Below are 56,898 nucleotides of genomic sequence, written 5' to 3'. Positions count from 1 at the left end.
TACGGAACAGGCCTTTCAGGCATCCTCTCCCAAAACTTCCACGGCCCGACCGGCAACGGTTGGGCCTTTTTTTGTCCGCAATCCGCAGGGTGCGATTTCTTGTGCGTTGCAGCGCAACGGCAGGGCGGATTCATTTTTTGTAACAAGGGTGATGATACGGCGCTACGCAGGCCCCGGAATTGCGCCAGTTGCGATTACATTCTCAGTCGTTGCATTCTTTGCAATCGGTGCATTGCATTTCGCACTTGCACAAAAACCTGACTGGGGTCATAAAGACCCTGCCTTTCAGGCATCCTCTCCCAAACTTTCCAAGCCCGGCTTCGGCCGGGTTTTCTTTTGCCCGCAATCCGCGTGATCAGGTTTCGGTGCAGAGCGCATCGGGCGCATTCACCCGCAACCATTCCAGCATGAATTCGCGCAGTTCGTTGCGCAAAGCGCCAAGGTCGGCGGGATTGGTCGCGCTGACCACCAGTTTCAATTCGACCGAGCCAACACGTGATTCTGATACAACCAGATCACCGGTACGTTGATCCCACGCGGGCATGTCGGCCAGAGCGGCGCGAAAGGCCTGTCGGATGGGGTCAATCGCAAAACCGGGGCGTATGGGCAGGATGACCGACCCGGTGATGCCGCCCACGCGGGTCCAGTTTTGAAAAGTCGCGTCGAGGAATTTGACCGTGGGCACGATCAACCGCCGCTCATCCCCGGTGCGGATCACGACATAGGACAGGCGGATATCCTCTACGCGGCCCTGTTCGCCCTCAACCACCACGAAATCGCCAATGCGGATCGGTTCGGTCAGGGCGATCTGTAACCCCGCGATCAGCGATTTGAGCGCAGGCTGGGCCGCCGCACCGACCGCCAGACCCATCAAACCGGCCGAAGCGATCAGTGTCGCGCCAATATGCCGCACCGCCGGCACGCCCAGCAGGATCAGCGCCACGGTCACAAAAATGATCAGAAAGGCCATAGAGCGCGAAATGAGGGCGATTCGCGTCGCTCTGCTGCGCCCGGTCATTTCATCGCCCGATGCGGTGGCGCGGCGGCTCATCAATTCGGCCGCCGTACGCACCAGCGCAAACAGCACCCAGCCGGTCAGGGCCGGGACTACAAAGCCTTCGATCCCGCTCCACAATTTGTCGACCAACCGATTGCCGCCCGCCGCCGACGCCATGCCCCCCGCCAGAAAGGCCCAGCGAAAGGCATGGTACAATTGCGCGGCGGCTACGGCTTCGGCCGGATTTTCGGTGCGCCGGGCCATGCGCCGCAAAAAGGCGAAGCAGGCCAGATGCAGCAACAGCGCCAAGCCCAAACCGATCGCCAGCGCCAGAGCCGCATGGCTCATCCGCCCCGACCAATGCATGATCTCGTTGACCGAGGGCCATTGGTCGGGATCGATCGCTTCATGGGGCAGATCGATCGGCAATTTGCCTTTGGTGAGGTTGGCGATGGTCACTTTCAATGCGCGGCGCCCCAGCTGATGCCCGTGCCGATTTCGACGCCCAGCGGGACCGAGATCGTGACGGACGGCCCGGCGGCTTCTTCCATGACGCGGCGGATCACGGTCTTGGCGGCGTCCACATCGCCTTCGGGCAATTCAAAGACCAATTCGTCATGCACCTGAAGCAGCATTCGCACATTGGGCAGGCCCGCTTCGGCCAGCGCTGGCTGCATCCGGGCCATGGCGCGCTTGATGATATCGGCGCAGGTGCCCTGGATCGGGGCATTGATGGCGGCTCGCTCGCTGCCTTGCCGCTCGGCCTGATTTTTCGAATTGATGCGTGGGAACCAGCATTTACGCCCGAACAACGTTTCGGAATAACCCTTGTCCCGCACGGTCGAGAGCGTTTCGTGGATATAGCGCTGAATGCCGGGAAAACGGGCGAAATAGGTGTCGATCATCGCCTGCGCTTCTTCGGGCGTCACGCCCAGACGTGGCGCCAGACCCCAGCGCGAAATGCCATAGAGGATGGCGAAGTTGATCGTCTTGGCCCGCCCGCGTGTCTCTCGGTTGACCTCGCCGAACAATTCCTGCGCGGTGGCGGCGTGAATGTCGGCGCCGCTGGCAAAGGCGTCCTTCAATGCGGGCACATCGGCCATATGCGCGGCAAGGCGCAATTCGATCTGGCTGTAGTCGGCGGCCAGCAGGACATTGCCCGGTTCGGCCACAAAGCAATCGCGGATCTGGCGGCCGATTTCGGTGCGAATCGGGATGTTCTGCAAATTCGGCTCCGTCGAGGAAAGACGGCCGGTCTGTGCCCCAACAAGGCTGTAGCTGGTGTGAACGCGGCCCGTGACGGGGCTGATCGCGGCCTGCAGCGCCTCGGTATAGGTCGAGCGCAATTTGGCCAGTTGGCGCCATTCCAGCACCTTGCGCGCAATCGGCACGCCCTCGGCTTCCAGCTTTTCCAGCACTGATTGGTCGGTCGAATATTGGCCCGACTTGCCCTTTTTGCCACCTTTCAGGCCCATCTGGTCGAACAGGATCTCGCCCAATTGCTTGGGGCTGCCGATGGTGAAGGGATTGCCTGCCAGCGCGTGGATTTCCGCCTCCAGCGCGGCGATGGCCTCGGCAAACTGCTGTGACAGGCCCGCAAGGCGTTCGCGGTCCACCTTGATGCCATAACGCTCCATTTGGGCCACGACGGGCACCAAGGGACGGTCAACGCGCTCATAGATCCTGCTGGCGCCCTCTGCGGCCAGACGGGGTTTGAGCAGGCGGTGGAGGCGCCATGTGACATCGGCGTCTTCGGCGGCATATTGCGTGGCGCGTTCCAGCGCGACTTCGGCAAAGCTGATCTGCTTCTTGCCGGTGCCGCAAACCTCCTTAAAGCTGATGCAGGTGTGGCCAAGGTGGCGCTGGGCCAATTCGTCCATGCCGTGGCCGCCACCGATCCCTTCCTCGGACCGCCCGGCATCCATGTCAAAGCTGATGACCATCGTGTCGTCGATGGGCGATACGGCGATGCCGAATCGAGCCATGACATTCAGATCATATTTGATGTTTTGCCCCACCTTCAGCACCGCGTCCGATTCGAGCAGCGGCTTCAACCGGCGCAGCGCTTCCTCGCGGTCGATCTGTTGCGGCTTTTCGGCGAACATATCGCTGCCGCGATGGCCCAGCGGGATATAGCAAGCCTGATTCGGTCCGACCGCCAGGCTGATACCCACCAGATCGGCTCCAATCGCGTCCAGCGCGCTGGTTTCGGTGTCAAAGGCGATCAGGCGGGCGTCAAACCCTGCGGCAATCCAGCGGTCCAGCGCGTCGAGATCCTGAACGCATTCATAGGTGGACAGGTCGATGGGCGGCATAGGCACGACCTCCTGCCGCGCGGCACCCGTGGCGGGGGCGGCGCTGGCCGTGACGGTCTTGACCGGATGCAATTGGGTTGTGCGTTCCGGGCTGCCCCGTCCGGCATCAAGGCGCTTGAGCAGGCTGGTAAACCCATGTTCGGCCAGAAACGCCGCCAGAGGCTCAGGAGGGATTGCGCCAAGCTCAAAGGCCTCCAAAGGCAGGGGAAGGGTGCAATCCTCCTTGAGCGCCACCAGAACCCGACTCAGACGCGCCATATCGGCATGTTCGATCAGATTGTCGCGCAGCTTGCTGGCCTTCATCGTCGCGGCGGCGGCCAGAGCGCTTTCGAGATTGCCATGTTCCTGGATCAATTTGGTCGCCGTTTTGGGGCCAATGCCGCGAATGCCGGGCACATTGTCAACCGCATCGCCCATCAACGCCAATACATCGCCAACCAGATCAGGCGTCACGCCGAACTTTTCCGCCACCTCCGGAATGAAGATGCGCAGGGACTTCATGGTGTCGAGCATATCCACCCGCGAACCATTCGGGCCATCTCCGACCAGCTGCATCAGATCCTTGTCGGAGGAAACGATGGTGACATCCCACCCCTGTGCCTGCGCCGCGCGGGCATAGGAGGCGATGAGATCGTCGGCTTCCAGCCCTTCTTCCTCGATACAGGGGAGCGAAAAGGCGCGTGTGGCGTCGCGAATCAGGGGAAATTGCGGAACCAGATCCTCGGGCGCGGGCGGGCGGTTCGCTTTATAGGCGGGAAAGATGTCGTTTCGGAAACTTTTCCCCGCCTTATCCAGAATTACTGCCAGATGAGTCGGACCGTCGGCCTTGTGCAGGTCATCGGCCAGTTTCCACAGCATCGTGGTATAACCAAAAACCGCGCCCACCGGGGTTCCTGCCGGATTCGTCAGGGGGGGAAGCCGGTGATAGGCCCGGAAAATATAGGCCGAACCATCGACCAAATAGAGGTGGGGGCGGCGATTTGTCGTGTTTTCCATGAAACTTTCATAGGGCCAAGCGGCCGCTGCGAAAAGGCGCGAGACCCCCAGTTTCCGGGGGAAACACGGTATGAACGCCCCATTTATCTTTACGCAAATGCGATAGGATGCACATCTAAATGCGACTAGCGCTTGCATCGCGGCAACAAGCCGTTTATTTGGCGCGTGAAGTCTACTCCTGCGGTAGGCTTTCCGCACGGCGCGCCACCTCGGTGGAAAGTGTCGCGCGTGGTCCACTCGCTGTTCAAGGATACTCACATGCGCAAGATCATTCTCGCCGCTGCCGTTGCTGGCGCTGCTCTGTCGCTCGCCGCTTGCTCGAAGACTGAAGAAGCCGCTACCTCGGCTGAATCGGTTGCTTCGGACGCTGCTTCGGTTGCTGACTCGGCCGCTTCGGTTGCTGACTCGGCTGCTTCGGAAGCTGCTTCGGCTGCTTCGTCGAACTAATCTTCTGCGCGAAAGCGCGAAGTTTAGAGGTCAGGGCGCGTGGGACTATCCTGCGCGCCTTTTCCTTTGCCTGCTTTCGGCGTGATGTGGCTTTGCCGGCATCACGGAATGCGGACATTAAAAAAGGCGCCGTACGGATATGCCGTCGGCGCCTTTTTTAATGGGCTGCGAAATCGCGGTTAGCGCGATCCGCCCATCATGGCCAAATCGCTTTTGGCTTCGGCCTGATATCCGTCATAGATCGCGCGGGTGATGGTGGCGATGCGCTGATCGCGGCCCGGCCTGCCGCCCTGGCCCGTGACATAGATCGCCACGGCGATCGTGCGGCCATCGTTGCTGCGGATGATGCCGACGTCGCTGGACGTATTTGACAGGGTGCCCGTCTTGTGCCCCACCATCGCTTCACTGGGCAATGCTGCGCGCATGCGGTGAACGCCTGTGCGGCAACGCGACATGGCACCCAGCAACACTTCTCGGCTGGAGGGCGAAAGCCACTGCCCCTGATACAATCCGGCCAGCAGGACGGCCATCGCCTGCGGCGTGGTCGAATCGCGCAGGTCAATCCGGCGGGCAGGGTCGATTTCGCCATCGTCACGAACCATCGTGGCAATGTCGCGGTCAAGGCGGATGCCGCCAATGCCATTGCGGCGCAGCCAGCGTGTCACCACCTGCGGCCCGCCAATCGCGGCCAGCAGCGCGTCCGTGGCGTGATTGTCGCTGCGCGTGATGGCCAGTTCGATCAATTGTTCCGCCGACAGCATGGCGCCGGGACGAACAGGGGCCACCGTGCTGGAAAAGCGGGCCGAGGGCACCGGCATCATCAGCGGATAGCGATCGGTCAGCTTGTACCGCCCCTGATCCACCCCTTCGAGGAAGGTGGCGACAATGGCGATTTTGCCGGTGCTGGCCAGCGGAAAGGGCTGATCGCCCATGACCGACACGCCGCGACCGGAGGAAAGGTCAACCGCCGCCACGCCGATGCGGCCCTGAGACGCCGCGGCCAATTGCGCAAGGCGCGCCTCGAACGCGTTGATGCTGGCCGAACTCTGGCTCTGGTTCTGGCGGGGCGGGGCGATGGCCGGTTGCGGGGAATGGGTGATGCCGCCGTTGAACACGCGGTCAAAGGCCTGTTCAAGACCATCGACTTCGCCTTTGGCCAGCACAGGGGTAGCGGCAATTGCCACGGTGAGCGCCAAAGCGCCGAGAATCGCGTTCTGAGCTTTAAGCATGTTCTGGATGTTGGCCCGTCTAAGCTAATTTCGAGTAAACGGCATACTTGGCCAAATGTCATCCCACCTGTCGATGAAGCGCCCTGTGGCTGCGATGGGGGCAGGGAACCTCCTTAAACCTAAGCAAAAACCCGAGGGGATCGCTCCCCCCGGGTTCCTGATTTTGCCTTGGATGGCGTGGACTATTAGAAGTCCATGCCGCCCATACCGCCGCCGGGCATGGCGGGCATGGCGGGCTTGTCGTCGGCGCGTTCCACGATACCGGCTTCGGTCGTGATCAGCAGGCCGGCCACCGACGAAGCGTTCTGCAGGGCGGTGCGCACAACCTTGGTCGGGTCGATCACGCCTGCGGCCAGCAGGTTTTCGTAGGTTTCGGTCGCGGCGTTGAAGCCCAGCGTTTCGTCCGACTGATCCAGCAGCTTGCCGGCCACGAGGACGCCATCGACGCCAGCGTTTTCAGCGATCTGCTTGATCGGAGCGGTGATCGCCTTGCGGACGATGTCGATGCCGCGGGTCTGGTCTTCGTTCGCGCCCTTCAGGCCTTCAAGAGCCTTGGTGGCATAGAGCAGAGCCGTGCCGCCGCCGGGGACGATGCCTTCTTCGACGGCTGCGCGCGTGGCGTGCAGAGCGTCGTCAACGCGGTCCTTGCGTTCCTTGACTTCCACTTCGGTCGAGCCGCCGACCTTGATGACGGCCACGCCGCCAGCCAGCTTGGCCAGACGTTCCTGCAGCTTTTCGCGGTCGTAGTCGCTGGTGGTGACTTCGATCTGCGCCTTGATCTGCTCAACGCGACCCTTGATGTCTTCGGCCGAACCCAGACCGTCGACGATCGTGGTGTTGTCCTTGTCGATCGTGACCTTCTTGGCCTGACCCAGCATGCCGAGGGTGACGGTTTCGAGCTTGATGCCCAGATCTTCCGAGATCATTTCACCGGCGGTCAGCGTGGCGATATCGCCCAGCATGGCCTTGCGGCGGTCGCCGAAGCCGGGAGCCTTGACGGCAGCGATCTTGAGGCCACCGCGCAGCTTGTTGACGACGAGCGTGGCCAGAGCCTCGCCTTCGATGTCTTCGGCGATGATGAGCAGCGGACGGCCCGACTGCACCACGGCTTCGAGGATCGGCAGCAGCGACTGCAGGCTCGAGAGCTTCTTCTCGTGGATCAGGATATAGGGATTATCCAGTTCCACGGTCATCTTTTCGGGGTTGGTCACGAAGTAGGGCGACAGGTAACCACGGTCGAACTGCATGCCTTCGACGACATCGAGTTCGAATTCGAGGCCCTTGGCTTCTTCGACGGTGATCACGCCTTCCTTGCCGACCTTTTCCATCGCTTCGGCGATCTTCTGGCCAACTTCGGTGTCGCCATTGGCCGAGATGATGCCGACCTGAGCGATCTGGGCCGAATCAGCCACCGGCTTCGAGCGGCCAGCCAGATCGGCAACCACAGCAGCAGCAGCGGTGTCGATGCCGCGCTTCAGATCCATCGGGTTGATCCCGGCGGCAACGGCCTTGAGGCCTTCGCGCACGATGGCCTGGGCCAGAACGGTCGCGGTGGTGGTGCCATCACCGGCCTTGTCATTGGCCTTGCTGGCCACTTCGCGCAGCATCTGTGCGCCCAGGTTTTCGAACTTGTCCTTCAGTTCGATTTCCTTGGCGACCGAAACACCGTCCTTGGTGATGCGGGGGGCGCCGAAGCTCTTTTCGATGACGACGTTGCGGCCCTTGGGGCCCAGCGTCACCTTGACGGCGTCGGCAAGCGTGTCAACGCCCTTGAGAATGCGTTCGCGTACGTCGCGACCAAATTTCACGTCCTTGGCGGCCATGATCTATTCCTTTGAAAAATCAGAATGGTTCAGACAATTTGGGTGGCTCAGCCGATGATGCCGAGCCCATCGGCGTTCAGCCGATAATCCCCAGAATGTCGCTTTCCTTCATGATCAGCAGGTCTTCACCGCCGACCTTGACTTCGGTGCCCGACCACTTGCCGAACAGCACGCGATCGCCAGCCTTGACTTCCAGCGGGGTCACAACGCCTGCTTCGTTGCGGGCGCCAGTGCCCACCGAAACGACGATACCTTCAGCGGGCTTTTCCTTGGCGCTGTCGGGGATGATGATGCCACCGGCGGTCTTTTCTTCGGCTTCGACGCGGCGGACCAGCACGCGGTCGTGCAGAGGACGGAACGACATGGGAGTGTTACCTCTCTCAAGTTGAAAATGCTTCTTGGCACTCCCACCTTGAGAGTGCCAGCGCCCCGGATATGGGTGCAGGTCCAAGGGGCGTCAAGGCGTCCCCTGATAAAAAATTTAGGGGCGGGGCAATACCAATCCCAAAGCCTCGCGCCGGTTCCATCGCCACAGTAACATCGCCGCCACCACGGCCAGCCCCGTCGCCAGCCCGACCCAAACGCCAAAGCCGCGCAAGCCCGTGCCCAGACCCAGCGCCACCGACACGCCAAAGCCGGGTATCCAATAGCCCAGCAGGGCAATCGCCATCGGCACCTTGGTATCCTGAAGCCCGCGCAGCGCGCCCGCCAGAATAACCTGCGTCGAATCGACCAGCTGGAATGCGGCGGCCACCACCAGATAGCGCAGGGCCAGCGCGACCATCACCGCCCGTTCCGGCGCGTCAACGTCGATATAGGCCGATAGCAGCAAACGCGGCGCCAGCACCATCAGCGATGAGCTGAACAGCGCGATGCACAGGCCGATCTGAAGCGAGGCCCAACCCGCCCGGCCCATCGCCGCCCGGTCTCCCGCGCCGTAATGATAGCCGACACGGATCGTCGCGGCCTGTCCGATGCCCATGGGGATCTGGAACGTAAAGGCCGCGATCTGAAGCGCCACCGTATGCGCGGCCAGTTCCGCCTCGCCAATACGGCCCATCAGGAAAGCGGCGGCGCCAAACAGGCCCGCCTCGGCCAGAACCTGAAAGAAGATCGGCGCGCCAATGGCGGCGATCTCGCGCAGCCGCTGCCAATCGGGCCGCCAGAGATGGCCGAACAGATAATGCCGACGCAGCCGCCGATTGGAAAAAATCGCCCCGGCATAGGCCAGCGCCGTCACGCATCCGGTGATAACGCTGGACAGCGCGGACCCTTGCAGCCCCAGCGCAGGCATGCCCCAATGGCCAAACACCAGCGCATAATTGCCCGCCGCATTGACCGCGATGGCCAGCGCCGTGATGAAAGTGGCAAAGATCGGACGCCCCAGCGCCGAGACAACCGAGCGCAGCACATTGCCGATCAGCATGGGCACCATTGCCCATTTCAGCACATGCAGGAATTGACCCGACAATTGCGCAATTTCGGGCGCCTGTCCGGTCATCAGCATGATTTCGCGGCCAAAGCTGCACAGGATCATCGCCAGAATGCCGGTGCCCACGGCCAGCCACAGGCCCATGCGCGTCGAACGCCGCACCGAACGCACCGCATGATTGCGCGCGCCCAATTCCGCCGCGACCAGCGCCGATACCGCCCCGGTCAATCCCGACAGGCTCCATGCCAGCAGGCCGAACAGGCTGACCGAGAGGGAGGAGGCCGCCAGCGGGGTTTGCCCCAGCCGCGCGACAAAGATCACATCGATCGCGTAAACCGCCATCTGCAACAGATTGGCCGCCGCCAAAGGCACCGCCAGACGCAGCGTCGAGAGCGCTTCATCGCGCCAGAATCCGGTATTTTCCCCCTTGCTCATGCCCGGCGGCATAGGCGGGCTTTGTTTCAGGAGAAAGCGATTTCGTCCGGACCCCAAACAAAAGGGGCGCCCTGATAGAGCGCCCCCGATTGTTCTTACTGGCCCGATCCGCCGCCCAGCGCCTGATAAAGCGCGACCGTATCGACCAGCCTTGCGGCCCGCGCCTGAACCCATGTGCTGCGCGCCTCGGCCCGCGCGGCCAGAACCGGCAGCAGGGTGAAGGTGCCCACCGCCCCCAATTCATACTGGCGCCGCGTGAAATCCAGACTGGTGGCCGAAGCGCGATTGCCCCGGTCGGCCGCGGCCAGAGCGTCGCCATCGGTTTTTACCGCCGTCAGCGCATTGGACACATCGGCAAAGGCCTGTAGCGCGCTGGAGCGATATTGCGCCTGCGCCGCTTCCAAGGCGGCCTTGGCGGCATGGCTCTGGTGCAGCAGGCTGCCCGCGTGGAACAGCGGGGCCGATACGCCGCCCAGCACGGCCCAGAACGGATTGCCCGTCGCAAACATGTCGGCAAAGCTGTTGGCTGTGCCGCCATAATTGGCGCTGATCGTGAAAGATGGCAGGCGGGCGGCAACCGCAGCCTTGGCGTCGGCCGATGCGCCTTCCATGATCGCGGCGGCGGCGCGCACATCGGGACGCTGGGCCACGACCTGTGCGGGCAGGCTGAGCGGCAATTGCGCGGGCAGGGTCAGTTCATCCATGCGCGGCAAGGTGGGCAGAGGCGTTCCCGGCGCCACGCCGATCAGCACGGCGATCTGGGCCTCCTGCGCCTTTCGGGCGCGTTCAAGGCCGGGCAATTGCCCCTCAATCGCGGCCAGCGCGGTTTCCTGCGCCGCGACATCGGATGCGCCCACCGCGCCCAGCTTTTGCCGAACCTTGATCAGCGCCAGAACGTCGCGATAGGCGGTGACGGCATCGCGGGTGGCCTCGATTTCTTCGCCAAGGGCGGCATATTGGATCGCCGATTGCACCAGATTGGCCACGATTGTCGAACGGGCCAGATCACGCCTTGCGGCCTGCGCCGTGGCCGCCGCCCGCGCCGAGCGGACCTTTGCCCGCCCACCGCCGAAAATATCGGGCGACCATGACAGGTTCACCTGCGCGGTATGCAGGGTGTAAAGCATCGCATTGGGATCGGCCAGGGCCGTGGACAGTGTGTTGCTGGTCCGCAGTCGCGTCGCTTGATAGCCCGCGTCCACCTGTGGCAAGAGATTGCCCACCTGCGCGCGCGCCAGTTCCTGCATCTGGCGCAAGGTGGCGTCGGCGGCGGCAATGTCCGGGTTGGCGGCAAGGCTGCGTTCGACCAGAGCGTTAAGCGCATCATTGCCAAATTCGCGCCACCATTGCGCGGGGACGGGCGTGCCCACGGCAATGGCCTGCGCCGGATTGCCTTCGGGCGCGATGGGCTGGGTCAACACCGTTTCGGGCGCGTTGCCCGCAGGCGTCGGCGGCAAGGGAAGGGCCGGAACCGTCGCGGCCAGCAGAAGGGCGGTCATGTTCATGCCGGTTCTCCCTCATGTTCGTGGCCGGGAAGGTCACGTTCATCCTTGCCATGGGCCACGGCATATTTGTTGGGCACATGTTTGGAATAACGCCCGATCAACAGCGGCAGAACCAGCAGGATCATCACCGGGGCCAGCGTCATGCCGCCCACGACGACCAGCGCCAGCGGCTTTTGCACCTGTGACCCGATGCCCGTGGCGACGGCGGCGGGCAGCAGGCCGATGGCCGCCACAAGACAGGTCATGATCACCGGGCGCAGCGAATTGCGCGTGGTGGTCTTCAAGGCTTCCTCGCGGCTTTGCCCTTCGTTGAGCGCGGTGTTGAAATTGTTCACCACCAAAATCCCGTCCATCACCGCAATGCCGAACAGCGCGACAAAACCGATGGCGGCCGAAATCGAAAAGGACGTCCCCGTCACCACCAGCGTCAGAACGCCCCCGATGACCGCCATGGGGATCGAGGAAAGCGCAAGGCAGGCGTCACGGATATTGCCGAAATTGGCATAGAGCAGCGCAAAGATGATCAGCAGGCTGATCGGCACCACGACTTCCAGACGGGCAACGGCGTTTTTCAGGTTCGACATTTCACCGGCCCATTCCAGACTATAGCCCGGCGGCAGGGTGATTTTCTGCGCAATGCGCGCCTGCGCCTCGGCGACGGCAGAGCCAAGGTCGCGGTCGCGCACGCTGAACTTGATCGGCACATAGCGGGTCTGATGCTCGCGATAGATAAAGCTGGCGCCCGAAACGAGGCGAATGCTGGCGACTTCGGACAGCGGCACCTGTGTCACGCCGCCCGATGCATTGGGCGTGGCGACGGTGATGTGGCTGATCGTGTCGATGCTGTCGCGTTGTTCGGGGCGGAAACGCACGATGATCGGAAAATGCCGGTCGGTATGCGGTTCGTACAATTCGCCCGGCGACGACCCGCCGATCGCCGCGGCAACCGTCTGGTTGATGTCATCGGGGGTCAGACCATATCGGCCCGCCTTTTCGCGGTCGACATCGATGCGCACGGTGGGCTGGCCCAGCGACTGGAACACGCCAAGGTCGGTGATGCCCCGGACCTTGGACATCTCGTCCTTGATCTGATTGGCGATCTTTTGCAGCGTGTCGAGATCGGGTCCGAACAGCTTGACCGAATTGGCACCCTTCACCCCGCTGGCCGCTTCGGCCACGTTATCCTCGATGATCTGCGAGAAAGAGAAGTCGACGCCGGGGAAGCGGTCGGTCAGATCCTTGTTCAACTGGGCGACGAATTTGTCCTTGTCCATGCCGGCGGGCCATTCCTTTTGCGGCTTGAGCGGCACAAAGAATTCGGCGTTGAAGAAACCGGTCGGGTCGGTGCCATCGTCGGGGCGGCCTTGCGTTGAAAGGACACGCTGGATTTCGGGATAGGTCGCGATGCGGCGACGGATCGCATTGGTGGTGGGTTGCCCCGCCTCCAACGAGATCGAAGTCGGCAGTTCGGCGCGGATGAACAGATTGCCTTCCTCCAGATGCGGCAGGAATTCAACGCCCAGTGAATGGACGCCGAACATGGCCGCCCCGAACAGCAACAGCGCGCCGCCCAGCGTCACCACCGGATTGGCCAGAGCAAACCCGGATGCCGGTTCATAGACCCGGCGCAGACGCTGGACGATGAAGGTTTCCACCTCCGACAATTTATCGGGCAGCAGCAGCGCCGACATCACCGGCGCCACGGTAAAGGTGGCGATCAACCCGCCCGCGATGGCATAGGCATAGGTCTTGGCCATCGGGCCAAAGATATGGCCTTCGACACCCGTCAGGGTGAAGAGCGGCAGGAACGACGCGATAATGATCGCGGCGGCAAAAAAGATGCCGCGGCTCACTTCGCTGCTGGCATGCAGGATTGCGCCAAGGCGGGTGGCGAAGGAGAAATGGCCTTCGCCTTTTTCGACATGCTCGGACCTTTCGACCATGTGGCGGAAGATATTTTCCACCATGATGACCGTGGCGTCCACCACAAGGCCAAAGTCAAGCGCGCCCACCGAAAGCAGATTGGCCGATTCCCCCTGAAGCGTCAGGATCAGCACCGCAAAGGCCAGAGCGAAAGGAATGGTGGTGGCCACGATGATCGCGCTGCGCAAATTGCCCAGCAGGCCCCATTGCAGCGCAAAGATCAGCAAAATGCCGACCACCAGATTTTCCATCACAGTATGCGTGGTGACATCGATCAGATTGGACCGGTCATAGACCGATTCCAGTTTTACGCCGGGGGGCAGGATGCCGCCCGCATTGATCTTTTCCACCTCATCCTTGACCGCATTGATCGTGGGCATGGATTGCGAACCGCGACGCATCAGCACGATGCCTTCGACGATATCGTCTTCCTGACCAAGGCCCGCGATGCCAAAACGGGGCTGGTTGCCGATCTGAACGCTGGCCACATCGCGGATGAAGACCGGGACGCCGGCATTGTTGGTGACCAGCGTGTTCTCGATCTGGCTGGGCGACTGGATCAGCGCGACGCCGCGCACGATGGCGGCCTGCGGGCCAAAATTGATGGTTTGGCCGCCGACATTGCCGTCGCCCTTGCCAAGCGCGGCGATGACCGCGCCGACGCTGGTCTGATGCGCGGCAAGTTTGGCGGAGTCGACCACCACCTCATAGGCGCGCTCCTTGCCGCCCCATCCGGTGACGTCGATCACGCCCGGAATGGCCTTGAACCGGCGTTCCAGAATCCAGTTCTGGAGCGTTTTCAAATCCATCACCGAATAGCCCTTGGGCGCCTTGATGCGATAGCGATAGATTTCGCCGATCGGGCTGGTGGGCGAGAGTTCGGGAACCACGCCGCCCGGCAGGCTGCCCAATTGCGACAGGCGGTTGATCACTTGCTGCTGGGCCTGTTCAAAGGTGAAATCGTAGGTGAACTGGACCTTCACGTCCGACAGGCCGAACAAACTGATCGTGCGGATCGCCGTCATATGCGGCAGGCCCGCCAACTGTACCTCGATGGGGATGGTGACGCCGCGTTCCATTTCCTCGGCGCTGCTGCCGGGGGATTGGGTGATGATTTCCACCATCGGCGGAACCGGGTCGGGATAGGCCTCGATGTTGAGATTGTAGAACGCAATGCCACCGGCCGCCAGCATCCCTGCCAGCAGCCCCATAATCAGCATGCGCGAGCGAAGCGCAAAGCGAACAAGACCGTTCACGCGCCAAACCCCGCTTCGTTCACAAAGATGGCGCCGGTGGTGACGACCTTTTCGCCGCCCTTCAGACCCGATGTCACATCAACGCGGCCATTGTGGCTTTCGCCCAGCGTCACATCGACACAGCGGAAACGGTTGGCGCTGATCTGGATCCACACGCGGGCCGAATCGCCTTCGCGGATCACCGATTGCGACGGCACCGACAGGACGGCGGGGCCGTTGGCGGGCAGGCTTTCCTGATGACGGATCGTGAAATTGGCGAACATCTGTGGCTTTAACGCGCCATCGGGATTGGCGATCGTGGCGCGCACGGGCAAGCGGTGCGATTGGGGGTCAAGCGCGCTGGCGATATTGTCGACGACGGCGTGGAACACCCGGCCGGGGAAGGCCGAGACATTGACATCCACCGTGTCGCCCAGATGCACATGGGGCGCATCGCTTTCGGCCAGTTGCGCCACCAGCCACACCTGACCGGGGTTGGCGATGGTCAGGACCGGCGTGGTGCCGCCCACCTGAACGAACTGGCCGGGGCTGACCGCGCGGGTGGCGATCACGCCGCCGATGGGCGCGCGGAACGTGGTTTCGGGGTGATATCCGTTGACGTTGCGGCTGGCCTCCAGCCCGGCGATTTCGCCCTGACTCTTGCCGAAAATTTCCAGCTTGTCGCGCGCGGCGCCAAGGTTGGCTTCGGCGCTGCGCAGGGCGGCTTGCGCAGCGACGGCATCGTTGCGGGCCTGCTCATAGTCGCGCAGCGCGCCACCGGCGGTGCGATAGATCTGTTCCTGACGCTTGAGGTTATCGTCGGCAAGCTTGGCCGCGGCAACCGCGCTGGCGCGTGCGGCGGCGGCGCTGAACAGCGCATTGCGCGCATCCACCACATCGGTCGTGCGCAGCGTCAGAAGCGGCTGGCCCTGCGCAACCTTGGCGCCGGGTTGCACCATGACCTGCGTCACCTGACCCGAATAGGGCAGGAAGACGGGTGTGGCATGGGTTTCGTCCACCGCGATCATGCCGGTGGCGGCTGTCTGCTGCCAGCCATCGCCGCCCCCAACGGCTTCGACCTTGAGCGTGGCCAGTTGCGAAGGCGTCATCTCGACAATGCCTTCGGGCAAAGGTGGCGGCGTTACCGGCTCTTTATACGTAAAATGACGATAGGCCAGAACCAGCAATGCCAGCACCGCCACCCCCACGACCGCCTTGACCAGAAGGCCAAGCTGATGCCTGACCGAAAGTGTTTCAACCAACTGATTATCCGCCACTTTTATACCTCGCCTGCATCGCGCCGCCGATCCCAATCAGCCTCCAGCACGCCCAGCTTTTCCAGCCTGTTCCAAGCACGTTGGGCGCTGAATTCAAGATGAACAGATATAAAAATTTTATATAAAAATTGAGATCAAATTGCGCCTTTTGCATCTGTAGCCGCACCGGCGTTTCGGTCATTGCCCGTTCACCCTTTTTCGCTACAAAGCTGGATTGGAAGATATACGAGCAGAAGATGACAGAAGAAGAAAAACGTCTTTCCCGCCGTTTTTATAAGGCCGAGCAGGAAGCCGGCTTTGTTGAAAAACACGAAACCCACACCGCCCAGACGCAAAGCGCGAGCTACAAGCTGGCATTTCGCGACACCGAATTCCTCCTTCGCGAAGAATTACGTCCGGTGCGGTTTCAGCTTGAACTGCTGAAAACCGAAATGCTGATGGAAGAAGCCGGCATCGGTTCGACGCTGGTCTGTTATGGTTCGGCGCGTATTCCCGCCCCGGAAAAGGTCGAGGAAAAGCTGGCCGCGGCCACCACGCCCGAGGAAAAGGCGATTGCCGAGCGACTGGCCGCCAATGCGCGTTATTATGACGAAGCGCGCAAACTGGCCCGCATCGCCAGCCAATGCGCCATCGTCGAGCAGGGCAAGCGTCAATTCGTGATCTGTTCGGGCGGCGGCCCCTCGATCATGGAAGCGGCCAATCGCGGCGCATCCGAAGTGGGGGCCGAGAATATCGGGCTGAACATTGTGTTGCCGCATGAACAGGCGCCCAATCCCTTTGTCACGCCGCGGCTTGCGTTCCAATTCCACTATTTCGCGCTGCGCAAGATGCATTTCCTGCTGCGCGCTCGCGCCGTGGCGGTGTTCCCCGGCGGGTTTGGCACGTTCGACGAATTCTTCGAACTGCTGACGCTGATCCAGACTGGCAAGATGAAGCCGATCCCGATCCTGCTGTTCGGCGCGGAATTCTGGAACCGGGTCGTCAATTTCGAGGCCTTGGTTGAGGAAGGCGTGATCAACCGGCGCGACCTGCAACTCTTCACCCCGGTCGAAACCGCCGAGGACGCGTGGGAACACATCACCGGCTTTTACGGGATCGACTGTTTCCCCAAATTTGCGGAGTGATCAGAGCCTGACGGCCTGATGCAAAGCTTGATGCCCAAGCGGCCCATGGCCCGCGCCGAAACCCGGCGCGGCCAGCAGGGCGGCATGAACGAAATCGCCCGCGCGTTTGACGGCTTCGACCATGCTCATCCCTTGCCCCAGCCCGGTGGCAATCGCGCTGGCCAGCGTGCAGCCGGTGCCATGGGTGTGGCGGGTGTCGATACGGGGATGGTGGAACTCCCATTCCTGCCAGCCTGCCTCGGCATCCAGCGCGTAGAGGCAGTCGAAAATCAGATCCTCAGTCCGGGCATGGACCGGGCTACCGTTCTGGTTGGAGCCATAAAGAAAGCCACCGGGCCGGTGCCCTCCTTTGGCCAGAATGGCTTTGGCGCCATATCGAAGCATCAACGCCTCTCCGGCCTCTCGCATGCTAAATTCATCACCAATGTTCGCGTGGCCGGAAAGCACTTCCAGTTCCGGCAAATTCGGCGTGGTGAGCGCCGCCAGCGCCATCAATCGGCCAAAGGCGGCGATGGTTTCGCTATCCGCCAGAATACCGCCGCTCGTGGCGATCATCACCGGATCGAACACCACGGGCGCATCGATCTTTTCCAGCCGGTCGGCCACGACATGCGTGATCGCCGTGCTGCCTAACATGCCGATTTTGACCGCATCGACGCCGATGTCATCAATGCAGGCGTCGATCTGCGCGGCCACCATGTCGGGTGAGAGCGGTTCGACCGCAAAGACCCCGCACGTGTTCTGGGCCGTGATTGCGGTGATCGCGCTCATGCCATAGCCGCCCAGCATGGTGATCGTTTTCAGATCCGCCTGAAGCCCCGCGCCGCCGCTGCAATCCGATCCGGCGATGGTCAGAATCCGGGCATGCTTCATCCCTTGAAATGCCGCACCGTCGAGGGCGGGTTCTTGGCATGATGCTTTTTCGCGCGCGTAGGGCGGTCCATCAATTCACCGCCGCAATTGGGGCACAGATCGTCCAGTTCCTCGGTGCATTCGGCACAAAAGGTGCATTCAAACGAGCAGATAAACGCGCCGGGGGCCTCGGCCGGGAGGTCGCATCCGCATTTTTCGCAATCGGGGCGCATTTCGAGCATTGTTTTGGGTTTTCCAAAAAAAGGTATGAGCAGGGGATCTAGACCCCCTGCACCCCCATTACTGTCATTGTTGCGTCACAGGTTCAACCTTGGCGCAACGTCGCTGCGCCGCAGGCTTTATAAACCGCTTCGTGGATCATGTCATATGGCAGGCCATACGCCACCCCAAAACGGGATTGCAAAGGGTCGAGACCCTTTGCCCGCCGGAGGCAAGCTTACTACCTTACGCCGCCGCCGCCTTCACCGCATCGCAAATGGCATCCACCACCTGCTCGACCTCGGCCGCATCATCGCCCTCGGCCATCACGCGGATGACGGGTTCGGTGCCCGAAGGCCGGATCACCAAACGACCACGCCCGGCAAGCTGCGCCTCTGCATCGGCAATGACCTTTTTCACGCTCTCGGCCTCCAGCGGCTTGCCGCCAGAAAAACGCACGTTTTTCAGCAATTGCGGCACGGGGTCGAACAGGTGGAGCAATTCGCTCGCCTTCTTGCCCGATTGCACCAGCGCGGAAAGCACCTGAAGCGCGGCCACCGTGCCATCGCCGGTCGTGCCATGGTCCAGCATGATCATGTGGCCCGACTGTTCGCCGCCGACGTTGAAACCGCCTTCCTTCATGCGTTCGAGCACATAGCGGTCGCCGACCTTGGTGCGCTCAAGGTTCAGGCCCAGCCCGTTCAGGTAACGCTCCAGCCCCAGGTTCGACATAACCGTGGCCACCACGCCCCCGCCGCGCAATTCGCCGCGTTGGTGCAATTGCGTGCCGATCAGCGCCATCAATTGGTCGCCATCGACCGTCTGGCCCATTTCATCGACGACGATCAAACGGTCTGCATCGCCGTCCAGAGCAATGCCGATATCCGCGCCCGACGCGACGACGGTTTCCTTGATGAGATCCAGATGGGTCGAGCCGCATTTGTCATTGATGTTCTTGCCATTGGGCGACACGCCGACCGCGATCACTTCCGCGCCCAGTTCCCAGACCGCCGAAGGGGCCACCTGATAGGCCGCGCCATTGGCGCAATCGACGACGATTTTCAGGCCATCAAGACGGATGTTATGCGGCACCGAACCCTTGACCGCGTGGATATAACGCCCGCGCGCGTCCTCAATGCGGCGCGCCCGCCCGATCTGCGGACTGTCGGCCAGAGGCAGCGCCTGACCCAGCATGGCCTCGATCGCCAGTTCGTCCTCGTCCGAGAGTTTGAAACCATCCGGCCCGAACAGCTTGATGCCATTGTCCTCGTATGGGTTATGGCTGGCCGAGATCATCACGCCCACGTCCGCGCGCAATTCGCGCGTCAACAACGCCACGGCGGGCGTCGGCATGGGCCCAAGCAGGACGACGTCCATGCCCACGCTGGTGAAACCCGCCACCATCGCATTTTCCAGCATATAGCCCGAAAGACGTGTGTCCTTGCCGATCACGACGCGGTGGCGATGTTTGCCGCGCAGGAAATGCGTACCGGCGGCCTGTCCCACCTTCATCGCGATTTCGGCGGTCATCACCCCGGCATTGGTGCGTCCGCGAATGCCATCGGTGCCGAAAAACTGTCGTCCCATTCGTCTATCCCTAAACCGAATCCGTCTTTTCGCGCATGGCGAAGCGCCGCTTATCGGCCATGCTGAACTGGGCATGGCATGTGCAGCCTGCCTTGCTATGTGACGGCATGAAGTTAATGTCACGCAAACAATGGTTAATTGAGACCTTGCTTAATTCATGGGGTGTTCCTTGACGGATCAGGTTGGGCCGCAGGTCGGGCAGGCGGAAAAGGGTGGTTTCAACCTGCCCGAAATCCGTGTGGCATCGCTGGGGGCGTTGATTGCATTGGCTGCGGGTTTGGTGTGCGGCCTTGTTTTGTCGCAATTTCCCGCCGCCATGCCGGTGGTCAAGGTGATCGAGCCTTTGGGCACTTTGTGGCTCAAAGGGTTGCAGATGACGATTCTGCCGCTGGTGGTGGCGCTGTTGGTGCTGGGGCTGGTTCAGACGGCGGCGGCGGCGCGGGCGGGGGCCATGGCGCGGCGGGCGATTTTCTGGATTTTGGGATTCTATCTGGTCAGCGGCGCTGTGGCCGTGGTGGTCATGCCGCTGTGGCTGGAAATGTGGCCGATTCCCGGTGCGGCCGCTGGTGCCCTTGCGGGCAGCGCGACGCAGAATGCGGGGCCTGTGCCGGGCCTGTCGGAATTCCTGCTGGCGGTGCTGCCGTCCAATATCGCCTCGGCCGCGGCCGGGGGCGAGATGTTGCCCGTGGTCGTGTTCTTTGCCGTTTTTGCTCTGGCCATGGGGCGGCTGCCCGATGGGCCGCGCCAGCATATGATCGGTTTTTTTGAAGCGCTGGCAGGCATCATGATGGTGATGATCGGCTGGGTGCTGTCGATTGCGCCGATTGGTGTTTTCGCGTTGGCGCTGGGGCTGGCGGTCAAGACGGGGACGGCGGCGGTGGGCGCTTTGGCGCATTATGTCGCGCTGGTGGCCGGGATCGGCGGCCTGGTGCTGCTGGCCGCGCCGGTGGTTGCGGTGGTGGCTGGGCGCATGGCGCTGGGCCATTATCTGCGCTCGATGTTGCCGGTGTCGGTGGTGGCGCTCTCCACGCAAAGCTCGCTGGCCAGCCTGCCCGCGATGCTGTCGGCCTGTTCGCGCCTTGGCATCCGTTCGTCCAGCGCGGAATTCAGCCTGCCGCTTTGCGTTGCCCTGTTCCGCGCGACGGGGCCGGCGATGAATCTGGCGGTGGTGATCTATGTGGCGCATCTGACGGGAACGCCGCTGGGCATGTCGGCCATGCTGGCGGGCATTGCTGTGGCCGCGCTGACCGAGCTTGGCACGCCTTCCTTGCCCGGATCGATCAGCTTTGTTCTGTCCATCGGGCCGGTGGCGATTGCCATGGGTGTGCCGGTCGGGCCATTGGCGTTGTTGGTGGCGGTGGAAATGTTGCCCGATCTGATGCGCACTTTGGGCAACGTCTTTATGGATGTGGCCGTGACCAGCAGCGTGGACCGGGCAGGGCGGGAATAACGCCCGCCCTTATTCCTTGGGCGCGATCCGGGCGAGTTCGGCCATGAGCGCCTGACTGCTCTGGCTGGCATTGCCGCGTGTGGGCAGTTGCCCTTCCTCGATCATCGCGTTCAATTGGGCGCGGCCACGCCCGACGCGGCTTTTGATCGTGCCCACCGCGCATCCGCAAATCGCGGCGGCTTCCTCATAGGAAAAGCCGCCCGCCCCCACCAGCAACAGCGCCTCGCGCCTTTCGGCGGGCAATTCCATCAGCGCGCGCGACAAATCGGCCAGATGCAGCGGCGCCTCTTGCCCCGCAGGCGTTGTCATGATGCGGTCCACCTGCGCCTCGTCATAATCGGCGCGAAAGCGGTTGCGGCGCATTTCGGTGAACCACGCATTGCGCAGGATCGTAAAAGTCCACGCCCGGATCGATGTGCCCGGCACAAACCGGTCCCGCGCCGCCCATGCGCGCAGCAGCGTATCCTGAACCAGATCATCGGCCAGATCGGGCCGCCCGCAAAGCCCGCGTGCAAAGGCGCGCAAATGCCCCGCGACCTGGGTTAATTCGCGTTTGAAATCGGGGGGCTGATTGTCGGGGCTGCTCATTCGGTGTCGCGGTCAAGCCGGGACAAGAGGTCGGACAGGAAATCGGGCAGCGGTTCATCGACCACTTGTTGATACATGTCGCGCAACGGGGCGGCCCATGGCGGCGCCTCGTCCGATGTGGATTTTCCGGGCTTGGGGGCATGCTTTTCCTGACCCACGGCATCAGGTGTTATGGCAGGATTTTGCGAGACGATATCGCCCGAAATATTTGCATCTTCTGGCTCTTGCTTGCGATTCACATCAACCTGCCCAATTTGAGCGCCCCCGCCCAATCCACATATCGCGCATAATCACGATGGGACGGGAACGAAGCTTGCCCAGCTTGGTTCCCACACGCAACCGTTTGTTGCATGATGACGTTGCAAAGTGGCACAATGCGCGGCGTAAGGGGTGAGTTTTGGATCGTATCGTGGCGCATCGGGTGGGGTCGCAAGGTTGGTATGAACGGATGCCGCGGGCCTTGCCTATGGCCGGTTTCCTGCTCGTGATGCTGGCCACGTCGCTTTATGTCTATGCCACCGAACGCAGCGAAGCCGCCCAGCGACAGCAGGAATCGCGCGCCGCTGCCAATGTGGTGGGCGCGGCCTTGGGGCGGCGGGTCAATGCACATACGGCCTATCTGCGGGCCGCCGCGTTGCTGCTGGAAAAGCGGTATGACATGACGCAGGCGCAATTCATCGCCCTGTCGCAGGAATTGTCCGAGGATGAGGAATATCGCGGCTCTGAAGGTATTTCATGGGCCGAGGCGATCACGCCTGAACAGATCCCGGCGTTCGAGGCCGCGCGCCGGGCCGAAGGTCTTGAGAATTTTACTGTCCACCCGGCGCCCGCGCCCGGCACGAGGCTTTTGACGCCGGTCACCTATCTGGGCGATCCGACGCCGCGCCGCCGCCTGTCCTATGGTTTTGACATGTACGCCGAGGCGCAGCGCCGCACCGCCATTGAACGCGCCAGACGAGAGCGCCGCCCGATCGGAACCGGCCCGATCCGGCTGGAAATGGACAAAGGGCGCCCAAGCTGGCCCGGTTTTCTGATCTACATGCCGCTGTTCGATCGCGGCGCGGGGCGTTTTCGCGGCGTGCTGGGCGCGCCCTTCAACGCGCAGGTCTTTTTGCAGTCGGTCATCGATCTGGAACCGGTGAAGAATTTCTCGGTCTCTCTTTATGACGGGGTGGTGCGGCCGGAACGCCTTCTGGCGCAGGTCGGGCCGACTCAGGCGGGGGAAGGTCAGGTGCAATTGCCGGTCATGCTGGCCCACCGCGCGATGGTGGTGGTGGTGCGGCCACCGGCGGGGCCGGGTCTATCAAAAGTGGCGATTACGACATTGGCGCTGGGGTCGTTGGTGGCGGGGTTGCTGGCGGGCATGGTCTGGCTCTTGGCGCGACAGGCGGCCGAGGATCGCGCCTCTTTGGCATGGCTGCGTGAACAGGCCTCGATCCGGGGGATGCTCAGCCGGGAATTGAACCACCGGGTCAAGAATACTCTGGCCAATGTGTTGTCGATCATCGCGCTGACCCGGCGGCGGGGCAGCGATCCATCCTCACCCGCGCTCAATGAATTTGCCGATGCGCTGGAGGGACGCATTCGAGCGCTGTCGGCCACGCATGACCTGTTGATCGCCAGCAATTGGGGGACAACGCCCTTGCGCGGGGTGATCGAGGCGGAATTGGCCCCCTATGCGCGGGGGGATGACGGCAAAGTGGTGATGAGGGGGCCGGATGTCGTTCTGGCGCCCAATGATGCGCTCTCGCTGGGGCTGGCGATGCATGAATTGGCGACCAATGCCAGCAAGTATGGTGCCTTGTCGGTCCATGGCGGATGCGTGTGCATCGATTGGGCGCTTTTCGGTGCGGACCGGGTTCAGGTCATCTGGAAAGAATGCAACGGCCCGCCCGTTCCCGCCGAGCGTCAGCGCGGTTTCGGCACCGAATTGATCGAGCGCATCCTTGTCCATGAATTGGGCGAGGAGGTCGATCTGGATTTTGCGCCCGATGGCGTGCGCTGTACGATGATCCTGCCGCTGCGATCACCCGCGATGTTTCAGATGCGCGCCAAACAGACGCAGGCCGCCGATCAGGCCTGAGGTGGCTGATGGAAGAACAGCGCCTGCGCCATGGCGGCCTGCACCGCGTCCTCACGAAACGGCTTGGTGATCAGCCATGTCGGTTCCGGCCCGTCGCCGGTCAACAGCCTTTCGGGAAAGGCGGTGATGAAGATCACCGGCACATCGGCAATCGCCAGCAGGTCGGCCACCGCATCCAGCCCCGATGATCCATCGGCCAGTTGTATATCGGCCAGCACCAGTCCCGGCACGCCATCGGCCATCAGCTTTTGCGCCTGAGTGCGCGTTGCGGCGGTGCCGAAAATTTCATGACCCATCGTTGAAACCAGCGCTTCAAGCTGCATCGCGATCAGCGGCTCATCCTCGATGATCAATACGCTGGTCGCGCTGTCGCGGGCGATCTCGGCCACCGCTCCCTTAGCCAGAGCTGTCGTTTCCTCGGTGGTGAGGTCAAGGATGGTGGCGGCCTGATCGGGCGTGAAATCCTCAATCGTGGTCAGCAACAAGGCCTGACGAGCGAGCGGTGCAATCCGGCCCAGCCGGACATCGGCGGGATCGGTGCTGTCAACATGGGCCGGGGCAGGGCGCCCGGCGAACAGGCCGGCAAAGGCACGATAAAGCGGCAGGCGCCCCCCGCTCAGGCTGGCGCGCAATTCCGGCTGCGACAGGGCGGTTTCCAGCAGGCTGCGTACAAGGCCGTCACCTGCCTGCTGATCCCCGGTCAGCGCGCGCGCATAGCGCCGCAGGAACGGCAGATGCGATGCGATTTCAGTTCCCAAAGGCATATCGACCCTCAAAAGCGGCTGTATTCCCGCGATTTTCTGACGCAATCGGCGGTTTGTCGACGAGCTATCCTAGCCGTTCCCATCTTTTGTGCCACCGTTTGCGTTGTCGCGAAAAAAAATTTCAATTTTCGGGAACCAACGTCGATGACCGTGGTTTCCTCTATGTCACTGCTGCAGACCCCCCTCCCGTCCTAAGCGCGGCGGTGACGCGATCCCGTGAAGGCCCTTGCTCCCCCCAGAGCAAGGGCCTTCTAATTTTACGGATCACAGGTCCTTTTGATAGATCTGATATTCCTTGTTCACGGTGGAATGGATTTCACGTGCGATGGAATTCATGCCCTGATTGTCGTCAAGGATCCAACCGATCTCGCCCCGGCTGGCGCCATAGTTGGCGACAGAATTGCGGCGGATATATTCGATCATCATAAAGGCCAGCTGGCTGGCCATGCGGCTGGATTGCAGGCGTTTGCGCACACCCATCAAAGGCACGCGCATCGTGCGGACCTTGGGCCGCCAGATCCACAGCAGCAGCCGGATCCAACCCAGCGGCGAGGGCTTGGGGCCGATCTTCTTCAGGATCTCGTTCATATCGGGCAGGGTCATCATGAAGGCGACCGGTTCGCCATCATATTCGGCAATTTGCACCAGATCGGATTTCACCAAAGGCTTCAGCTTCTTGCCCGTATAGGCCACTTCGCTGTCGGTGATGGGAACAAAACCCCAATTGTCGCTCCACGCATCATTCAGGATGTCGAGGATGATCGCGGCTTCCTTGTCAAATTCCTTGAGGTTGACGCCGCGAATGTTGATGCGCGGGTTCTTTTCGCCCGATTTGACGATGCGCTGGATGAGCGGCGGGAATTCCTGTGTGATGTCCAGCTCATAGGTGTTGAGCATCTTGGCAGGCGTGTAACCGGCGGCCTCGATCCAGGGCTGGAACTTGGCGTTTTGGTGGCCCATCATGACCGTCGGCGGATGGTCGTGGCCCTTGACCAGCAGGCCCGGCTCTTCCCAGACGGACAGGTTCATCGGGGCGACCACGCGCGTCATGCCCTTGACCCGCAACCAATCCTCGGCGCTGGCGATCAGGATATTGGCGATTTCCTGTGTTTCGGCCTCCAGCGCGCCCCAATTGCCGGTGCCCGGACCCATGCCCTGTTCGACGGGCTGGCTGGTGGCCTGATGGTCGATGATGGCGGCGATACGGCCCACAATCTGCCCCCCGCGCTTGGCCAGCAGCAATTGGCAATCGGCATGTTCGTGAAAAGGATTGCCGCCGGGCGTGACCTTTTCGATCTCTTCCATCCGCAATTGAGGCACGAAATTGGGGTCTGCGGCATTGGCCACATAGACGTAATCGACCCATTGCGCGCGCTCGGCCTTGGTGTTGGCGGGCGTGATGGTGATCGCGGTCATCGAAAGGTTCTCCCTGGTACTCTTGGGCGATTGTGTAGCGAGGGCGTTCAGGAAGAAAAGAAAAATGCGAGGGGTGGGCGCCCCTCGCATCGTGTTTTCGTGCCTGATGCGCCGGGTTCAGGCTTCGGTGTCCATCCCCACCGCTTCGGCGGCATGGGCCAGAATCTGTTCCCCGGTCGGCGCCTTGGCGTCTGCGGCCAGCTTCTTGGCATTGGCCAGAGCGCGGCGGCGCGGATGGTCGCTGGCGATGCCGCCCGACAATTCCTTTACCCAGGGATATTTCTTGGCCACTTCCTCGGTATAACCCAGGTTGAACACGGTGGGGCTGCGGCCCGGGCGGTCCTTCTTTTCATAATAGGTGCCCAGAATGTGGTCCCACATGTAATTGGTGATGCCGAAATTGCCGTCTTCATCGACATAGTGATGTTCGTTGTGGCGCTGCTTCATGTGCTGCACCCACTTCCACTTTGGCTTGAAGGCCAGATGCTGGATGCAATGCATGAATTCATAATAGCAGGTGGTCAGGATGCCGATCGAAAAGGCCAGCGCGGCCCCGCCGATGCGGTGGCCATCTTCGGCAATCAGCGCGCCAACCGGGGCCGTCGCGATAAAGATCGTCGGCACAGTCGTGTGCAGCGCGCCGAACAGAACCTCCAGATGGTTGGGGTCCTGATGGTGGTCATAGTGGATGCGCTTCCACGTGCTGGCCAACAGCTTGAATTTATACGGCCACTGACCATGCAAGATATATTGGTGCAGCAGGTGCCACACCAGCGGATAGACCGCCGCCGCCGCCGCCACGATGGCCACCGCGCGCCACAGGCCCGTCGGGTTCCACGCGAAAACGACAAAGCCCGCCGTCGCCAGCGCCAGATAGGCCACGATCGTGTAATGCTGGAAATAGGCAAACACCAGATCGCGCAGGGTCATGCGGTCCAGATAATGCGATCGCTTCCAGAAAGGCAGCTTGGCTTCATCAATGGCGGCGTTGTTGGTGGCCACTTGGTCGTTTCCTTGAAAGTCTTGGCGCATATTTAAGTGTCGGGGCCATGCTGGGCAAGCACCTGTGCCCATCAAGGCAACAGGTGCCCGGCTGATTGTGGCCCTAGATCATGCAAATGGGGCATAAACGGGGCAAAAGACAGATCGGCGTCAGGGGTGAGACGATTTGTGCCTTTTGAGTTGACCAGTCGACGACCTATTCCTCGGTCCGTACCAGCACGGTTTCGCCCACCAGCAGGAACAGGATAAAGGGTGCCCACGCCGCCACCAGCGGTGGGTATCCACCGAAATTGCCGACCGCCAGGCTGAGATTGTCGACCACGAAATAGGTAAAGCCCAGTGCCATGCCGATGATGGCGCGCACGAACAATTGCCCTGAACGCGCCAGGCCAAAGGCCGCGACCGAACCCAGCAGCGGCATCAACAGCGCCGAAAGCGGGCCCGACATCTTGTGCCACCACTTGCTTTCCAATTCCGATGTGCGCCGCCCACCGGCGCGCAGCGACTGGATCGTGTGATAGAGTTGAAAGATGTTCATGCGGTCGGCATCGGCCTGGGTAATATCGATTTGCGACGGGGTGATGCCCTGTGCCACGATCATCGAGGCGGATGTGGTCAACTTGGCGCTGGCCACATCAAAGCTTTCCGGCTTGTCCAGCCGCCAGCCCGGCGCGGCATAGGTGGCCAAGGGGGCAATCACCCGCTTGGTGATCAGCCCTTGCGGGTCGCGTTCATACCATGTCACCCCGCGCAGACGGATGGCCTTGCCGCTGCCGTTCATCATATCGGCGCCAAGGATATTATGCCCATCGGCCAGATAGATATTCGTCCGCTCGGCCGGTTCGTTCGGGATTTCGCCATATTGCACATTCTGCCACGCCTTGAGATCGGCGGTGGCGCGCGTGACGACCATTTCGTTGAACACAAAGCTGATGCCCGACACGACCATGGCCGTCGCCAGCATCGGGGCGAGGATCTGATGCGCGGAAAGCCCGGCGGCGCGCATCGCGATGACTTCGCTGTTCTGGTTCAGCGGGAAGAAGGTGAAGAGCGTGGCCAGCAGCACCGAATAGGGCAGAAAACGCGCCACCAATTGCGGGCTGCGCAGCGTGACATAGTGCCAGATCTGCGCCTGACCATTGCCGGGATGGGCCAGAATATTGCCGCTTTCCGACAAGAGGTCGAGCATTTGCAGGACCAGCACCAGCATCACCAGCACGCCCAGAATACGCGTGATAAACAGGCGCGACAAATAGAGCGTCAGGGTGCGCGAGGGGAACAGGTCCATCATGCGTCACCCCCTGCGCGGGCCTTGTTGGCGGCGGTGCGGTCCAGCATGCGCGTGATCGCCTTGCCCAATTTGCCCGAAACACGTTCCAGCGCGCCGATCGGCTGACCACCGGGCACATAGGCCAATGTGTAATACATCCAGCCAATGATCGCGGCGAAAATGGCAAAAGGTACCCAAAGCGCGATGGCCGGATCGATGCGGCCCAATTCGGCCACCGATTGCCCGTATTCATTGACCTTGTGATAGGCCACGACCATCACAATCGACACGAACACGCCCAGCGATGATGTCGAACGCTTGGGAGGCACGGCCAAGGCCACCGCCAGCAAGGGCAGCATCAGGATCATCACCACTTCGACCAGACGATAATTGAGGCTGGCCATGACGACGGTTTTTTCATGGTCGCTGGCGCCTTGGCCCCAACCGATCTTGAGCAGTTCGGGCAGGACATATTCGCGTTCACGCCCACCGCGCTTGCGGAATTTTTCCAGCGCGGGAAGGTCAATGGGCAGATCATGGGTGCTGAAACTGAGCACGCGAGGGCTCAGGCCCTTGGGGCTCTGCACAATTTGGCCATCGGTCAGGCGCAGGATCACGGTGTCGAGATTTTCCTGAAGCGCGAGGAAGCGGCCGTGATGCGCGCTGATGGAAAGGACTTCGCCATTTTCCTCGGTCACGCGGGCGAAAATGCCGACCAGTTCGCGACCGTCGTCACGGCTCTGCTCGATGCGCAGGCTCATGCGGTCCTTGAGCGTGTTGAACTCACCCACCTTGATCGAGGCGCCCAGCGCGCCGGTGCGCAATTCGAAATCAAGCTGTTCGTAATAGTAACGCGCCAAAGGCTGCACATAGCCGACAATCAGCAGATTGACCCCGGCCAACAGGATCGCGATCAGGAAAGGCACGCGCAGCAACCGCGTATAACTCAGCCCCACCGCGCGCATCACGTCCAGTTCGCTCGACATGGCCAGCTTGCGAAACGCCAGCAGCACGCCCAACATCAGCCCCAGAGGGATCGCCAGACTGGCATATTCGGGCAGGAGGTTGGCCAGCATCTTGAACACGACGCTGACCGGGCCGCCTTCGGTCGACACGAATTCGAACAGGCGCAGCATCTTGTCCAGAACCAGCAGCGATGCCGCGATGACAAACACCGCCAGCATCGGCATCAGCACCAGCCGAAAGATATAGCGGTCCGCCGCCGTGAAGAATTTCATGCGTGACCCTGTGCGTCGGCGCCCCGTTGGCATGGGGTCTGGCGAGGGGACTGGCTGGTTTTCACGGGATGGCGGCTCTCTTGGCAGAACGGGCAAAGAGGGTCGACGCAAGCGACGGCATCAACCCAGACTTTCCGGTTCAGTTAAGCGGGCCCGCGCCCAGGCGCAAGAGGGGCGAGGCATATGGGAGCCAAATCCGCGTCAAACTGTGGCTTTGACGCTTATGCCTTTTCCAAAGTGCATTGCAGCGGATGCTGGTTTTGCCTTGCGCAATCCATCACCTGATTCACTTTCGTCTCGGCGATTTCATAGGGGAAAATGCCGCAAACGCCGACGCCGCGCTGATGGACATGCAACATGACGCGCGTGGCCTGTTCCAGATCCATATTGAAAAAGCGCTTGAGGACCATGACCACAAACTCCATCGGAGTATAGTCATCGTTCAACATCAAGACCTTGAACTGGCTCGGTTTCTTCGGCTTTGCACGGGTGCGCGTGGCCAGGCCGATCTGCCCCTGACCGCCGCGATCATCATCATCGCTGTTGGCCAGGATGGTCAGGCCATCGAAAGCGGCATCGACAGACGCCGCGTCCATACACAGGGCCGACGAGCCAAGTGTGGCCGAGTTAGGGATACAGGAGAGAATCATCCGGCCCAAATACCGCGAATCAGGGGGGCAGGACAAGCGCTTCTGTCGCATGCCTTTGATGATCTCCGGCTTAACGGTAAGCCGGGCCGAAACAGGCTAGCGCGCGAGACCATTCGACACAATAGAAAAGCGGATGTGGCCTAGGCGCCGAAAAACCCGGCTGTCCAAGTGAGAGGGCGGACAACCGGGTTTTGGCAGGCATGAGCGGCGATGTGCCGCCCACCATCTATCGCTTAGGCAGCAGTCTTGATCTTTTCGACCGCCATCGAAACGCGGGTCGAGATCGGCTGAGCAGCTTCATTGGCCAGCTTGATCAGGGCTTCCGAATGCTTCGAAGCAGCAGCGACGGCTTCGTCGAAGTGCTTCTTGGCCAGGTCGTTCTGCAGCTTGAGGAAATCGGTCGGGCTTTTGGCTGCGGCCAGTTCCTTGACTTCGGCGGTCAGGGTTTCAAAACCGCTGCGGCCTTCCGACACATAGGCCGAGGTCATTTCCTGAAGGCCAGCGGCCAGGATCTTGCTCGATTCGACCAAGGCTTCAACGTTGCCCTTGGCGAATTCGCTGTAATCACCAAACACCGAGGTGCTCTTTTCATAGGCGGCCTTGGCCTTTTCCTGCATGTCGGCAAAAGCGGTCTGGAAGGGGGCGGCAAAATCGAAGCTCGGGAAGGTGGACATGGCAAACTCCTTGGCGAAGATGGTGGGCCAGCGCGGCGGCTGGGCGGCAGTTTCGGTCGGCATTGGGGTTTCGGCGCTCACCTCCACGGCGGGTGCTTCAACCTTGGAAACGGGGGCTGGGGCGGCAGGCTTGACCGTCGGCTTTTTGACGGCAGGCTTGCGAACGGGCTTTTGGGCCACCGGAGCGGGAGCCGGCGCCTCGACCGCGGCGGGAGCTTCAGGCTCCACCACCGGGTTTTCAACGGGCGGCGTTTCGATCGGTGCCTCTACAACGGCAATCGGAGCTTCTTCGGCCGGCGCAGCTTCGACGACCGGGACTTCCTCAACCGGTGCGGGCGCGGGTTCGATTACTGTTTCTTCAACAGCAGGCGTTTCAACCGGAGCTAATTCTTCGGCCACAGGCGGCAATTCCGCTTCGGCCGCAATCACGGGTGCCGGTGCGGCGGGTTTTTCGGCGACGGCGCGCGCGGGGGTTCTGCGAAAGTTAGCCTTGATATTGGGCTTCTTGCTCATTGGACCTGCTTCCCGCTCAACCGGCTGTTGATAAGGTGAATGATGCCAGCGTTTCCGATTTGATCGGACCTGCCGAAATCCTCGCCTTTGTTGCGGTGCACAATGACGCGCCGGGGCGCTCGAGTCAAGAGGTTTTTGTGCGTTGCAGCATGCGATTCCGCCATTTCGGTTTCGATATGCGCAATGCTTGATCTAAATCAAATGTATCCGGGCATTTCGTAACAGAAACCCAACGCGAAAAGCTGGGGAAGCTCGCGGGTGCACATGTGGCATTTCGCACTTGCAGCATAAGGAGGCGGCTAAACTCTCCCTTATGACATCTTTACGTAATTGCCCGGCGCATCGGCCAGAACCTTGTCACCTCTTCCGCCCGGTACGCGCTTGGCCTTTGCGGCCACTTCGCCCGGCGCTTGTTCTTTCAACCAGCCCAGCCAGTGATTCCACCAGCTGCCCGGTTTCTCCGTCGCTTGCGCCACGAATTCGGCCAGAGTGTCAGTCTTTGCCTCATTGGTCCAGTATTGATATTTCTTGGCCGCAGGCGGATTGACCACACCCGCAATATGGCCCGACCCGGCCAGAAGAAATACATGCGGGCTGTTCTTCAACTGCGCCGCCAAACGCCATACGCTTTCGGCAGGCGCGATGTGATCCTCGCGCCCGGCCTGAATATAGGCGGGGGTGGTGATGCGTGACAGATCAATGGGCGTGCCGCATCCCGACAAGGCGTCGGGTTTGACCAACAGATTGTCACGATACAGATCGCGCAAATAGGATTGGTGCCATCCTGCGGGCAGATTCGTGCTGTCCCCGTTCCAGAACAACAGGTCAAAGGCCGAATAGTCTTCGCCCAGCAAATAGTTACGCGTCACATAGTTCCAGATCAGATCCTGGCTGCGCAACAGGTTGAAAGTGGCCGCCAGATAGCGTCCGTCGATCACCCCATTCTTGGCCAAAGCGCCAATCGTTGCCAATTGCTGATCATCGATAAAGGTTTTGAGTTCGCCTGCCTTTTCGAAATCGACCTGCGCGGTAAAGAAGGTTGCGGTGGCGACCTTATCCGCCTCGCCCCGCCGCGCCAAAATTGCCAGCGTCGCCGCCAGCGTCGTTCCGGCCACGCAATAGCCGATCGTATGCACACTGGGCACTTTCAGGCGGGTGCGCACAACATCAATCGCTTCGATCTGGGCGCCGATATAATCGTCCCATGTCACCGCGCCCCAATCGACATCGGTGTCCTCCGGGTTGGCCGAGCGCCAGCTGACCAGAAACACAGTGATCCCCTGATCCACCGCCCATTTGACGAAGCTTTTTTTGGCGTTGAGGTCGAGAATATAAAAGCGGTTGATCCACGGCGGAAAGATCACCAGCGGGGTTTCCATCACCTTCTCGGTGGTGGGCGTGTACTGGATCAATTCAAAGAAGGGGGTGCGATGCACCACCTTGCCGGGCGTGGCGGCAATATTTTCGCCCACCTTGAAGGCGTTGCGGTCGGTATGGCTCAACTGGCCACGTTTCATGTCGTCCAGAAGGTGTTCAAGCCCCTTCACCAGACTTTCGCCGCGCGTCTCGATGGCCTTTTCCATGACCAGAGGATTGGTCAGCGCAAAGTGATCCGGGCTGAGCGCCTCAATCAAGGTGCGCGTATAGAAACGCAGTTGATCCTTGCGCGGTTCATCCAGCCCTTCGACCGAATCGGCCATGGCGGTGATCTGTTCGGCCATCAACAGATAGGTCTGATGCACCAATGCAAAATAGGGCATCTCGCGCCAGGCGGCATCGGCAAAGCGGCGGTCGCTGCGGGGCAGGGGAATGGCATGCGATTCGTCGCCCTTGGACTTCAGCCCCCATTGCGCCAACACGCCTTCCCACAGCTTGATCCCGTCGGACAACAATTTCTGCTGCGTATCGGGGCGCACCAGCGGGATCTGGCGGCTCCACATTGACACCATTTCATTCATCGCGGGCGACAAAGACGCCAAACCGTTGAGTTCCGCCTTGAACAAATCGCCCGACAACAGGCCCGACATGGCCTTTCCGGTTTGTTCGGCCTGAAATTCCATCCATTTGGCCTGCATGCGTGATGCGGCATCGGCCCAATGGGCGGCATCCTCGCTATCGCCCAGAATGGCGGGCGCATCGGCCAGCAATACACCCGCCTGCTCCAACGCATCGGGGATCGCGGTTTTCGGGTTAAGCCATTGATCCATTGTCTGGCTGGCCACCTCGAAAGGGAGCATCATCAAGCTCGACAGCGGATCGAGGGAAGGGGCCTTGGTGCCGGTGCCTTCGATCCCGTCGGTTGTGCTGCTCATCCGCTTTTTCTCCCGGTTGCCTCAATCGGCCCGCAACATGATACGACTGTGCCCCTGCGGCAAGCGTTTGATGCGCCAGCATGGCGTAAAATTCATGACGCCCATCGCAGTTTTGGTTGCCGCGCAAATTTTTTGCATCCCGCTCTCGCGTTTCGGGGCAAAAAGGCGCATGGGAGCGGCCTCCCCCGCCGTGGTGGCGCCGCTTGGGCGCCTGCACTACGTCATGGTGGCGTATGTGCCGATGCGTGTTCGTGGGGGGCAAATACAGGAAAGGTCCAATGTCCGAAGAATTCTACCGCATGAAGCGACTGCCGCCCTATGTCATCGCCGAAGTCAATGCGATGCGGGCCGCAGCACGAGCTAGCGGGCAGGACATCATTGACCTTGGCATGGGCAATCCTGATTTGCCGCCGCCCGCCCATGTGATCGAAAAACTGTGCGAAGTGGCGATGAAGCCCAGCGCGCATGGCTATTCCGCGTCCAAGGGCATCCCCGGCATTCGTAAGGCGCAGGCCAATTATTATGGCCGCCGCTTTAACGTCGAACTGGACCCCGAAACCGAAGTCGTGATGACGATGGGTTCGAAGGAAGGTCTGGCCAGCCTGGCGACCGCGATCACCGCGCCCGGTGATGTGGTGCTGGCGCCCAACCCGTCCTATCCGATCCACACGTTCGGTTTCATCATCGCGGGTGCGACGATCCGCAGTGTGCCCACGACGCCGGATGAGCGTTATTGGGATTCGCTGGACCGCGCGATGAAATATTCGGTGCCGCGTCCCTCGGTGCTGATCGTCAATTATCCCAGCAACCCCACGGCCGAAACGGTCGATCTGGCGTTTTATGAACGGCTGGTGGCGTGGGCCAAGGAAAACAAGGTGTGGATCCTGTCCGACCTTGCCTATTCCGAGCTTTATTTCGACGGCAATCCGACGCGTTCGATCCTTGAAGTGCCCGGCGCCAAGGATGTGGCGGTGGAATTCACCAGCATGTCCAAGACCTTCAGCATGGCCGGTTGGCGCGTGGGCTTTGCGGTGGGCAACAAACAATTGATCGCGGCGTTGACGCGGGTGAAGTCTTACCTTGATTACGGCGCCTTCACCCCGATTCAGGCGGCGGCCTGTGCGGCGCTTAACGGCCCGCAGGATATCGTTGAACAGAATCGCCTGCTCTATCAAAAGCGCCGTGACGTGATGGTCGAGGCTTTTGGTCGCGCCGGTTGGGATATTCCCAGCCCGAAGGCGTCGATGTTCGCATGGGCGCCTCTGCCGCCTGCGCTGGCGCATCTGGGCAGCCTTGAATTTTCCAAGCAATTGTTGACCCATGCCGAAGTCGCCGTGGCGCCGGGCGTGGGTTATGGTGAAGATGGCGAAGGCTTTGTCCGCATCGCCATGGTCGAAAATGAACAGCGCCTGCGTCAGGCAGCACGCAACATCAAGCGTTACCTTACCAGCATGGGCGTCAATGTGCCTTCGGGTAAAACGGCCTGATTTTTCAAAATTTTGGAAAATTCGCCTCGCCCGGTACAGAAATGTGCCGGGCGATTTTGCTTCATCCAAAATTTACCTTATTAGACCGATTTTCGGGGGATGAACCCTAAAAAGTCCTTAACCAATTGAAATTACCTTTGGCTCAGCTATTGTGACCACTGTCCCCCCGTCATATCGCTGTTATGTTTTGGGGAGTGTGCAGTGCGCTGTTTTTATTGGCTTGCTGGACGCGCAATTTTCGGGGCGGCGGATCTCCGATTATGTGGATGGCGATTACAGACAGCGTTCGTTAATGATGTGGAGGCGGTCGAGGCGTTAAAGCCGGACGGCCCTGTGTTGGTTGATGTTGAGACGGTCGATCCTTTGGTCTGGAAATGGATCAACAGCGCCCGTGCCGTATCGCTGCGTCGTTGGTGCATTCCTATCGGCATTGGTGAAGGGCAGGAACGGGCGCGCCTGTTGCGGCGTGGCTTTGGCGACGTTTGTGATCCGTTGATCGGTCTGGCCGAACTTCATGCAAGAGGTTTGCGGCTTCAGGGGCAGGCAGAGATGTTGGTGCGTTGGCGGCACCACGGGCCTTTGCGGCTTGATCTGATCGAGCGTGACGCCTTTGTCGGCAAAAAGGCGGTGGGGTTACACCCCAGGGAATTCGCGGTTCTTTGGCGCTTGATGGATACGCCGGGCGAAACCGTCGACAAGCGTGAGTTGCTGCGCGACGTCTGGAATCTGACTTTCGTGCCTGAAACGAACAGCGTTGCGGTCCATGCGAGTCGTTTGCGGTCAAAACTGGCTGCGGCAGGGCTGCCGGGGTGGATTCAGACGGTTCCTGGCGGTGGATATCAGCTGTTGAACTGGATAAATCCGGATGCGGAAGATTTTAAAAATATCCAAATAGGTGTCTAATTGTCGAAATTATCCAAAAATGGATTATGCGTTAGTTATTTTATCCTATTTGGAATTTCACATCATTCGGCGCTTGTCGATTCGCAGGATCCGGCCTAATCCGGCCTTGCCTTTCAGGCATCCTCTCCCAAACTTCCACGACCCAGCTTCGGCTGGGTCTTTTTTTGCCCTCGAAACGTGGGGTTGTAACCTATTTGGCGATGCATCAAAGAAAACGCCCCACACCTTTGGGGGTGTGAGGCGCTTTTTCCGCAATTCAGGTTCTCTGACCGTTATCGGCGTCAACCGCCAACCTGTGCCGTCCAATCCGCCAGATTGTAATAGACCGAAACCCGCGCGATCAACCCATCGCGAAAGGTGAAAAAGGCGCCTGCCGGCAGGACATAGGTTTGCCCATTTGCATCGGGCAATCCATCATCCGTAGCCAGATAGGCGCCATGCACCACAAATTCGGCGGCTCCGCGCGTGCCATCCGAATGGGCCATCAGGGTGATTTCCTCCAGCCGCTCACGATAACAGCGGTCCATATGGGCCAGAAACGCGCGAAAGGCTTGCCTGCCGATCTGGCGCGAACCCTGATTGATGTCATGCGCCACATCATCGGTCAGACAGGCCAGCATAGCCTCATTATCCCCCGCATTGAACGCGTCATAATATCGCGCCAGCAGGGCAAGAGCTTCATTCTGATTCATATCAGGCCTTTGTCGTAACGATCTCGATGGCGGCGCGGGCGATGTCGGACAATCGGGCCGGATCGACGGTGGCGATGCCCGCCTTCATCCGAGGATCCCAGAAATCCACGATATGCTGGGCTGTCTCGCGGATCGCCACCTCCTGCCCCTGGGCGGCAAGGTTGGCGGCGATCTGGTTGGCCATTTTGATCAGGTGGTCTGTGGTACTCATTCGGCTGCCTCGATCCTGCGCGCCTGAAGGGTTTGCGCTTCATATTCACGCTGCCACGCGGTCGGCCCGTTCGACGGCGTGACCTGAACCGCCGTCACCTTGTACTCTGGGCAATTGGTGGCCCAATCGCTGTTCTCGGTGGTCACCACATTGGCCTGCGTGTCGGGGTGGTGGAAGGTAGTATAGACCACGCCCGGTGCCACACGATCCGTCACCAAAGCGCGCAGCGTCGTCTCCCCCGCACGACTGGCCAGTTTCACCCAATCGCCGGTGGACAAGCCGCGGTTTTCCGCGTCGGTCGGGTGGATTTCCAGCACATCCTCGGCATGCCACACGCTGTTGGCGGTACGCCGCGTCTGTGCGCCGACGTTGTATTGCGACAGAATTCGCCCAGTGGTCAGCAAGAGCGGATAACGCGGTCCGGTGCGTTCATCGGTGGGGATATATTCGGTGACGACAAACTTGCCCTTGCCCCGGACAAAGCCATCGACATGCATGATCGGGCTGCCATCGGGATGGGCCTCGTTGACCGGCCATTGCAGCGACCCTTCGGCATCCAGCCGCGCATGGGACACCCCGGCAAAGCTGGGCGTCAGGCGGGCGATCTCGTCCATGATCTGGCCCGCATCACTGTAATCCCAATCCAGCGCCATCGCGCGGGCCAGCAATTGCGTGACCTGCCAATCCTCGTATCCATTGGCGGGGTCCATCACGCGCCGCACCATCTGGATGCGCCGCTCGGCATTGGTGAAGGTGCCGGTTTTCTCAAGGAAAGTGCTGCCCGGCAGGAAGACATGGGCGTAATTGGCGGTTTCGTTGAGGAACAGGTCATGCACGATCACGCAATCCATCGCCGCCAAACCGGCGGCCACATGATGCGTGTTGGGGTCGGACTGGAGAATATCCTCGCCCTGAATATAGATCGCGCGGAACGAACCATCGACCGCCGCGTCCAGCATATTGGGAATGCGCAGGCCCGGTTCGGAATCCAGCGTCACGCCCCAATCTGCCTCGAACAAGGCGCGTGTGTTGTCATCCGCGATGTGGCGATAGCCCGACAATTCATGCGGGAACGAGCCCATATCGCAGGCGCCCTGCACATTGTTTTGCCCGCGCAGGGGGTTCACCCCCACGCCGCGCCGCCCGATATTGCCCGTCGCCATGGCCAGATTGGCAATGGCCATCACGGTGCTGGAGCCTTGGCTGTGCTCGGTCACGCCGAGGCCGTAATAGATCGCGCCGTTTGGTCGTTTCCTCTGGTCTGACGACCAACCGGGGCCGCCCGTCGCAAACAACCGCGCTGCCGCCCGCAATTCCTCCGCCGGAACCCGCGTCACCGGCTCCAGCGCTTCGGGGCTGTGGCGCGCGTCCGACACAAACCGCGCCCAATCCTGATACTCATCCCAATCGCAACGCTCACGGATAAAGGCCTCATCGGCCAGACCCTCGGTCACGATGACATGCGCCATCGCCGTCAACACCGCAACGTTGGTGCCCGGTTGCAGCGCCAGATGATGCGCGGCCTCGATATGGGGGCTGCGCACCATGTCGATCCGGCGAGGGTCGATGACGATGAGCTTCGCCCCTTGGCGCAACCGCTTCTTCATGCGGCTGGCAAACACCGGATGCCCGTCGGTCGGGTTCGCGCCGATGATGAGGATGACGTCCGAATCCTCCACACTGTCGAAATCCTGCGTCCCTGCACTGGTGCCGAATGTCGTCTTTAACCCATAGCCCGTGGGCGAATGGCAGACCCGCGCGCAAGTATCGACATTGTTCGAACCAAACCCGCCGCGCACCAGCTTCTGGACAAGGAAGGCTTCCTCATTGGTGCAGCGGCTCGACGTGATCCCGCCCAACGCCCGTGCGCCATATTGCGCCTTGATCGTCTTCAGGCGGTTGGCGGTAAAGCTGATCGCCTCGTCCCACGACACTTCGCGCCATGGCTGGGTGATCGCCTCGCGGATCATCGGACGCGTGATGCGGTCTGCGTGGTTGGCATAGCCCCATGCGAAACGGCCCTTAACGCATGAATGCCCGCGATTGGCCTTGCCATCCTTCCACGGCACCATGCGCACCAGTTGATCGCCGCGCATTTCGGCGCGGAATGTGCAGCCAACCCCGCAATAGGCGCAGGTCGTCACCACGGCGCGTTCGGGCTTGCCGATTTCCGCCACGGATTTTTCATTCAGCGCCGCCGTCGGGCATGCCTGAACACAGGCCCCGCATGAGACGCATTCGCTGGAAAGGAAATCGTCCTTGGCCGCGCCTGCCGACACGCCCGAATCAAAGCCGCGCCCCTCGATGGTCAACGCAAAGGTGCCTTGCACCTCTTCACAGGCGCGGACGCATCGCGAGCAGACGATGCACTTGCTGGCGTCAAAGGCGAAATAGGGGTTGGACAGATCGGGCGCCTGACCCAGATGGTTTTCGCCCGCATAGCCATAGCGCACATCGCGCAGGCCGACTTGGGCGGCGGTGTCCTGCAATTCGCAATCATTGTTCGCGCTGCACGTCAGGCAATCGAGCGGGTGGTCGGAGATGTAAAGCTCCATCACCCCGCGCCGGATTTTCTCCAAACGCGGCGTCTGGGTTTTGACCACCATGCCCGCCGAAACCGGCGTGGTGCAGGACGCAGGCAATCCGCGCGCACCCTCGATCTCGACCAGACACATCCGGCATGAACCAAACGCCTCGACATTGTCGGTGGCGCAGAGTTTGGGGATCGCGCCTCCGATCTCGGCGGCGGCGCGCATCACGCTGGTGCCCGCGGGAACGGTGACGGCGCGCCCGTCGATGGTGAGCGTTACCGGGGCGCCTTTGCGCGCCGGGGTGCCGAAATCAGGCTGCACTTCATAGGCCATGGATTGCCTCCTCGCATTGGGCGAGATCTTCGGGGGAATTGATATTGGCGGGCGGGCGGGGGAGGGTGATGCCCCTTGCCCCCGTCGCCTCGACCAGCGCGCGCAGGGAATGTTTGCCTGTTCCCCGCAGGATTGCCTCGACCGCATCGGCGGCATGGGCGGGCCACAGGCCGATCACCGGCTGGCTCTCGACATAGGCGGGCGAGGGGAATAATCGCCCCAGCAGCCGATCATCCAGCCCCACCGCATCGACCGAAACGCACAGCACATCGGTAAACCCATTCTCGCGTGCATGGCGCAGCGCGGCGGCCAATCCGCCCAGCGGCCCCATGCCCGGCGCGGGCCAGTCAGGGATGCAGGGGGCGGGGGCCTCTTCACGCCCGACCACCACCACCGCGCTGCATTGGCGGCGCAGCAGGGCGACCGAGCGTTCGATCAGCGTTTGCCCGTCGAGCACCGCCAACGCCTTGTCGCTGCCAAAGCGGGTGGAAAGACCACCGGCAAGAACCGCGCCCAGGATCATGTGAAATCCTCCGGCCAGTGGCGCAAGGCCGACAACACCGGATAGGGCGTGAACCCACCCAGCGCGCAAAGCGAGCCGAATTTCATCGTCTCGCAAAGCTCTTCAAGCAGGACGATATCCTCCTGCGCGCTGCGCGCCACCTTGGGGGCATTATGCATTTGCGGCAGCGCGCCGACCGGATCGAGCACTTTGGCCCCCGCGCGGATGCGGTCGATCAATTCAACCCCGCGGGTCGATCCGATCCGGCACGGCGTGCATTTGCCGCAGCTTTCCACCGCGCAGAACTCCATGGCGAAACGGGCGAGGCGGCCCATGTCGGCGCTGTCGTCCACCACCACCACCCCGCCGTGGCCGATCAGTGCATCGGCGCGGGCATAGGCTTCATAATCAAACGGCAGATCGAATTGCGCAGGGGGAATATAGGCGCCTAAAGGCCCGCCCACCTGCACGGCTTTTACCGGGCGCCCGGATGCTGTGCCGCCGCCGATGGTGTACACCAAATCATGCAGCGAAATGCCAAAGGCGGTTTCATACAATCCGCCATGCTTGATATTGCCCGCCAACTGGATCGGCTTGGTGCCAAGGCTGCGATCCACGCCCAACGCCGCATATTCCGCTGCCCCGCCCTCGGACAGAATATGCGGGATGGCCGCAATGGTCAGCACATTGTTGACCACCGTGGGGCAACCAAACAGCCCTTCTAGCGCGGGCAGGGGCGGTTTGGCGCGTACCACGCCGCGCTTGCCCTCAATCGAATTGAGCAAAGAGGTTTCCTCGCCGCAGACATAGGCGCCTGCGCCCTCACGCACTTCCATATGCAGCGGGGCGATGATGTCTGAGGCCAGTTCAATCGCCGCGCGCATCTTGGCAATCGCGTGGGGATATTCGCTGCGGGTATAGATATAAGCGGTTTGTGCGCCGACGGCATGGGCGGCAATCGCCAGACCCTCGATCAATTGAAAGGGGTCGCCCTCCATCAACATGCGGTCGGCAAAGGTGCCGGAATCGCCTTCGTCGGCGTTGCAGACGACATATTTGCGCGGGGCCTGCGCCTTGGCCACCGTGTTCCATTTGATGCCCGCAGGAAAACCCGCCCCGCCGCGACCTCGCAGGCCTGACTGCGTGACTTCGGCAATGACATCCGCGCCGCTCATCGCTTTGGCGCGGCGCAGGCCTGCCCAACCTCCGGTGGCCTCGTAATCGGCAAGGCTGAGGGGACGGGTCTTGCCGGCGCGGGCAAAGGTCAGGCGTTGCTGGGGCTTGATAAAGGGGTGTTCGGCAATCGGACCGATGGAAAGCGCGCTGGTGCCATCAAGGATCGCGGCCACATCCTCAACCGTGGCGGGGCCATAGCCGATCCCGTCCACGTCCACCAAGGGTTCGAGCCAGTGCATGCCCCAACTGCTGGTGCGCTCGACTGTGCATCCCGCCGCAGCAAAGGCATCGGCCACAGCATCTGCGCCCAGAGCGAGGGCGAGCGAATCATCGCTGATACGGATCGTGGTCATGCCGCCTCCACCAATTTGACAATCTTGGCCGCGTCCAGCCTTGCGTGCAGCGTGTCGCCCACTTTGGCGGCAGGGCCGACGCTGCACAGGCCGAGGCAATAGATGGGGGCGAGGCGCACGCGATGGCCTGCTGCCGCTTCGGCTGCGTCCATCAGGGCCTCGACACCGCGTGCCTGACATGCTTCGGCGCGGCAGATCTGCACGCAGGGGCGCGGGTCGGCCTCGGATGTGAAATCGTGATAGAAACTGACCACCCCATGCACCTCGGCACGGGACAGGTTGAGCGCCTTGGCGATCTCTTCCTGCGCAGAGGCCGACACGCAACCAAAGGCGCGCTGAACATCGTGCAGGATCGGCAACAGCGGGCCTTCTGAACCGCTGTGCAAGGCGATGATGTGGGAAAGGCGCTCAACGTCCATCGAACTTACCCTGCGTTGGGCGCAAAGGCGCAGATCTTGTTGCCGTCGGGATCACGCAGATAGGCGCCATATTGCTTGCCCGGCGAATTGGGGCGGACGCCCGGCGCGCCCTCGCACGATCCGCCATGGGCCAGACCCGCAGCATGGAAGGCGTCCACCTCCGCATAGGACTTTGCCTTGAAGCCCAACGTGTGGCCGTTCGAAACGGTATGGGCCTCGCCATTGCTGGGGCGCCCGACGATCAGCGCACCGCCATCGGTCGGAAACAGCGTGGCATGGGGCAGAGGCACCGCCGCATGACCCAGCGCGCCCAGCGTGGCGGTGTAAAAGTCGCGCGACTTTTCAAGGTCATTGGTGCCAAGGTAGCAATGGGTGAACATGCCTAAATCTCCTGTTTGCGCGACGAATCAGAATTGCACGGCGCGGGCGATATTATAGTTTTCATGGGCGGCGAGAGGCGCAGCGACAAACCGGGCGAGCGATACGGCATGCATGCGGCCAAGCGCGGCGAGATTTTGCCGGATTTTGGGCGCAAAGCCAGCAGTGGCGCGGGTTTTCATGGGCAATCTCTCGTAACCTGGCCGATGAGTCTCGACCATTTTGTTTGCCTTGCATACAAACGCGATTGGGGTCGCGTCAACGGCGCAATGATGCCGTTTTGATTGAAAGATGATTGTGATCCTGCGTTGCGCCCTTGGCAAGGCGGCAAAGCCTCCATCGCGCCGTCGCCGGTCGCGCCAAAACAGTGTTCACAGATTTGCACAAATCGTGGTTGCCAAGCGCGCCGACCTCGTCTAGTGGCAGCGCCTCACCGCATGGATGGCCCGATGGCGGAGTGGTGACGCAGCGGACTGCAAATCCGTATACGCCGGTTCGATTCCGGCTCGGGCCTCCAATTTTGGTTCTCAGGGTGTCTGAGGACATGCCGTAAACGGCTGTTTTCCGCCACTTTTGTCTGGTATAATGTCCCGGTTAATCTCGGGGCATTTCACCAAATCTCACCCGTCTGATGGTAGTTTTGATGGTATGCCCCAAATGGCGATGGGGAGATACCATCAAAATGACGGAAAATCGTTCAAAATCAGGACTTACGGCGGCATCTGTGTCGCGCGCGAAGCCCAAGGAAAAGCCATATAAACTGAGCGATCGCGACGGTCTTTACCTGCTGGTGGAGCCGACGGGCGGTCGTGTCTGGCGCATGAATTACCGCATTCACGACAAACAGAAAACCATAACTTTCGGACGCTGGCCCGAACTAATGCTGGGCGAGGCGCGTGAACGGCTTCTGGATGCTCGGCGTTTGCTGGGCAGGGGCGTCGATCCTGTCGAGCGTGCCAAGCTGGAAAAGGTTGCCCAATCACTGGCAGCCTCTCACACATTCGAGGCGGTGGCGGGAGAGTGGCTGGAAAAGATCACGGCTGAAGGCGCCGCGCCGATGACGGTGAAGAAGGCTCGCTGGCTTTTGGCGAAGCTCTATCCTGCGGTGGGGCGACGCCCGATCAAGGAGATATCCGCCCATGAACTGCTTCTGGCTCTCAAAAAAATCGAGGCGACCAAGCGCTACAATACGGCCAGCCGGGCGCGAACGGCGGCCAGTCAGGTTTTCCGATATGCTATCGCCACGGCGCGGGCCGAGCGCGATATTGCCTCTGATCTGCGCGGAGCCTTGATCACACCCAAGACCACGCATCGCGCGGCGATTACCGTGCCGACCGAGGCGGGCGCTTTGCTAAGGACGATTGATGACTATGACGGCCATCCACTGACCCGAACGGCTTTGCGGATGCTGGCGCATGTGTTCGTTCGCCCCGGCGAATTGCGCTGGGCCGAGTGGAGCGAATTCGATCTGGAAAAGAGGGTTTGGACAATCCCCGGCCACAAGATGAAAATGCGTCGCCCCCATATGGTGCCGCTGAGCAGGCAGGTGATCGCCATCATCAGGGAGATCGAGCACGATTCGACCTTCAGCCCTTTGCTTTTCCCTTCGCTGCGATCGGTGGATCGACCAATGTCCGACAACACGATCAATGCCGCGTTGCGCCGATTGGGCTATTCCAAGGAAGAAATGACGGGGCACGGATTTCGCGCTTTGGCGGCCACTTTGCTCAATGAAATGGGGTGCTGGAATCCCGATGCGATCGAGCGGCAGCTTGCCCATGCCGAAAGCAATTCGGTGCGCCGGGCCTATGCCCGTGGACAGTATTGGGAGGAACGGGTTCGCATGATGCAGCATTGGTCCGACCATCTTGACCAGATGCGGGATGGCGCGACTATTTTGCGCCCGCAATTTGGTCATAGCGGGTCGTGAGGCAACGGGCAGAATCACCTGCTATTTCCGGTGGACTGTAAGAGGATTTGATGATCGTCTGAGAACATCAATGTGTTTTGATGTAAGCAAAACCCAACTTCACGATCATCAAAGCGCAAGCCGCCGCTATTCCGGACATTGCCAAGCCACGAGCCAACCGTTCAAAGTGGTCGCCTGTCAATGGTGGCTCCCACGGCATCCGCGACGTGCTGGCCACCCACATCTTGAAACAGACCGGCCCCTACGAGCAGGCCAGCCATGCCATTCAGGACACGCCGGAAATGGTCGCCAAGCACTATGGGCGCTTCTTCCCACAGGACAAAGCAGCGCTGGCGGCCACCATCCTGAACCAAGTCTGATTGGCAGCTTGAACGTGTCTCGTTCTCCCGATGAGCGCCTGCCTTCTCAATGAAACCATAGAGGGAGCGAGGACAATCCAGCCAGCGCGTTCACATTTCGTTGCGAATATTTCGATTATGCGCTATTGGGTAAATCCAAGACGGAGAGCCTGCCATGACCCTACCTGCCCATTCCGAGCCTTTCGGTGGTCGCCTGCCCTCTGCCGATGATCGTCAGATCGCCAACCAATTGCGCCAAATTCTGGCGGCCCATAAAACGGGTGACGCCACGTTGCGCTTGCAGGTGCCTGAGGAGCGTCAACCGGTTGAGATCACGTTGACCCCGGCAATGTCCGACCTCCTGCTCGACGTTTTGCGGCATGTAGGCAGCGGTCATGCCGTGACGCTGGTGCCGATTCAGGAACTCCTTACAACGCAGCAGGCAGCGGATCTGCTCAATGTCTCGCGCCCGCATCTGATCAAACTGCTCGAGCAGCAGGCTATGCCCCATTCCCTAGTCGGCCGACACCGCCGCGTGCGCGCCGAGGACGTGTTTGCATACAAGGCCAAGCGGGATGCTGAACGTGGTCAGGCACTTGATGATCTGATCGCAGGCGATGCCGATCTGATCTGACGCCCAGCCATGTTTGCCAATCGCTACACCGCCCTCGTTGACGCCTGTTCACTCGTAAGCGTTTGGCGCCGCAATCTGCTTCTGAGCCTTGCGGAAGCCGAATTTTTCCGGTTGCGCTGGTCTCAAAGCATTTTGGACGAGACGCAAAGAGCATTGGCCAAGCTTCACCACCAACGGGGCAACTTGGACGCCGACACGCGCGCCCGGAAGGCCATTGCGGCAATGACGAAGGCCTTTCCGGAGGCCATGGTCGATGATTTTACTAAGCTATTGGCCAATCCCCTCGGATTGCCAGATCCAAACGACGAGCACGTTATAGCGGCGGCGGTCAAGACACAGGCTCAGGCCATCGTCACAGAGAATATCTCCGATTTTCCTGCCGAACTGCTTGGCAAACTTAACCTTGAGGCCCGCACCGCCGACGAGTTCATTGCAGACACCATAGCGCTGGAGGAAGGTCTTGCTATCCCGGCAATCCGCAACATGCGCTTGCGCCTGAAGCGGCCAGAGATGGATGCCAGCGATCTGTTGAGGTCATTCGAGGCTCACGGATTGTTCGAGACGGTCTCAGTGCTCACCCAGCACATCGGCTCGATCTGATAGCTGCCGCCCTCAAAGCTGTTCTTATAGCCCAGGAATAAGTTTGGCGTCACCGATGTCCATTCATCACGAACGGTCTTCGCTGGAGCGACTTCGGCCTGGGGCGTAACTAACTTATCAATTGCGACAGCAAAATCCGGCTTTCGCCCCCAATGGACAATCTAGGAATTTCCGAATCTTGTTGGCATGTACAGGTTACGCGCCGTAAGGTCCGCGAAACAGGATGGACCGAATGCTCGATAAACAAGCGCTTAGCGAACGCGACATTTGCACGAAATTTATCACCCCTGCCGTGAAATCCGCAGGCTGGGATGAGATGACGCAAATTCGGGAAGAAGTCAGTTTCACGAAGGGCCGCATCATTGTTCGTGGAAAGCTTGTTTCTCGCGGCAAGGGCAAACGCGCCGACTATGTGCTTTACTACAAGCCGAATATTCCGCTGGCGCTAATTGAGGCCAAGGACAACACTCAGCCCATGGGCGCGGGTATGCAGCAAGCGCTGGAATACGCCGAAACGCTCGACATTCCCTTCGTGTTTGCGTCGAACGGCGATGGCTTCGTATTTCACGACCGCACCGGCACTGGCGAGGCAGTCGAAACCACGCTGACCCTTGATTCCTTTCCCTCGCCTGGCGAGCTATGGCGGCGGTATGCCGCATGGAAAGGCCTGACGCCGGAGGGCGAGGAAATCGTCCTCGAAGATTACTACGACGACGGCAGCGGCAAGCAGCCGCGCTATTATCAGGTCAATGCCGTCAATTCGGCTATGGAAGCCATCGCCACCGGCCAGAACCGGATTTTGCTCGTCATGGCGACAGGTACGGGCAAGACCTACACCGCGTTTCAGATCATCTGGCGATTGTGGAAGGGCGGGCACAAGAAGCGCATCCTGTTCCTTGCCGACCGCAACGTGCTGGTCGATCAGACCATGGTCAACGATTTCCGGCCTTTCGGCCCTGCCATGGCCAAGCTGTCCGCCAATGCGAAAACCATCGAACGCGATGATGGCACCAAGATCGACCTGACCATCGCGATGGACAAGAAGCGGCGCGTTGATACCGCTTACGAGATTTATCTCGGACTGTACCAGGCGATCACCGGGCCAGAGGAGCGGCAAAAGCTGTTCAAGGAGTTCTCGCCGGGCTTCTTCGACCTCATCGTGATTGACGAATGCCATCGGGGCAGCGCAGCCGAGGACAGCGCGTGGCGCGAAATCCTTGAGCATTTCTCGGAAGCGACGCAGATCGGCCTGACCGCCACACCCAAGGAAACCCGCTACGCGTCCAATATCCATTACTTCGGCGAGCCGGTTTACAGCTACACCCTGAAACAAGGCATCCGCGATGGCTTCCTTGCGCCTTACAAGGTCATCAAAGTTCACGTTGACCGAGACATTCAGGGCTATCGGCCCGAGAAGGGCCAGCTTGATCGCGACGGCAACGAGGTCGAAGACCGTATCTACAACACGCGGGATTTCGACCGGACGCTGGTGCTGGATGACCGGACCAAGCTCGTTGCCCGCAAAGTCACGGAATTCCTGAAAGAGAGCGGCAACCGCTACCAGAAGACCATCATCTTCTGCGTCGATCAGGAACACGCGGCCCGTATGCGGCAGGCCCTCATCAACGAGAACGCCGACCTCGTGGCGGAAAACTCCCGTTACGTGATGCGGATCACCGGCAACGACCCTGAGGGCCAGGCTCAGCTTGGCAACTTTATCGACCCGGAGAGCCGTTACCCGGTGCTGGTCACGACATCGCGGCTGCTCTCTACTGGCGTCGATGCCCAGACCTGCCGCCTGATCGTGCTGGACCGCGATGTCGGCTCGATGACCGAGTTCAAGCAGATTGTCGGGCGCGGCACCCGCGTGCATGAGGATACCCGCAAGTTCTTCTTCACGCTGATGGACTTTCGCGGCGCGACCAATCACTTCGCCGATCCCGATTTCGACGGGGAGCCAGAGCAGATTTATGAGCCGGGTGAGGATGATCCCGTGTCGCCACCCGATGGCGGCGATACGACTGGCGACGACTGCACCGACGATGGCGATGCCACCGGCGAAGGCGAAACCATCATCGACGGCGGCGGCGAAAACCCCGATATCACTATCACCGATGGCGGCGGCAGGCGCGGCAAAGTCTATGTCGATGGCGTGCCCGTCGTCATCGTGGCCGAGCGCGTGGAATATCTGGATGAGAGCGGCAAGCTCGTCACCGAAAGCCTACGCGACTTCACGAAAAAGGCCCTGCGCAAGCACTTCGCCAGCTTGGACGAATTCCTCACCCGCTGGAACTGCGCCGAACGCAAGCAGGCATTGGTCGATGAACTGTCCGCCGAAGGCCTCGCGCTCGATGTCATCGCCGACGAACTCGGCAAAGATCTCGATCCCTTCGACCTCATTTGCCACGTGGCCTTTGACCGCAAACCGCTGACCCGGCGTGAACGGGTCGACAACGTTCAGAAGCGCGACGTTTTCGCCAAATATGGCGAGCAGGCCCGCGCCGTGCTGCGCGCTCTGCTAGACAAGTATGCCGACGAGGGGATGCTCAACCTTGACGATACTAATGTGCTGCGTATCCCGCCGCTGAACACGCTGGGCACTCCGGTCCAGCTTATCAAGGCTTTCGGGGGCAAGGCTGGCTTTGAAGATGCCGTCCACGCGCTGCAAAACGAACTTTATCAGGAAGTAGCTTAATCAATGTCGGTTCGCACTCTCGTCAAATCCATTCAGGACATCATGCGCAAGGACAGCGGCGTCGATGGTGACGCCCAGCGCATCAGCCAGCTCTGCTGGCTGTTTTTCCTGAAGATCATCGACGATCAGGATCAGGAACTCGAACTGATGCGCGACGGCTACCAGTCGCCGGTTCCTGCACAATTCCAGTGGCGCAACTGGGCCGCCGATCCCGAAGGGCTGACCGGCGAGGCGCTGCTTGCCTTCGTCAATGAAGAACTGTTCCCGGCGATGAAGGGGCTCAAGCCCACCGGCCAGCCCGGCGACCGCCGCCGCGTGGTGCGCGACGTGTTCGAGGACGCCTATAATTACATGAAATCCGGCCAACTGCTGCGGCAGGTGGTCAACAAGATCAACGACATCGACTTCAACAACCTGACCGAACGCCAGCACTTCGGCGACGTTTACGAGCAACTGCTCAACGATCTCCAATCGGCGGGCAACTCGGGCGAATACTATACCCCCCGCGCCGTCACCGCCTTCATGGTGGACCGTATCGACCCCAAGCCGGGCGAGATCATCTTCGATCCCTCCTGCGGCACTGGCGGCTTTCTCACCTGCGCGATGAAGCACATGCGCGACCGCTATGTGAAGCGACCCGAGGACGAGGCGCTGATGCAGGCATCCCTGCGGGCGGTGGAAAAGAAACCGCTGCCGCACATGCTTTGCGTCACTAACATGCTGCTCCACGGTGTCGAAGACCCCAGCTTCGTTCGCCACGACAACACGCTGGCGCGCCCCTACATCTCGTGGGAACAGAAGGACCGCGTCGATGTGATCCTCACCAACCCGCCCTTCGGCGGCAAGGAGGAGGACGGCATCGAAAGCAACTTCCCTCAGCATTTTCGCACGCGCGAGACGGCGGACCTGTTCCTAGCCCTGTTCATTCGTCTGCTGCGCAAGGGCGGCGTGGCGGCCATCGTCTTGCCCGACGGCAGCCTGTTCGGCGAAGGCGTGAAGACCCGGCTGAAAGAGGCGTTGCTCGAAGAGTGCAACCTCCACACCATCGTTCGCCTGCCCAACTCCGTATTCAAGCCTTACGCCTCCATCGGCACCAACCTGCTGTTTTTCGAGAAGGGTGAGCCGACCAAGGACATCTGGTTCTACGAACATCAAGTGCCAGCGGGTCAGAAGGCCTATTCGATGACCAAGCCGATCCGGCAGGAGCATTTCGCACCTTGCGTGGAATGGTGGGGCGGCGCGGAGCGCACAGGCCGCGAAGAAGGCCCGCAGGCGTGGAAGGTCAGCGCCGACGAGGTGAAGGCACGCGGCTACAACCTCGATTTCAAGAACCCGCATAGCGAGGAGGCTGACCACGGCGATCCGGCGGAACTGCTGGCAAAGCTGGATCAGGCCGAAGCCAAGACGGCGGACCTGCGCGCGCAATTGCAAGCCATTCTGGCCGAGGCGCTGGCCCGATGAACGCCGCGCTATTGCTGGAGCACTATGCACGCATTGCCGACGCGCCCGATGCCATCGCCCGGTTGCGCCGGTTTGTCCTTGACCTTGCCGTGCGCGGCAAGCTGGTGGAGCAGGACGCGAGGGACGAACCCGCGAGTGATCTGTTGGAGCGGATCAAGAAGGTAAACGCCTCTGACGGGCAGAAGCGCCGAGGGAAGGCAAGGGACACTTCTGCGGGCAATGCGCTTGAGGATATTCCTTTCGACGCCCCCAAGGGCTGGACATTCGCCAGCCTTGGCGAACTCGTGAGCGTTCTGAATGGTCGAGCTTACAAGCAGCAGGAATTGCTGGATAAAGGCACTCCCGTCCTCCGAGTGGGCAATCTTTTCACCTCAAACCATTGGTATTATTCAGACCTTGCACTTGATGACGACAAGCATTGTGACGCAGGCGACCTGATCTATGCATGGTCAGCATCATTTGGCCCGTTCATCTGGAATGGGCCTAGGGTGATCTATCATTACCACATTTGGAAGCTGCCGCTGGTCAGCGAAGCGGATCTGGACAAGCGCTACCTTTACAACTTCCTCCTACAAAAAACCCGCGAAATCAAAGACGCGGGCCATGGCATCTCGATGGTCCACATGACCAAAGAGAAGATGGAAAAGCTGATCGTTCCCCTGCCGCCGCTTGCCGAACAACACCGCATCGTCGCCAAGGTCGATGAGTTGATGGCCCTGTGCGATCAGCTTGAGGCGGCGCGGGCGGAACGCGAGGCGGCGCGGGACACGTTCACCTTGTCTACCTTGGCCAAACTCAACACCCCCGATCCCGAAACTTTCGGCCAAGACGCCCGCTTCGCGCTGGCCAACCTCGCCCCACTCACCACCCGCCCCGACCAGATCAAGCAACTGCGCAAAACCATCCTCAACCTCGCCGTGCGCGGCAAATTAGTGAAGCAAGACCCGAGTGAAGAGCCAGCGTCGGAATTACTCCAACGGATTTCAACAGAGAAGGCTGGGATCAACAAGTCGGCGTTGGTCCGTGGGCGTGCCATACCTAATAAAAGCGATGGCTATGATGCGCAGCTTTCACTGCCTTCTGGATGGGTGTGGACAAGCCTAAATGATATTTCGCTAATTGGAACTGGCACAACTCCTCCGAAAGGCGAAGAGCGCTTCTACCATGGTGGTAAAATTCCATGGATTACAAGCTCTTCTACGAGTCAAAAGATTATAGACAGGTCAGAATATTTCGTCACCCCCGAGGCGGTTCAGGAATGCCGACTTAAAGTATATTCGACTGGCAGCTTGGTGGTTGCACTATATGGCCAAGGCAAGACGCGCGGCCAAGTAGCGGAACTCGGTATTGAAGCGACAGTAAACCAAGCGTGCGCCGTTATTCAATGGCTACCATCATTCAACGAGATCAAGCGCTTCGTTAGGCTTACGCTTGAACAGCAGTATGAGGCCATGCGCGCACGAGCTGAGGGAGGCGCGCAGCCAAACTTGAACGTCGGAAAAATAAAGGAGCGGGCCTTTTTGCTTCCCCCACTCGCCGAACAGCACCGCATCGTCGCCAAGGTCGATGAGCTGATGGCCCTGTGCGACCAACTCGAAGCCAGCATCACCACGGGCGAGCAAACTCGGTCCCGCTTGCTGGAAGCCGTTTTGCACCATGCCCTCGAACCTGCCTGATCGGATCACGCTCAAATGAAGCCCTACACCCGCTCGATTATCGGCTTGTTTGACGGCAAGCGCCGCTACCTGATCCCGCTGTATCAGCGACAGTACTCATGGCGCGACGACCCGCAGCTCGGTCTGCTGTGGGAGGACATCGAACGGGCCGTTACCCGGATCGAGACTGACCGCTCCAGCTTGATCCCGCATTTTATGGGCGCGATCGTGATCAATCAGGTCAAGACCTACGGGGCGCAGGTCCAAGCCTTCGAGGTCATCGACGGCCAACAGAGGCTCACCACCTTTCAACTCTTGCTGGCCGCATTGCGCGATGTCGCCGCCGAGCATGGATCGCCCTATGCGCAGGAAATCGCCAAATATCTGCTCAACGATGGCGTGATGGAGCGCCCTGAAGAGGAGCGGTACAAGCTCTGGCCCTCGATCACGGACCGCCGCGCCTTCGTGCACCTGATCGACCCCGCCGCCGATCTGTCTGGCATCGCCGGCCTTGCAGAGGGCGACGAGCTGGTGGGCAAGCTGGCCACGGCGGCGCATGGCTCGTTCCGCGCCCGCATTATTCGGCACCTCACGGTCAACGGTGCCTTTGACGAAACCCGCTTGCAGGTTCTGTTCGAGGCACTGAAGGACGGGCTGGCGGTCGTGTCAATCGAGCTGGAGGGTGGGGACGATCCGCAGACGATTTTTGAAACGCTCAACAGCCGAGGCGTGGCGCTCTCACCTGCCGATCTGCTGCGCAACTTCATCTTTCAGCGCGCCAAAGGCATGGGGCAGAGCGAAGGCTCGCTGACCATCGACAAACTCTATGAAAAGCACTGGCTGCCGCTTGATCGAGCCTTCTGGACCCAACAGGCTTCGCGCGGGCGGCAAACCCGCACAAGGTTGGACTGGATGCTGACCGATCATCTGGCCATGCACGTGGGGGATATCGTTTCGATTGAGGGGCTGTTTGCCGATTACCGCAAGTGGATCCTGAATAGTTCGCCTTTCGGCACGGTGGTGGAAGAACTGGAATCGATCTCTGCCACGGCGGCCGTAGAGCAGCGACTGTTTGCGCCCAAGGACGGCGATCCGGTCGGGCGGTTCGGTCTGATGGCGGATGCGTTCGACGTGTCCACGGCCATGCCTTTGGCGATCTATCTGGCGACGGAGCCAAGCGTGGCGGCGCGGCTGCCTGAGGCATTCTCCGCACTTGAGAGCTATATCCTGCGTCGCGACATCTGCGGTTTGACGACGAAGAATTATAATCGGTTCTTTGTAGCCTTGGTCACGCGTCTGCGCGATTACGAGGGGGACAAGGTCGACGAACTGATCGCCTACCTTTCGAGCCGCACCGCTGATCTGGACCGCTGGCCGGACGATGCCGAATGGCGCCACAGCTGGATCATGCGCGAACAGTACAAGTCTGCACGCCAGCCCCGGCTACGATACATTTTCGAAGCTATCGAACGCGCCAAACGGACTTCGCTGAACGAAGATATCGTGATCCGGTCGGCACTGACGATCGAGCACATTATGCCGCAAAAGTGGCAGGCCGCGTGGCCAATCGCCGAAATGGTCGGGCTGAGCGAAGATCAATACGGTCCCGAACTTGCCAGCCAAATTCGCGCGCGTGAGGCTGCGGTGAACGTAATCGGCAATCTCACATTGCTGACCCAAGCCCTGAACTCAACGGTTTCCAATGGCCCGCTGTCGGCTAAGTTGGCCGCGATCAAGGCGAATACGGCCTTGGCGTTGAACCGTGAAATCGCTGATTATTCGACTTGGAGTGAAGCGACGATCGCAGAGCGCGGCGCGGTGTTGTTCGACGTGGCGGCGAAGTTGTGGACTGCGCCTAAGCGAGCCGAAATTCCTGGCTTGGGTACAAATGAACGCCCAAGCTGGACCGCCCTTCCGACGCCATTTCCTTCTGACGGGACGAATTGCCGCTTCACCTATATGGGAAAAGAATATGCGGGTCAGGTAGTCGATGGCGCGCTTGTGATCGAAGGCGTGGATGGGAAACACTCATCATTCTCATCGGCCTCTAAGGCGGTCACATCAACTAGCAGAAACGGTTGGAACGATTGGTACATTGCCACCAAAGAGGGCGGCTGGGTCCTCGCCGCTGATTGGAGGCACAATGCCACCATCGAGGGATGAGTTAAGCGCAGCCTCTGCCGATCGCGCTGCTGATCGGGCCCTCAAACAAGACGTTCGAGGCTCAGGGCCTGGCCGACGGAAGCCGCCGCAGGTTCAGGCGGCCCTCCAGGGCCAATTGCCATATCAGAGCACGCCAGCCTGAAATAACTGCTCTATCGCCCTTACCACAAAGCACGCAGAGAGAACTGCACCATGCTTCTGCAATGCGTCACCTTCGGCTTCGTACGCATGATCAACAACCGTCTTTGCGACGAAGTACTTAACGCCTCCATTAAGGGCGGCAGCTCGGTAGGTCGCTTACACTTCCATGCCGATTCCACCGAGCGTCCCATGGGCGATATGCAGCTTAAAGAACAAGGTCGCAGTTAGGTAAGTTCTTTATCGAATCTTTGTTGTGCGTCAGCCTCGTTCCAGAAGAACGGGTTCTGCAGCCATGCGTTGATGGTGCTTTCGCGCCAGCCACAGCAGCGCTGGGCGATGCGGACCTGTCGGGGAAAGGTCCCGGCCTCGATCTTGCGATAGAGGGTGGAGCGGCTGAGGCCGGTGCGGTCGAGCACCGTGTTGAGACGAAGCATGCGGTCGGGTGGCGGGTGGGTCATGATGGTTTTCCCTTGGCTGGACGCAGTGGAAGAGCACTGGTTTTCCTGAGCATTGGGATGGCCTCAGTCGTGGTCAAGAGGCTGAGACAAAGCTCAATTTCCAAGTGATCCCCAAAGAACCCCAGAGACCCCAGGAGACTCCCAGAGCGCCATGCGTGGTTCGAGGGAATTTGCACGAGGAGTCTCAGGACGTCTCCGGCTTGTCGCTTTACGATCGCCGGACCGCGCTCTGGTTCCGCTTTGCTCCACCCGAGTCGCCCTTGGCGTCTCGTCGGGAGGGCCGCTTCGATCGCTGACGCGGAAGGGGTGAAGGGCCGCGCCACTGGCGCGGTGGCCGGGCTTTGCCCGGCCTGGTGGACAGCGCGCGCTGCGCGCTGGCGTTGGCCTCCGGCTTCCGTCAGGCAGGTGGGCGTCGCTGCCCTGTAGGCCCGTCGCGGCGCGGCGCAACCCCGGCGCGGCCGGGGTCCTTCATTGCATTGCGGCCCGGCGGGTGCCCCGCGCCTTCCTCGACGGGCCTGCTGGTTCGCTCCTGCCGCCCACCCGCCCGACCGGCGCCGGTTTGTGGCGGTTTAGGCAGGAGTGAAGGATCATGGCTTACAATCATACCTATCGTTCGCATGGCAATCGCGGGGCTGGTTCGGCTGGCGCAATGGATGGGGCTGCGCGGCCCAAGCCGATGGAAGAGCTTTACGCCACGGTGACGGCGCGCATTGTTGCGGAACTGGAAAAGGGGCGGCTGCCATGGGTGCAGCCTTGGGATAGTTCGGCGGTGCTGGCGGGGCTGCCCTGCAATGCCAGCAGCGGCAGGGCCTATTCCGGGATCAATATTCTCCTTCTCTGGCATGCCTTGTTCGAGGGTGGGTTTAGCGCGCAGCGCTGGCTTACTTTCAAGCAGGCGGAAGCGCTGGGCGGCCATGTCCGCAAGGGCGAGCGCGGGGTGACGGTCTGCTATGCGGATCGCTTTACGCCCAAGGATGCGCGCGGCGGGGACGAGGGCGCGGGCGGCGCGGCTGGCGGCGATGAGGTGCGGCAGGTGGCATTCCTGAAACGCTTCACGGTCTTCAATATCGCGCAATGCGATGGCCTGCCCGAGCATCTCTATCAGGCGCAGAGCAGCACGCAGCGGGGTGATGTCGAGACCATTCCCGAAGCTGAGGCGCTGATTGCGGCGAGCGGGGCCAAGATCTCTATCGGGGCGCCCCATGCCTGCTATGTGCCGGGTGCGGATCGGATCGAAGTGCCGATGCAGTCGGCCTTCATGGAGCCGATCAATTTTTACCGGACGGTGCTGCACGAACTTGGCCATTGGTCAGGTCACCCCTCGCGATTGAACCGCGATCAGACCGGGCGCTTTGGCAGCGCTGCGTATAGCCGCGAGGAACTGGTCGCCGAACTCTGCAGCGCCTTTACCTGCGCGGCTTTGGGCATTGTGCCGACCGTGCGGCATGCTGATTACCTTGCCTGCTGGCTTGAGGTGCTCAAGGCCGACAATCGGGCGATCTTTCGCGCGGCCAGTCAGGCCAGCAAGGCGGCGGATTATCTGCTGGCCTTCCGCCCCGGTGCCGAGCGCCTGCTCGATGCGAGAGACGTGGCATGAACGGGCCGGGCAAGCGCCCATCCTTGCCGGTGGCGAGCAAAGGCGCGGTCAGTGCTGAGCTCAGGGAGCTGGCGAAAGGCGCGCAGGAACGGGCGCAGGCCAGTTCTCGCAAACAAGGACCGGAGGAGGTCGGTCCGCCGCCTGATCCTCTTGCCCTCGCGGCGATGGAAGATGCCCTGATGCGCCTGTCCGGGCGGGAACGGGATGTGTTTCTGGCGGTGCGTGTCGACAGCCTTTCCATCGAGCAGATCGCCGAACGGATGGGGATTCCCAGCCAGGAGGCTCTGCGGATCTTCGTCAGCGCGTTCGGTAACCTCGAGCGCAATCTGGCAAGTCCACGCCGTCACTGGTGGCGTCGCTGGATCGTCTGGGCTGGGCTGCAAGGCTGGCGCCGATGGTGGCGCGATTGACCCTTCCCCTATCGCCTCACGCCAAGGCTTGGCGCGAGGCGATCTTTTCCGTTAGAGATGAAAATCATGCGCACCGATCTTGATCATCTTCCCCCGCACAAGCAGCGCGAGCTCGAGCGCGTGGTGAAGGCCATCTTCGAGGAGTTTGAGGGCGCGCTGGCGCTGGCCACACATGCATGGAAGAAGCGCGGGCGGATCGAGAAGATTCTGCTCTATGGCAGCTATGCGCGCGGCGGCTGGGTCGATGAACCGCATACCGCCAAGGGCTATCGCTCGGACTATGATCTGCTCATCATCGTCAACGACAAAAGGCTGGCCGATCGCGTTGCCTATTGGCTCAAGCTGGAGGACCGGCTCAACCGCGAGCTGGACATCACCGAGTGGACTTGTAACGGATTTGTGCCGGTCACCTATCTCACTATGCCACCTTGGCCTCGAATGCGAGGGGGCTGATGCCGCCCAGATATGAATGGCG

Annotated in this window: 51 protein-coding genes, 1 tRNA gene and 1 pseudogene (1 of these 53 only partly in view); 21 read left to right on the top strand and 32 right to left on the bottom strand. The window is 60.9% G+C overall.

Annotated features, from left to right (window positions below; translation table 11 throughout):
- Positions 1–355 carry the 3' portion of a hypothetical protein gene (locus ACZ9HU_RS08505; protein WP_476104250.1) on the top strand. Its footprint begins 92 nt before the window's first position, so 355 of the gene's 447 nt are visible here — the last part of the coding sequence; its start codon lies off the left edge, out of view; its stop codon occupies positions 353–355.
- On the opposite strand, the gene ACZ9HU_RS08500 is transcribed toward ACZ9HU_RS08505, so the two are convergent.
- Together ACZ9HU_RS08500 and polA are read right to left on the bottom strand one after the other, a co-directional pair.
- The gene (locus tag ACZ9HU_RS08500) at positions 356–1,456 is read right to left on the bottom strand and encodes a mechanosensitive ion channel family protein (protein ID WP_476104444.1); all 1,101 of its coding nucleotides are present in this window, start codon (positions 1,454–1,456) and stop codon (positions 356–358) included.
- A 2-nt stretch (positions 1,457–1,458) separates the two neighbouring features.
- Positions 1,459–4,308, bottom strand: a complete 2,850-nt coding sequence (gene polA, locus ACZ9HU_RS08495) for a DNA polymerase I (RefSeq protein WP_476104249.1) — start codon at positions 4,306–4,308, stop codon at positions 1,459–1,461.
- A 258-nt stretch (positions 4,309–4,566) separates the two neighbouring features.
- Between polA and ACZ9HU_RS08490 the strand changes: the two genes are divergently transcribed.
- A complete protein-coding gene (locus tag ACZ9HU_RS08490; RefSeq protein WP_168602934.1) occupies positions 4,567–4,755 on the top strand; it encodes a hypothetical protein in 189 nt (62 codons plus the stop codon).
- Positions 4,756–4,934: 179 nt separating this feature from the next.
- Here the strand turns inward: ACZ9HU_RS08490 and ACZ9HU_RS08485 are convergent, their stop codons facing one another.
- The 8 genes from ACZ9HU_RS08485 to ACZ9HU_RS08450 form a co-directional block, all read right to left on the bottom strand.
- Positions 4,935–5,984 (bottom strand): serine hydrolase, encoded by a 1,050-nt coding sequence (locus ACZ9HU_RS08485; RefSeq protein WP_476104248.1) that lies wholly within the window; start codon positions 5,982–5,984, stop codon positions 4,935–4,937.
- 185 nt (positions 5,985–6,169) lie between these two features.
- Entirely contained in the window at positions 6,170–7,807 is a 1,638-nt protein-coding gene (gene groL / locus ACZ9HU_RS08480; protein ID WP_476104247.1) for a chaperonin GroEL, read from the bottom strand.
- A 76-nt stretch (positions 7,808–7,883) separates the two neighbouring features.
- A complete protein-coding gene (locus tag ACZ9HU_RS08475; protein ID WP_476104246.1) occupies positions 7,884–8,171 on the bottom strand; it encodes a co-chaperone GroES in 288 nt (95 codons plus the stop codon).
- Positions 8,172–8,288: 117 nt separating this feature from the next.
- Positions 8,289–9,674 carry an MATE family efflux transporter gene (locus ACZ9HU_RS08470; protein WP_476104245.1) on the bottom strand — a complete coding sequence of 462 codons (1,386 nt, stop codon included), beginning with the start codon at positions 9,672–9,674 and terminating at the stop codon, positions 8,289–8,291.
- Between the two features lie 95 nt (positions 9,675–9,769).
- Positions 9,770–11,179, bottom strand: coding sequence for an efflux transporter outer membrane subunit (locus tag ACZ9HU_RS08465; protein WP_476104244.1), 1,410 nt, complete (start codon positions 11,177–11,179; stop codon positions 9,770–9,772).
- Positions 11,176–14,358 carry an efflux RND transporter permease subunit gene (locus ACZ9HU_RS08460; RefSeq protein ID WP_476104243.1) on the bottom strand — a complete coding sequence of 1,061 codons (3,183 nt, stop codon included), beginning with the start codon at positions 14,356–14,358 and terminating at the stop codon, positions 11,176–11,178. Before ACZ9HU_RS08460 ends, ACZ9HU_RS08465 begins: the two co-directional genes overlap by 4 nt.
- A complete protein-coding gene (locus tag ACZ9HU_RS08455; protein WP_476104242.1) occupies positions 14,355–15,614 on the bottom strand; it encodes an efflux RND transporter periplasmic adaptor subunit in 1,260 nt (419 codons plus the stop codon). Before ACZ9HU_RS08455 ends, ACZ9HU_RS08460 begins: the two co-directional genes overlap by 4 nt.
- A complete protein-coding gene (locus tag ACZ9HU_RS08450; protein ID WP_476104241.1) occupies positions 15,604–15,795 on the bottom strand; it encodes a hypothetical protein in 192 nt (63 codons plus the stop codon). The genes ACZ9HU_RS08455 and ACZ9HU_RS08450 overlap by 11 nt, the downstream gene beginning before the upstream one ends.
- A 55-nt stretch (positions 15,796–15,850) precedes the next feature.
- On the opposite strand from ACZ9HU_RS08450, the gene ACZ9HU_RS08445 reads away from it, so the two are divergent.
- Positions 15,851–16,738: an LOG family protein gene (locus ACZ9HU_RS08445; RefSeq protein WP_476104240.1), complete on the top strand. Its 888-nt coding sequence runs from the start codon at positions 15,851–15,853 to the stop codon at positions 16,736–16,738.
- Here the strand turns inward: ACZ9HU_RS08445 and thiD are convergent, their stop codons facing one another.
- The 3 genes from thiD to glmM form a co-directional block, all read right to left on the bottom strand.
- Positions 16,739–17,611, bottom strand: coding sequence for a bifunctional hydroxymethylpyrimidine kinase/phosphomethylpyrimidine kinase (gene thiD, locus ACZ9HU_RS08440; protein ID WP_476104239.1), 873 nt, complete (start codon positions 17,609–17,611; stop codon positions 16,739–16,741).
- Positions 17,608–17,832: a DUF1272 domain-containing protein gene (locus tag ACZ9HU_RS08435; protein ID WP_476104238.1), complete on the bottom strand. Its 225-nt coding sequence runs from the start codon at positions 17,830–17,832 to the stop codon at positions 17,608–17,610. The genes thiD and ACZ9HU_RS08435 overlap by 4 nt, the downstream gene beginning before the upstream one ends.
- Positions 17,833–18,055: 223 nt before the next feature.
- On the bottom strand, positions 18,056–19,396 hold the full coding sequence (gene glmM, locus ACZ9HU_RS08430) for a phosphoglucosamine mutase (RefSeq protein WP_476104237.1): 1,341 nt from the start codon (positions 19,394–19,396) through the stop codon (positions 18,056–18,058).
- A 169-nt stretch (positions 19,397–19,565) separates the two neighbouring features.
- Here glmM and ACZ9HU_RS08425 point away from each other — a divergent pair, with 169 nt between their 5' ends.
- Complete coding sequence (locus ACZ9HU_RS08425; protein ID WP_476104236.1) at positions 19,566–20,846, top strand: dicarboxylate/amino acid:cation symporter; 1,281 nt, start codon at positions 19,566–19,568, stop codon at positions 20,844–20,846.
- A gap of 9 nt (positions 20,847–20,855) precedes the next feature.
- On the opposite strand, the gene ACZ9HU_RS08420 is transcribed toward ACZ9HU_RS08425, so the two are convergent.
- Positions 20,856–21,434, bottom strand: coding sequence for a sigma-70 family RNA polymerase sigma factor (locus ACZ9HU_RS08420; RefSeq protein ID WP_476104235.1), 579 nt, complete (start codon positions 21,432–21,434; stop codon positions 20,856–20,858).
- Positions 21,431–21,673, bottom strand: coding sequence for a NepR family anti-sigma factor (locus tag ACZ9HU_RS08415; protein WP_476104234.1), 243 nt, complete (start codon positions 21,671–21,673; stop codon positions 21,431–21,433). The genes ACZ9HU_RS08420 and ACZ9HU_RS08415 overlap by 4 nt, the downstream gene beginning before the upstream one ends.
- Positions 21,674–21,831: 158 nt before the next feature.
- Between ACZ9HU_RS08415 and ACZ9HU_RS08410 the strand changes: the two genes are divergently transcribed.
- On the top strand, positions 21,832–23,517 hold the full coding sequence (locus tag ACZ9HU_RS08410) for a CHASE domain-containing protein (RefSeq protein ID WP_476104233.1): 1,686 nt from the start codon (positions 21,832–21,834) through the stop codon (positions 23,515–23,517).
- Here ACZ9HU_RS08410 and ACZ9HU_RS08405 read toward each other — a convergent pair.
- The 7 genes from ACZ9HU_RS08405 to ACZ9HU_RS08375 form a co-directional block, all read right to left on the bottom strand.
- The gene (locus ACZ9HU_RS08405; protein WP_476104232.1) at positions 23,508–24,281 is read right to left on the bottom strand and encodes a response regulator; all 774 of its coding nucleotides are present in this window, start codon (positions 24,279–24,281) and stop codon (positions 23,508–23,510) included. The two genes, ACZ9HU_RS08410 and ACZ9HU_RS08405, sit on opposite strands and share 10 nt — an antisense overlap.
- 264 nt (positions 24,282–24,545) lie before the next feature.
- Positions 24,546–25,697, bottom strand: a complete 1,152-nt coding sequence (locus ACZ9HU_RS08400) for an N-acetyltransferase (RefSeq protein WP_476104231.1) — start codon at positions 25,695–25,697, stop codon at positions 24,546–24,548.
- 117 nt (positions 25,698–25,814) lie between these two features.
- The gene (locus ACZ9HU_RS08395; protein ID WP_476104230.1) at positions 25,815–26,699 is read right to left on the bottom strand and encodes a sterol desaturase family protein; all 885 of its coding nucleotides are present in this window, start codon (positions 26,697–26,699) and stop codon (positions 25,815–25,817) included.
- 196 nt (positions 26,700–26,895) lie between these two features.
- Positions 26,896–27,990 (bottom strand): LPS export ABC transporter permease LptG, encoded by a 1,095-nt coding sequence (gene lptG, locus ACZ9HU_RS08390; RefSeq protein ID WP_476104229.1) that lies wholly within the window; start codon positions 27,988–27,990, stop codon positions 26,896–26,898.
- Entirely contained in the window at positions 27,987–29,207 is a 1,221-nt protein-coding gene (gene lptF, locus ACZ9HU_RS08385; RefSeq protein WP_476104228.1) for an LPS export ABC transporter permease LptF, read from the bottom strand. Before lptF ends, lptG begins: the two co-directional genes overlap by 4 nt.
- Before the next feature lie 221 nt (positions 29,208–29,428).
- Positions 29,429–29,803 (bottom strand): ATP-dependent Clp protease adapter ClpS, encoded by a 375-nt coding sequence (gene clpS, locus ACZ9HU_RS08380; protein WP_476104227.1) that lies wholly within the window; start codon positions 29,801–29,803, stop codon positions 29,429–29,431.
- 287 nt (positions 29,804–30,090) lie between these two features.
- Entirely contained in the window at positions 30,091–31,044 is a 954-nt protein-coding gene (locus ACZ9HU_RS08375) for a phasin family protein (protein ID WP_476104226.1), read from the bottom strand.
- Between ACZ9HU_RS08375 and ACZ9HU_RS08370 the strand changes: the two genes are divergently transcribed.
- Positions 31,044–31,235 carry a hypothetical protein gene (locus ACZ9HU_RS08370; protein ID WP_476104225.1) on the top strand — a complete coding sequence of 64 codons (192 nt, stop codon included), beginning with the start codon at positions 31,044–31,046 and terminating at the stop codon, positions 31,233–31,235. The genes ACZ9HU_RS08375 and ACZ9HU_RS08370 overlap by 1 nt on opposite strands.
- 120 nt (positions 31,236–31,355) lie before the next feature.
- On the opposite strand, the gene ACZ9HU_RS08365 is transcribed toward ACZ9HU_RS08370, so the two are convergent.
- Complete coding sequence (locus ACZ9HU_RS08365; protein ID WP_476104224.1) at positions 31,356–33,356, bottom strand: PHA/PHB synthase family protein; 2,001 nt, start codon at positions 33,354–33,356, stop codon at positions 31,356–31,358.
- Between the two features lie 21 nt (positions 33,357–33,377).
- Positions 33,378–33,527, bottom strand: a complete 150-nt coding sequence (locus ACZ9HU_RS08360; protein ID WP_476104223.1) for a hypothetical protein — start codon at positions 33,525–33,527, stop codon at positions 33,378–33,380.
- Positions 33,528–33,634: 107 nt separating this feature from the next.
- On the opposite strand from ACZ9HU_RS08360, the gene ACZ9HU_RS08355 reads away from it, so the two are divergent.
- Both ACZ9HU_RS08355 and ACZ9HU_RS08350 read left to right on the top strand, forming a co-directional pair.
- Positions 33,635–34,843, top strand: a complete 1,209-nt coding sequence (locus ACZ9HU_RS08355) for an LL-diaminopimelate aminotransferase (RefSeq protein ID WP_476104222.1) — start codon at positions 33,635–33,637, stop codon at positions 34,841–34,843.
- A 333-nt stretch (positions 34,844–35,176) separates the two neighbouring features.
- Entirely contained in the window at positions 35,177–35,746 is a 570-nt protein-coding gene (locus ACZ9HU_RS08350) for a winged helix-turn-helix domain-containing protein (RefSeq protein WP_476104221.1), read from the top strand.
- Between the two features lie 281 nt (positions 35,747–36,027).
- Here the strand turns inward: ACZ9HU_RS08350 and ACZ9HU_RS08345 are convergent, their stop codons facing one another.
- The 7 genes from ACZ9HU_RS08345 to ACZ9HU_RS08315 are packed head-to-tail and all read right to left on the bottom strand — an operon-like array spanning position 36,028 to position 42,343.
- Positions 36,028–36,438, bottom strand: coding sequence for a ketosteroid isomerase-related protein (locus tag ACZ9HU_RS08345; protein ID WP_476104220.1), 411 nt, complete (start codon positions 36,436–36,438; stop codon positions 36,028–36,030).
- Between the two features lies 1 nt (position 36,439).
- Positions 36,440–36,649, bottom strand: a complete 210-nt coding sequence (locus ACZ9HU_RS08340; protein ID WP_476104219.1) for a formate dehydrogenase subunit delta — start codon at positions 36,647–36,649, stop codon at positions 36,440–36,442.
- Positions 36,646–39,513 carry a formate dehydrogenase subunit alpha gene (gene fdhF, locus ACZ9HU_RS08335; RefSeq protein WP_476104218.1) on the bottom strand — a complete coding sequence of 956 codons (2,868 nt, stop codon included), beginning with the start codon at positions 39,511–39,513 and terminating at the stop codon, positions 36,646–36,648. Before fdhF ends, ACZ9HU_RS08340 begins: the two co-directional genes overlap by 4 nt.
- Positions 39,503–40,036, bottom strand: coding sequence for a molybdenum cofactor guanylyltransferase (gene mobA, locus ACZ9HU_RS08330; RefSeq protein ID WP_476104217.1), 534 nt, complete (start codon positions 40,034–40,036; stop codon positions 39,503–39,505). Before mobA ends, fdhF begins: the two co-directional genes overlap by 11 nt.
- A complete protein-coding gene (locus ACZ9HU_RS08325) occupies positions 40,033–41,544 on the bottom strand; it encodes an NADH-ubiquinone oxidoreductase-F iron-sulfur binding region domain-containing protein (protein WP_476104216.1) in 1,512 nt (503 codons plus the stop codon). Before ACZ9HU_RS08325 ends, mobA begins: the two co-directional genes overlap by 4 nt.
- Positions 41,541–41,963 (bottom strand): NAD(P)H-dependent oxidoreductase subunit E, encoded by a 423-nt coding sequence (locus ACZ9HU_RS08320; protein ID WP_476104215.1) that lies wholly within the window; start codon positions 41,961–41,963, stop codon positions 41,541–41,543. Before ACZ9HU_RS08320 ends, ACZ9HU_RS08325 begins: the two co-directional genes overlap by 4 nt.
- A 5-nt stretch (positions 41,964–41,968) precedes the next feature.
- The gene (locus tag ACZ9HU_RS08315) at positions 41,969–42,343 is read right to left on the bottom strand and encodes a VOC family protein (protein ID WP_476104214.1); all 375 of its coding nucleotides are present in this window, start codon (positions 42,341–42,343) and stop codon (positions 41,969–41,971) included.
- 15 nt (positions 42,344–42,358) lie between these two features.
- Between ACZ9HU_RS08315 and ACZ9HU_RS08310 the strand changes: the two genes are divergently transcribed.
- From ACZ9HU_RS08310 to ACZ9HU_RS08265, 10 genes are all read left to right on the top strand, one after another.
- Positions 42,359–42,625, top strand: coding sequence for a hypothetical protein (locus ACZ9HU_RS08310; protein WP_476104213.1), 267 nt, complete (start codon positions 42,359–42,361; stop codon positions 42,623–42,625).
- Between the two features lie 159 nt (positions 42,626–42,784).
- A tRNA-Cys gene (locus ACZ9HU_RS08305) sits at positions 42,785–42,858 on the top strand.
- 165 nt (positions 42,859–43,023) lie between these two features.
- Entirely contained in the window at positions 43,024–44,271 is a 1,248-nt protein-coding gene (locus ACZ9HU_RS08300; protein WP_476104212.1) for a tyrosine-type recombinase/integrase, read from the top strand.
- A gap of 206 nt (positions 44,272–44,477) precedes the next feature.
- A complete protein-coding gene (locus ACZ9HU_RS08295; protein WP_476104211.1) occupies positions 44,478–44,630 on the top strand; it encodes a hypothetical protein in 153 nt (50 codons plus the stop codon).
- Between the two features lie 154 nt (positions 44,631–44,784).
- Positions 44,785–45,243 carry an excisionase family DNA-binding protein gene (locus ACZ9HU_RS08290; RefSeq protein ID WP_476104210.1) on the top strand — a complete coding sequence of 153 codons (459 nt, stop codon included), beginning with the start codon at positions 44,785–44,787 and terminating at the stop codon, positions 45,241–45,243.
- Between the two features lie 9 nt (positions 45,244–45,252).
- A complete protein-coding gene (locus ACZ9HU_RS08285) occupies positions 45,253–45,843 on the top strand; it encodes a PIN domain-containing protein (protein WP_476104209.1) in 591 nt (196 codons plus the stop codon).
- Between the two features lie 232 nt (positions 45,844–46,075).
- Entirely contained in the window at positions 46,076–48,538 is a 2,463-nt protein-coding gene (hsdR, locus tag ACZ9HU_RS08280) for an EcoAI/FtnUII family type I restriction enzme subunit R (protein ID WP_476104208.1), read from the top strand.
- Positions 48,539–48,541: 3 nt separating this feature from the next.
- On the top strand, positions 48,542–49,999 hold the full coding sequence (locus ACZ9HU_RS08275; RefSeq protein WP_476104207.1) for a type I restriction-modification system subunit M: 1,458 nt from the start codon (positions 48,542–48,544) through the stop codon (positions 49,997–49,999).
- The gene (locus tag ACZ9HU_RS08270; RefSeq protein ID WP_476104206.1) at positions 49,996–51,675 is read left to right on the top strand and encodes a restriction endonuclease subunit S; all 1,680 of its coding nucleotides are present in this window, start codon (positions 49,996–49,998) and stop codon (positions 51,673–51,675) included. The genes ACZ9HU_RS08275 and ACZ9HU_RS08270 overlap by 4 nt, the downstream gene beginning before the upstream one ends.
- 15 nt (positions 51,676–51,690) lie before the next feature.
- The gene (locus ACZ9HU_RS08265; protein WP_476104205.1) at positions 51,691–53,817 is read left to right on the top strand and encodes a DUF262 domain-containing protein; all 2,127 of its coding nucleotides are present in this window, start codon (positions 51,691–51,693) and stop codon (positions 53,815–53,817) included.
- A 365-nt stretch (positions 53,818–54,182) separates the two neighbouring features.
- Here ACZ9HU_RS08265 and ACZ9HU_RS08260 read toward each other — a convergent pair whose 3' ends face one another.
- A complete protein-coding gene (locus ACZ9HU_RS08260; protein WP_476104204.1) occupies positions 54,183–54,416 on the bottom strand; it encodes a helix-turn-helix transcriptional regulator in 234 nt (77 codons plus the stop codon).
- 649 nt (positions 54,417–55,065) lie between these two features.
- Between ACZ9HU_RS08260 and ACZ9HU_RS08255 the strand changes: the two genes are divergently transcribed.
- The 3 genes and pseudogenes from ACZ9HU_RS08255 to ACZ9HU_RS08245 all read left to right on the top strand — a co-directional run.
- Entirely contained in the window at positions 55,066–56,013 is a 948-nt protein-coding gene (locus ACZ9HU_RS08255) for an ArdC family protein (protein ID WP_476104443.1), read from the top strand.
- On the top strand, positions 56,010–56,423 hold the full coding sequence (locus ACZ9HU_RS08250; RefSeq protein ID WP_476104203.1) for a sigma factor-like helix-turn-helix DNA-binding protein: 414 nt from the start codon (positions 56,010–56,012) through the stop codon (positions 56,421–56,423). The genes ACZ9HU_RS08255 and ACZ9HU_RS08250 overlap by 4 nt, the downstream gene beginning before the upstream one ends.
- Positions 56,424–56,489: 66 nt before the next feature.
- Positions 56,490–56,801, top strand: a pseudogene (locus tag ACZ9HU_RS08245) (nucleotidyltransferase domain-containing protein); the annotation flags it as partial.
- Between the last annotated feature and the right edge of the window lie 97 nt (positions 56,802–56,898).

Source organism: Novosphingobium sp. Sphag1I (assembly GCF_056279125.1).
Note: the sequence above shows the minus strand (reverse complement) of the source record. Positions and strands in the feature narration are given on the sequence as shown.

What these genes read in the sequence shown, in the direction of transcription:
- polA (WP_476104249.1), bottom strand. Translation starts at nt 4,308, where the DNA reads ATGGAAAACACGACAAATCGCCGCCCCCACCTCTATTTGGTCGATGGT.
- ACZ9HU_RS08490 (WP_168602934.1), top strand. Translation starts at nt 4,567, where the DNA reads ATGCGCAAGATCATTCTCGCCGCTGCCGTTGCTGGCGCTGCTCTGTCG.
- ACZ9HU_RS08485 (WP_476104248.1), bottom strand. Translation starts at nt 5,984, where the DNA reads ATGCTTAAAGCTCAGAACGCGATTCTCGGCGCTTTGGCGCTCACCGTG.
- groL (WP_476104247.1), bottom strand. Translation starts at nt 7,807, where the DNA reads ATGGCCGCCAAGGACGTGAAATTTGGTCGCGACGTACGCGAACGCATT.
- ACZ9HU_RS08475 (WP_476104246.1), bottom strand. Translation starts at nt 8,171, where the DNA reads ATGTCGTTCCGTCCTCTGCACGACCGCGTGCTGGTCCGCCGCGTCGAA.
- ACZ9HU_RS08470 (WP_476104245.1), bottom strand. Translation starts at nt 9,674, where the DNA reads ATGAGCAAGGGGGAAAATACCGGATTCTGGCGCGATGAAGCGCTCTCG.
- ACZ9HU_RS08465 (WP_476104244.1), bottom strand. Translation starts at nt 11,179, where the DNA reads ATGAACATGACCGCCCTTCTGCTGGCCGCGACGGTTCCGGCCCTTCCC.
- ACZ9HU_RS08450 (WP_476104241.1), bottom strand. Translation starts at nt 15,795, where the DNA reads ATGACCGAAACGCCGGTGCGGCTACAGATGCAAAAGGCGCAATTTGAT.
- ACZ9HU_RS08445 (WP_476104240.1), top strand. Translation starts at nt 15,851, where the DNA reads ATGACAGAAGAAGAAAAACGTCTTTCCCGCCGTTTTTATAAGGCCGAG.
- thiD (WP_476104239.1), bottom strand. Translation starts at nt 17,611, where the DNA reads ATGAAGCATGCCCGGATTCTGACCATCGCCGGATCGGATTGCAGCGGC.
- ACZ9HU_RS08435 (WP_476104238.1), bottom strand. Translation starts at nt 17,832, where the DNA reads ATGCTCGAAATGCGCCCCGATTGCGAAAAATGCGGATGCGACCTCCCG.
- glmM (WP_476104237.1), bottom strand. Translation starts at nt 19,396, where the DNA reads ATGGGACGACAGTTTTTCGGCACCGATGGCATTCGCGGACGCACCAAT.
- ACZ9HU_RS08420 (WP_476104235.1), bottom strand. Translation starts at nt 21,434, where the DNA reads ATGAGCAGCCCCGACAATCAGCCCCCCGATTTCAAACGCGAATTAACC.
- ACZ9HU_RS08405 (WP_476104232.1), bottom strand. Translation starts at nt 24,281, where the DNA reads ATGCCTTTGGGAACTGAAATCGCATCGCATCTGCCGTTCCTGCGGCGC.
- ACZ9HU_RS08400 (WP_476104231.1), bottom strand. Translation starts at nt 25,697, where the DNA reads ATGACCGCGATCACCATCACGCCCGCCAACACCAAGGCCGAGCGCGCG.
- lptG (WP_476104229.1), bottom strand. Translation starts at nt 27,990, where the DNA reads ATGATGGACCTGTTCCCCTCGCGCACCCTGACGCTCTATTTGTCGCGC.
- lptF (WP_476104228.1), bottom strand. Translation starts at nt 29,207, where the DNA reads ATGAAATTCTTCACGGCGGCGGACCGCTATATCTTTCGGCTGGTGCTG.
- clpS (WP_476104227.1), bottom strand. Translation starts at nt 29,803, where the DNA reads ATGGACGCGGCGTCTGTCGATGCCGCTTTCGATGGCCTGACCATCCTG.
- ACZ9HU_RS08375 (WP_476104226.1), bottom strand. Translation starts at nt 31,044, where the DNA reads ATGAGCAAGAAGCCCAATATCAAGGCTAACTTTCGCAGAACCCCCGCG.
- ACZ9HU_RS08365 (WP_476104224.1), bottom strand. Translation starts at nt 33,356, where the DNA reads ATGAGCAGCACAACCGACGGGATCGAAGGCACCGGCACCAAGGCCCCT.
- ACZ9HU_RS08360 (WP_476104223.1), bottom strand. Translation starts at nt 33,527, where the DNA reads ATGCGCCTTTTTGCCCCGAAACGCGAGAGCGGGATGCAAAAAATTTGC.
- ACZ9HU_RS08355 (WP_476104222.1), top strand. Translation starts at nt 33,635, where the DNA reads ATGTCCGAAGAATTCTACCGCATGAAGCGACTGCCGCCCTATGTCATC.
- ACZ9HU_RS08345 (WP_476104220.1), bottom strand. Translation starts at nt 36,438, where the DNA reads ATGAATCAGAATGAAGCTCTTGCCCTGCTGGCGCGATATTATGACGCG.
- ACZ9HU_RS08340 (WP_476104219.1), bottom strand. Translation starts at nt 36,649, where the DNA reads ATGAGTACCACAGACCACCTGATCAAAATGGCCAACCAGATCGCCGCC.
- fdhF (WP_476104218.1), bottom strand. Translation starts at nt 39,513, where the DNA reads ATGGCCTATGAAGTGCAGCCTGATTTCGGCACCCCGGCGCGCAAAGGC.
- mobA (WP_476104217.1), bottom strand. Translation starts at nt 40,036, where the DNA reads ATGATCCTGGGCGCGGTTCTTGCCGGTGGTCTTTCCACCCGCTTTGGC.
- ACZ9HU_RS08325 (WP_476104216.1), bottom strand. Translation starts at nt 41,544, where the DNA reads ATGACCACGATCCGTATCAGCGATGATTCGCTCGCCCTCGCTCTGGGC.
- ACZ9HU_RS08320 (WP_476104215.1), bottom strand. Translation starts at nt 41,963, where the DNA reads ATGGACGTTGAGCGCCTTTCCCACATCATCGCCTTGCACAGCGGTTCA.
- ACZ9HU_RS08315 (WP_476104214.1), bottom strand. Translation starts at nt 42,343, where the DNA reads ATGTTCACCCATTGCTACCTTGGCACCAATGACCTTGAAAAGTCGCGC.
- ACZ9HU_RS08300 (WP_476104212.1), top strand. Translation starts at nt 43,024, where the DNA reads ATGACGGAAAATCGTTCAAAATCAGGACTTACGGCGGCATCTGTGTCG.
- ACZ9HU_RS08290 (WP_476104210.1), top strand. Translation starts at nt 44,785, where the DNA reads ATGACCCTACCTGCCCATTCCGAGCCTTTCGGTGGTCGCCTGCCCTCT.
- ACZ9HU_RS08285 (WP_476104209.1), top strand. Translation starts at nt 45,253, where the DNA reads ATGTTTGCCAATCGCTACACCGCCCTCGTTGACGCCTGTTCACTCGTA.
- hsdR (WP_476104208.1), top strand. Translation starts at nt 46,076, where the DNA reads ATGCTCGATAAACAAGCGCTTAGCGAACGCGACATTTGCACGAAATTT.
- ACZ9HU_RS08275 (WP_476104207.1), top strand. Translation starts at nt 48,542, where the DNA reads ATGTCGGTTCGCACTCTCGTCAAATCCATTCAGGACATCATGCGCAAG.
- ACZ9HU_RS08270 (WP_476104206.1), top strand. Translation starts at nt 49,996, where the DNA reads ATGAACGCCGCGCTATTGCTGGAGCACTATGCACGCATTGCCGACGCG.
- ACZ9HU_RS08265 (WP_476104205.1), top strand. Translation starts at nt 51,691, where the DNA reads ATGAAGCCCTACACCCGCTCGATTATCGGCTTGTTTGACGGCAAGCGC.
- ACZ9HU_RS08260 (WP_476104204.1), bottom strand. Translation starts at nt 54,416, where the DNA reads ATGACCCACCCGCCACCCGACCGCATGCTTCGTCTCAACACGGTGCTC.
- ACZ9HU_RS08255 (WP_476104443.1), top strand. Translation starts at nt 55,066, where the DNA reads ATGGATGGGGCTGCGCGGCCCAAGCCGATGGAAGAGCTTTACGCCACG.
- ACZ9HU_RS08250 (WP_476104203.1), top strand. Translation starts at nt 56,010, where the DNA reads ATGAACGGGCCGGGCAAGCGCCCATCCTTGCCGGTGGCGAGCAAAGGC.